Annotated in this window: 49 protein-coding genes; 15 read left to right on the forward strand and 34 right to left on the reverse strand. The window is 37.2% G+C overall.

Translation table 11 applies throughout. From position 1 onward, the window contains the following. Together sgrA and HMPREF2988_RS06205 are read right to left on the reverse strand one after the other, a co-directional pair. Window positions 1-762: LPXTG-anchored fibrinogen/nidogen-binding adhesin SgrA (sgrA, locus tag HMPREF2988_RS13875; RefSeq protein WP_070770196.1), on the reverse strand; the 762-nt coding region annotated here is incomplete at its 3' end. A gap of 195 nt (window positions 763-957) precedes the next feature. Continuing rightward, window positions 958-1,797 carry a CPBP family intramembrane glutamic endopeptidase gene (locus tag HMPREF2988_RS06205; protein WP_070770198.1) on the reverse strand — a complete coding sequence of 280 codons (840 nt, stop codon included), beginning with the start codon at window positions 1,795-1,797 and terminating at the stop codon, window positions 958-960. 184 nt (window positions 1,798-1,981) lie between these two features. Between HMPREF2988_RS06205 and HMPREF2988_RS06210 the strand changes: the two genes are divergently transcribed. Continuing rightward, window positions 1,982-2,869 carry a peptidylprolyl isomerase gene (locus HMPREF2988_RS06210; protein WP_070770199.1) on the forward strand — a complete coding sequence of 296 codons (888 nt, stop codon included), beginning with the start codon at window positions 1,982-1,984 and terminating at the stop codon, window positions 2,867-2,869. 165 nt (window positions 2,870-3,034) lie between these two features. On the opposite strand, the gene HMPREF2988_RS06215 is transcribed toward HMPREF2988_RS06210, so the two are convergent. From HMPREF2988_RS06215 to HMPREF2988_RS06230, 4 genes are all read right to left on the reverse strand, one after another. Further along, window positions 3,035-4,828: a glycoside hydrolase family 2 protein gene (locus tag HMPREF2988_RS06215; RefSeq protein ID WP_070770200.1), complete on the reverse strand. Its 1,794-nt coding sequence runs from the start codon at window positions 4,826-4,828 to the stop codon at window positions 3,035-3,037. A gap of 16 nt (window positions 4,829-4,844) precedes the next feature. Next, window positions 4,845-5,675, reverse strand: a complete 831-nt coding sequence (locus HMPREF2988_RS06220; RefSeq protein WP_070770202.1) for a carbohydrate ABC transporter permease — start codon at window positions 5,673-5,675, stop codon at window positions 4,845-4,847. Window positions 5,676-5,685: 10 nt separating this feature from the next. After that, window positions 5,686-6,513, reverse strand: a complete 828-nt coding sequence (locus tag HMPREF2988_RS06225) for a carbohydrate ABC transporter permease (RefSeq protein ID WP_373887765.1) — start codon at window positions 6,511-6,513, stop codon at window positions 5,686-5,688. Between the two features lie 99 nt (window positions 6,514-6,612). Then, the gene (locus HMPREF2988_RS06230) at window positions 6,613-7,857 is read right to left on the reverse strand and encodes an ABC transporter substrate-binding protein (RefSeq protein WP_070770204.1); all 1,245 of its coding nucleotides are present in this window, start codon (window positions 7,855-7,857) and stop codon (window positions 6,613-6,615) included. Between the two features lie 208 nt (window positions 7,858-8,065). On the opposite strand from HMPREF2988_RS06230, the gene HMPREF2988_RS06235 reads away from it, so the two are divergent. Beyond that, window positions 8,066-8,992 carry an ArsR/SmtB family transcription factor gene (locus HMPREF2988_RS06235; protein ID WP_002340691.1) on the forward strand — a complete coding sequence of 309 codons (927 nt, stop codon included), beginning with the start codon at window positions 8,066-8,068 and terminating at the stop codon, window positions 8,990-8,992. A 77-nt stretch (window positions 8,993-9,069) separates the two neighbouring features. On the opposite strand, the gene HMPREF2988_RS06240 is transcribed toward HMPREF2988_RS06235, so the two are convergent. Next, window positions 9,070-9,855 (reverse strand): glycerophosphodiester phosphodiesterase, encoded by a 786-nt coding sequence (locus HMPREF2988_RS06240; protein WP_083314608.1) that lies wholly within the window; start codon window positions 9,853-9,855, stop codon window positions 9,070-9,072. Between the two features lie 610 nt (window positions 9,856-10,465). Between HMPREF2988_RS06240 and HMPREF2988_RS06245 the strand changes: the two genes are divergently transcribed. Next, window positions 10,466-10,681: a DUF378 domain-containing protein gene (locus HMPREF2988_RS06245; protein WP_002293281.1), complete on the forward strand. Its 216-nt coding sequence runs from the start codon at window positions 10,466-10,468 to the stop codon at window positions 10,679-10,681. Between the two features lie 137 nt (window positions 10,682-10,818). Further along, window positions 10,819-11,304: a hypothetical protein gene (locus HMPREF2988_RS06250; RefSeq protein WP_070770208.1), complete on the forward strand. Its 486-nt coding sequence runs from the start codon at window positions 10,819-10,821 to the stop codon at window positions 11,302-11,304. An 81-nt stretch (window positions 11,305-11,385) separates the two neighbouring features. Here the strand turns inward: HMPREF2988_RS06250 and HMPREF2988_RS06255 are convergent, their stop codons facing one another. Then, complete coding sequence (locus tag HMPREF2988_RS06255; protein ID WP_070770210.1) at window positions 11,386-12,024, reverse strand: hypothetical protein; 639 nt, start codon at window positions 12,022-12,024, stop codon at window positions 11,386-11,388. A gap of 191 nt (window positions 12,025-12,215) precedes the next feature. On the opposite strand from HMPREF2988_RS06255, the gene HMPREF2988_RS06260 reads away from it, so the two are divergent. The 5 genes from HMPREF2988_RS06260 to HMPREF2988_RS06280 all read left to right on the forward strand — a co-directional run bounded on the left by HMPREF2988_RS06260 (window position 12,216) and on the right by HMPREF2988_RS06280 (window position 15,266). Beyond that, window positions 12,216-12,629 carry an Hsp20/alpha crystallin family protein gene (locus tag HMPREF2988_RS06260; protein ID WP_002340696.1) on the forward strand — a complete coding sequence of 138 codons (414 nt, stop codon included), beginning with the start codon at window positions 12,216-12,218 and terminating at the stop codon, window positions 12,627-12,629. A gap of 181 nt (window positions 12,630-12,810) precedes the next feature. Further along, entirely contained in the window at window positions 12,811-13,071 is a 261-nt protein-coding gene (locus HMPREF2988_RS13955; protein WP_033606565.1) for a hypothetical protein, read from the forward strand. Between the two features lie 118 nt (window positions 13,072-13,189). Continuing rightward, window positions 13,190-13,480, forward strand: a complete 291-nt coding sequence (locus HMPREF2988_RS06270) for a hypothetical protein (protein WP_002348415.1) — start codon at window positions 13,190-13,192, stop codon at window positions 13,478-13,480. 492 nt (window positions 13,481-13,972) lie between these two features. Next, on the forward strand, window positions 13,973-14,764 hold the full coding sequence (locus HMPREF2988_RS06275) for a TraX family protein (RefSeq protein ID WP_024635280.1): 792 nt from the start codon (window positions 13,973-13,975) through the stop codon (window positions 14,762-14,764). A 109-nt stretch (window positions 14,765-14,873) separates the two neighbouring features. Beyond that, window positions 14,874-15,266 carry a VOC family protein gene (locus HMPREF2988_RS06280; RefSeq protein WP_070770213.1) on the forward strand — a complete coding sequence of 131 codons (393 nt, stop codon included), beginning with the start codon at window positions 14,874-14,876 and terminating at the stop codon, window positions 15,264-15,266. An 80-nt stretch (window positions 15,267-15,346) separates the two neighbouring features. On the opposite strand, the gene HMPREF2988_RS06285 is transcribed toward HMPREF2988_RS06280, so the two are convergent. From HMPREF2988_RS06285 to HMPREF2988_RS06300, 4 genes are all read right to left on the reverse strand, one after another. Further along, window positions 15,347-16,270, reverse strand: coding sequence for an NAD-dependent epimerase/dehydratase family protein (locus HMPREF2988_RS06285; RefSeq protein ID WP_002291928.1), 924 nt, complete (start codon window positions 16,268-16,270; stop codon window positions 15,347-15,349). Then, window positions 16,271-16,948, reverse strand: a complete 678-nt coding sequence (locus HMPREF2988_RS06290) for a type 1 glutamine amidotransferase domain-containing protein (RefSeq protein WP_002340700.1) — start codon at window positions 16,946-16,948, stop codon at window positions 16,271-16,273. Beyond that, the gene (locus tag HMPREF2988_RS06295) at window positions 16,926-17,279 is read right to left on the reverse strand and encodes an ArsR/SmtB family transcription factor (RefSeq protein WP_070770214.1); all 354 of its coding nucleotides are present in this window, start codon (window positions 17,277-17,279) and stop codon (window positions 16,926-16,928) included. The genes HMPREF2988_RS06290 and HMPREF2988_RS06295 overlap by 23 nt, the downstream gene beginning before the upstream one ends. A gap of 287 nt (window positions 17,280-17,566) precedes the next feature. Then, a complete protein-coding gene (locus HMPREF2988_RS06300; RefSeq protein ID WP_002324896.1) occupies window positions 17,567-17,764 on the reverse strand; it encodes a cold-shock protein in 198 nt (65 codons plus the stop codon). A gap of 533 nt (window positions 17,765-18,297) precedes the next feature. On the opposite strand from HMPREF2988_RS06300, the gene HMPREF2988_RS13880 reads away from it, so the two are divergent. Both HMPREF2988_RS13880 and HMPREF2988_RS06315 read left to right on the forward strand, forming a co-directional pair. After that, a complete protein-coding gene (locus tag HMPREF2988_RS13880) occupies window positions 18,298-18,552 on the forward strand; it encodes a hypothetical protein (RefSeq protein WP_024635284.1) in 255 nt (84 codons plus the stop codon). A 546-nt stretch (window positions 18,553-19,098) separates the two neighbouring features. Beyond that, window positions 19,099-19,401: a hypothetical protein gene (locus tag HMPREF2988_RS06315; RefSeq protein WP_002340703.1), complete on the forward strand. Its 303-nt coding sequence runs from the start codon at window positions 19,099-19,101 to the stop codon at window positions 19,399-19,401. A gap of 223 nt (window positions 19,402-19,624) precedes the next feature. Here HMPREF2988_RS06315 and HMPREF2988_RS06320 read toward each other — a convergent pair whose 3' ends face one another. Next, window positions 19,625-19,852 carry a hypothetical protein gene (locus tag HMPREF2988_RS06320; RefSeq protein ID WP_070770217.1) on the reverse strand — a complete coding sequence of 76 codons (228 nt, stop codon included), beginning with the start codon at window positions 19,850-19,852 and terminating at the stop codon, window positions 19,625-19,627. 1,057 nt (window positions 19,853-20,909) lie between these two features. Continuing rightward, complete coding sequence (gene lepA / locus HMPREF2988_RS06325) at window positions 20,910-22,745, reverse strand: translation elongation factor 4 (protein ID WP_070770218.1); 1,836 nt, start codon at window positions 22,743-22,745, stop codon at window positions 20,910-20,912. A 146-nt stretch (window positions 22,746-22,891) separates the two neighbouring features. Here lepA and eis point away from each other — a divergent pair, with 146 nt between their 5' ends. From eis to HMPREF2988_RS06340, 3 genes are read left to right on the forward strand one after another with little or no spacing between them, the layout of a single operon-like run. Then, window positions 22,892-24,112 carry a GNAT family N-acetyltransferase gene (eis, locus tag HMPREF2988_RS06330; protein WP_002340728.1) on the forward strand — a complete coding sequence of 407 codons (1,221 nt, stop codon included), beginning with the start codon at window positions 22,892-22,894 and terminating at the stop codon, window positions 24,110-24,112. Between the two features lie 19 nt (window positions 24,113-24,131). Beyond that, a complete protein-coding gene (locus HMPREF2988_RS06335; RefSeq protein WP_002348405.1) occupies window positions 24,132-24,626 on the forward strand; it encodes a nucleoside 2-deoxyribosyltransferase in 495 nt (164 codons plus the stop codon). Further along, window positions 24,604-25,290 (forward strand): DUF2238 domain-containing protein, encoded by a 687-nt coding sequence (locus tag HMPREF2988_RS06340; protein ID WP_180363522.1) that lies wholly within the window; start codon window positions 24,604-24,606, stop codon window positions 25,288-25,290. Before HMPREF2988_RS06335 ends, HMPREF2988_RS06340 begins: the two co-directional genes overlap by 23 nt. Window positions 25,291-25,441: 151 nt before the next feature. Here HMPREF2988_RS06340 and clpB read toward each other — a convergent pair whose 3' ends face one another. The 4 genes from clpB to HMPREF2988_RS06360 all read right to left on the reverse strand — a co-directional run bounded on the left by clpB (window position 25,442) and on the right by HMPREF2988_RS06360 (window position 29,603). Next, entirely contained in the window at window positions 25,442-28,051 is a 2,610-nt protein-coding gene (clpB, locus tag HMPREF2988_RS06345) for an ATP-dependent chaperone ClpB (protein WP_002340730.1), read from the reverse strand. A 315-nt stretch (window positions 28,052-28,366) separates the two neighbouring features. After that, window positions 28,367-28,582, reverse strand: a complete 216-nt coding sequence (locus tag HMPREF2988_RS06350; RefSeq protein WP_070770219.1) for a hypothetical protein — start codon at window positions 28,580-28,582, stop codon at window positions 28,367-28,369. A gap of 15 nt (window positions 28,583-28,597) precedes the next feature. Further along, a complete protein-coding gene (locus HMPREF2988_RS06355) occupies window positions 28,598-29,170 on the reverse strand; it encodes a YcdB/YcdC domain-containing protein (RefSeq protein WP_070770220.1) in 573 nt (190 codons plus the stop codon). A 13-nt stretch (window positions 29,171-29,183) separates the two neighbouring features. Continuing rightward, window positions 29,184-29,603, reverse strand: a complete 420-nt coding sequence (locus HMPREF2988_RS06360) for a MarR family winged helix-turn-helix transcriptional regulator (RefSeq protein WP_070770222.1) — start codon at window positions 29,601-29,603, stop codon at window positions 29,184-29,186. Window positions 29,604-29,733: 130 nt separating this feature from the next. Here HMPREF2988_RS06360 and HMPREF2988_RS06365 point away from each other — a divergent pair, with 130 nt between their 5' ends. Further along, window positions 29,734-31,083, forward strand: a complete 1,350-nt coding sequence (locus HMPREF2988_RS06365; protein ID WP_070770224.1) for an MFS transporter — start codon at window positions 29,734-29,736, stop codon at window positions 31,081-31,083. Window positions 31,084-31,190: 107 nt separating this feature from the next. Here HMPREF2988_RS06365 and HMPREF2988_RS06370 read toward each other — a convergent pair whose 3' ends face one another. The 16 genes from HMPREF2988_RS06370 to HMPREF2988_RS06445 form a co-directional block, all read right to left on the reverse strand. Further along, window positions 31,191-32,237, reverse strand: a complete 1,047-nt coding sequence (locus HMPREF2988_RS06370; protein ID WP_070770226.1) for a lysylphosphatidylglycerol synthase transmembrane domain-containing protein — start codon at window positions 32,235-32,237, stop codon at window positions 31,191-31,193. A 10-nt stretch (window positions 32,238-32,247) separates the two neighbouring features. Beyond that, entirely contained in the window at window positions 32,248-32,520 is a 273-nt protein-coding gene (locus HMPREF2988_RS06375; RefSeq protein ID WP_002340736.1) for a DUF1294 domain-containing protein, read from the reverse strand. A 31-nt stretch (window positions 32,521-32,551) separates the two neighbouring features. Further along, window positions 32,552-33,460: a diacylglycerol/lipid kinase family protein gene (locus HMPREF2988_RS06380; protein WP_070770227.1), complete on the reverse strand. Its 909-nt coding sequence runs from the start codon at window positions 33,458-33,460 to the stop codon at window positions 32,552-32,554. A gap of 130 nt (window positions 33,461-33,590) precedes the next feature. Then, a complete protein-coding gene (gene pepT / locus HMPREF2988_RS06385) occupies window positions 33,591-34,823 on the reverse strand; it encodes a peptidase T (protein WP_070770228.1) in 1,233 nt (410 codons plus the stop codon). 13 nt (window positions 34,824-34,836) lie between these two features. Continuing rightward, window positions 34,837-35,958, reverse strand: coding sequence for a Nif3-like dinuclear metal center hexameric protein (locus HMPREF2988_RS06390; protein WP_070770230.1), 1,122 nt, complete (start codon window positions 35,956-35,958; stop codon window positions 34,837-34,839). Next, window positions 35,955-36,656 carry a tRNA (adenine(22)-N(1))-methyltransferase gene (locus HMPREF2988_RS06395; RefSeq protein ID WP_070770232.1) on the reverse strand — a complete coding sequence of 234 codons (702 nt, stop codon included), beginning with the start codon at window positions 36,654-36,656 and terminating at the stop codon, window positions 35,955-35,957. The genes HMPREF2988_RS06390 and HMPREF2988_RS06395 overlap by 4 nt, the downstream gene beginning before the upstream one ends. A 143-nt stretch (window positions 36,657-36,799) precedes the next feature. Continuing rightward, window positions 36,800-37,240, reverse strand: coding sequence for a hypothetical protein (locus tag HMPREF2988_RS06400; RefSeq protein WP_002340741.1), 441 nt, complete (start codon window positions 37,238-37,240; stop codon window positions 36,800-36,802). 128 nt (window positions 37,241-37,368) lie between these two features. Continuing rightward, complete coding sequence (gene dnaI / locus HMPREF2988_RS06405) at window positions 37,369-38,295, reverse strand: primosomal protein DnaI (protein WP_002306563.1); 927 nt, start codon at window positions 38,293-38,295, stop codon at window positions 37,369-37,371. Next, window positions 38,295-39,668, reverse strand: coding sequence for a replication initiation and membrane attachment family protein (locus HMPREF2988_RS06410; RefSeq protein WP_070770233.1), 1,374 nt, complete (start codon window positions 39,666-39,668; stop codon window positions 38,295-38,297). The genes dnaI and HMPREF2988_RS06410 overlap by 1 nt, the downstream gene beginning before the upstream one ends. A gap of 22 nt (window positions 39,669-39,690) precedes the next feature. Next, window positions 39,691-40,182 carry a transcriptional regulator NrdR gene (gene nrdR / locus HMPREF2988_RS06415; RefSeq protein WP_002288327.1) on the reverse strand — a complete coding sequence of 164 codons (492 nt, stop codon included), beginning with the start codon at window positions 40,180-40,182 and terminating at the stop codon, window positions 39,691-39,693. A 313-nt stretch (window positions 40,183-40,495) separates the two neighbouring features. Beyond that, window positions 40,496-40,828, reverse strand: coding sequence for a CsbD family protein (locus HMPREF2988_RS06420; RefSeq protein WP_070770235.1), 333 nt, complete (start codon window positions 40,826-40,828; stop codon window positions 40,496-40,498). 51 nt (window positions 40,829-40,879) lie between these two features. Beyond that, window positions 40,880-41,509, reverse strand: coding sequence for a dephospho-CoA kinase (gene coaE, locus HMPREF2988_RS06425; RefSeq protein WP_070770237.1), 630 nt, complete (start codon window positions 41,507-41,509; stop codon window positions 40,880-40,882). Next, window positions 41,473-42,309, reverse strand: a complete 837-nt coding sequence (gene mutM / locus HMPREF2988_RS06430) for a DNA-formamidopyrimidine glycosylase (protein WP_070770238.1) — start codon at window positions 42,307-42,309, stop codon at window positions 41,473-41,475. Before mutM ends, coaE begins: the two co-directional genes overlap by 37 nt. A 44-nt stretch (window positions 42,310-42,353) precedes the next feature. Further along, window positions 42,354-44,999, reverse strand: coding sequence for a DNA polymerase I (gene polA / locus HMPREF2988_RS06435; RefSeq protein WP_002329262.1), 2,646 nt, complete (start codon window positions 44,997-44,999; stop codon window positions 42,354-42,356). Window positions 45,000-45,124: 125 nt separating this feature from the next. Further along, the gene (locus HMPREF2988_RS06440; RefSeq protein ID WP_002306560.1) at window positions 45,125-45,808 is read right to left on the reverse strand and encodes a Bax inhibitor-1/YccA family protein; all 684 of its coding nucleotides are present in this window, start codon (window positions 45,806-45,808) and stop codon (window positions 45,125-45,127) included. Beyond that, window positions 45,801-46,286, reverse strand: coding sequence for a MaoC/PaaZ C-terminal domain-containing protein (locus HMPREF2988_RS06445; RefSeq protein ID WP_002291977.1), 486 nt, complete (start codon window positions 46,284-46,286; stop codon window positions 45,801-45,803). The genes HMPREF2988_RS06440 and HMPREF2988_RS06445 overlap by 8 nt, the downstream gene beginning before the upstream one ends. Window positions 46,287-46,424 lie beyond the last annotated feature (138 nt).

A 46,424-nucleotide genomic window follows, 5' to 3' on the forward strand; every position in this document is an offset into this window, starting at 1 on the left:
ACTTGTGCTCTCCGTACTGCTTTCACTACTCGTGCTATCCGTACTGCTTTCACTGCTTGTACTCTCCGTACTACTTTCACTGCTCGTGTTTTCTGTGCTATTTTCACTACTCGTACTTTCTGTGCTGCTTTCACTGCTCGTGTTTTCTGTGCTGCTTTCACTGCTCGTACTATCCGTGCTGCTTTCACTACTTGTGTTTTCTGTGCTACTTTCACTGCTCGTACTTTCCGTACTGCTTTCACTACTCGTGTTTTCTGTGCTACTTTCACTGCTCGTACTTTCTGTACTGCTTTCACTACTTGTGCTCTCCGTACTGCTCGGCGGTCCAACAACTGTCCAACTGCTTGGTTTCAAATTCTCCGTAATCGTCATCTGTCCATCATAAAAAACAATCAAATCAACTTTATCTTTACTCTTGATCTCATCAATCGATAGTTCTGCAGAAATCATTATTGTATACTCAATACCAGCGGTCCATTGTACGTCTTTTAAATAAACTTCCCCAATAACCTTTTCTGAACTTCCATTACCATCCCAACCATATGTTAGAACAGCATGTACATCACTAGCATTCACGCTTTTGTTTGGTTTGACCGGAATAGTAATGACTTGTTGTGTCATGTCATAAACGATCCGATCAGTTTTCACAGTAAATGAAAGATTCTCATTTGCCCGTTCATTTGCAGAAGTACTGATTCCAATCATTGTTGCAATTATACTTAGCCCAAGAATAACAAATAATACGGTCGCTGTTTTCTTCATTTCTATCACTCTCCATATAATTACCTTCTATTTGATAAAGGAATTATATAAAATGAAAATGATGAGAACACGACAGTCAGTTGTGAAAATCTAACAAAAGATGTCGTGTATTTGTTTGAATTTGTTTACTTTTTAATTTAATCAATGAAAGACTTAAAAAAGCAAGACCGATATCAGCCTTGCTTTCTTCATCTTTTATTGATAAACAGCAGTGTATTTCTTCATCCGCTTTGTTTTATATGCATAGAGTAACAAACCAACAATCAAGACTAACAAGAATAATGTAGTCGATATAGACGCTTCAGCCCCAAAGTTCCCCCCAGTAATTATTGTGTTTTGCGATTGGACCAGAGTGGAGAAAAAACCTTGTTCTTGCGTTCCGCTGACTGGTATACCCAAAATAGCTCCTTGAGTCCAATTCCAAGTAATGTGAGCACCGATGGCCGTAAATAAACTTTCTGTACTGTAGATAAGTGCACTGAAAAAGCAACCTGCTAAAAAGATATTGAAAACTGCCAGAAATGTCATGTTAGGATTCAATCCGTGCAAAAGAGCAAATAATGCAGCAGATCCAATCATTGCTATTAATGGACCAAATCTAAGCAGCTGATGCTGAAAAAAGCCACGGAATAAAAGCTCTTCGGATGCCCCCACTGCAATAAATAAAATAAAACTCGTGATCAGCGGCACAATGTTCGCGTTTCCTGAATCTAACCGATACGCCCCCATCAAATATAATGGACTAGTAATAAGCAGAAACACTCCAATTCCAACAACGAGACCTCCCACTAAATATCCCCAGTCTTTTCCACGTCCAGAAATACCATAATCTTCCACTTTTTTCCCTTCTACCTTACTAGCAAGAAATAAAGCTAGTAAAAAAACAACTAAATGTCCAACCGTACCAGCAATTGCTCCAATCCATTCACTGTCTCCAATAAACATATCCGCAAGTGCATTATTGACAAGAATACCTAAAACAAAACCAACTAAGACTATTAAAACAGATCCAATCAACCGAATAATCCTAATCATCTTTCATCCCTCCTTTATATTAAGTGTAACAACCCTTTTCTTTCTTGTCTCGTGAAAACTATCTAAATGTTTTCCATCATAGAGAGAATAGATTTTTACGAACTAAGAATATCTACAGCAACCTTACGAAAATGAAAGACTGTCTGCCTGGTTCTTCTGTTAGACTGTCTTTAATAAGGAAAGGATGGGAAATTTTTTGAAAAAACAACTACTGATTATGTGCCTTTCAGCATTTGCTATTTTGCTATTCTCAGGTTGTAGCAAGTCCAATGAAACAATTGCAACGTTTAAAGGTGGAACACTTACAGTTCAGGATTTTTATGATAACCCAAAAGTTAAATCAAACAATCAAACACTATTAAGAAAAATGATCGTCTTCAAAGCATTTGATGATGTATACGGAAAAGAGATTTCTTCAAAGGAAGTCACAAAAGAATATAATGAACAAATCAAAAAACTTGGTCCAAACTACAAGGAACAATTAAAAGCAGTTGGCCAAACGGAAGAGACATATAAGAAACTTTTGAAACAGATGCTGGCTTTCCAGTACGGTTTGAAAGCCAATGTAAAATTAACAGATAAAGATCTAGACACTGCTTGGAAAGAATTCCATCCAGAAGTTAGTACACAGATCATCCCACTTTCGACTAAAGAAGAAGCAGATAAAGCAAAAAAAGAAGCAAACGAAGGGGAAAATTTCTCCAAGCTTGTTCAAACTTATGGTAAAAATAAAACATTAAAGGAAACTGATGGAAAAATGAATTTTGATTCAACCAATCCAGGGATTCCTACTGAAGTAAAAAAAGCAGCATTTCAATTAAACAACGGGGAAGTTTCTGATATCATTCCTGTAACAGATCCAACGACTTATCAGCAAAGCTATTATCTAGTAAAAATGGTAAAAAAACAGGATAAAGGTTCTAATAAAGATAAATACAAATCAGAGCTAGAAAAAATCGCCACGGAAACAAAAACTCTTGATACGGAATTCATGGACAAAACAATCCATAAAGTGATGAAAAAAGACAATGTAACTATTAAAGATCCTTATGTAAAAAATATATTCAACTAAACAAGTTTGACCCAATTGGGGATGTGGCAAAAGTGATGGCACATCCCCTTATTTGAATAAATAGTATTCAAAAACAATAAAATTTAAGTAGCTATTTTTCTTTTTTGCTTCTCTAATATTCAGAACAGAACACTGTTTTCACTGCCTCTGTCGTCTGTTTTATTATTATTCTAGGTACGGCGTACGGAAAGAATTATTGATTTTTTTTATTTCCTTCAAGTCACATTTTGGTTGTCGATCATAGGTCAACAAGCCATTGATTTCTTGTTCTACATCTGTCAATTGCGTATAACAAAATCCCCAAAGCCCCTTTGATCTATATACAGCATTTATGATTCGCCGGTAGTTTTTGATGAAATCAATCTCATTTTTCACAGAGGTATATCCCCAACCTTTTTGCCCAGAAAAATCAAAACCAATGCCGCCGAATTCGGTCAACAAAATGGGCTGACCTTGATATATAAACCCGTTAGCAAATATTGACCACGGAGTAGACGGTCGATTAAGCAAATCTTCTCTTGTACTTAAGGTTGTGACGAAATCTTGATACTTATCTTCCTCTTTTTCCTCTCCATGTCCATAATGATGGATGGCACAAATATCTGTCTCCGTCATTGCCCAGCCATCATTTGAAATAACAAGACGAGTCGTATCCAGACTATGCAGATAATGGTACAGCGATTGGGAAAAATGTTGTTGCTGGCGGTCAAACGAAATTTTAGGTACTCCCCAGCTTTCATTGATCGGTACCCATGTAACAATACACGGATGATTATAATCGCGATCAACGATTTCTGTCCATTCCTGCATCAAACGTTTACTGGAATCATGTGTAAACACAGCAGGTGCCGCACATTCTCCCCAAACAAGGTAGCCAAGTTTATCCGCCCAATAGAGGAATCTGGGCTCTTCCGTCTTTTGGTGTTTGCGGCAGCCGTTAAACCCCATTTCTTTTGCGACTTGAATATCTTTTGCTAATGCATCATCAGTCGGGGCAGTCATTAAACCAGTTGGCCAATATCCTTGATCCAATATCAGCTTCTGATAGTACGGTTTATTGTTAAGATAAATCATTCCGTTTTCTTGATGTATCTTTCTCAGACCAAAATAACTGGAAACAACATCTTTTATATTTTCTTTTTGCTTCAATACAAATTCTACATCAAATAAATTGGGTGTCTCTGGTGTCCAGGACCAACCTTCATGATGGAAATTGGTTCGAAAAATATAGTTCTGCAACAGGTCAACAGTCAGTATGACTCTTTTTTCGACAAAAGAATGGGACAATTTTGCGACAATTCCCCCTTTAAAAGCAATACAGCAATCGACAGTTAATCCTTCTCTAAATTCATTTAGTTCCAACTCAGCTACAACTTTTCCTTCATCGAATAGTGGGGTGAATCTCAAGTAAGAAAAATAAACATCTTCCACCACTTCCAGCCAGACAGTTTGCCATATACCCGTTGAATTGGTGTACCAGATTCCCTCAGGTTTTTCTTGCCAAAATTGCTTTCCGCGCGGAATACTCTCATCTTTATGAGGATCTTCTGCTCTTACTGATAGTTGCTGATGCTTTTTATTTGTCAAATAATTGGTTATATCAAACGAAAAAGAGGTATGTCCACCGCTATGTCGTCCGACATGATGTCCGTTCACAAATATATCCGCATAATAATCTACAGCGCCAAAATGAAGGATTGCTCTCTGACCATCCTGTTTGTTTATGTCAAATTCACGGTAGTACCAAACAATATCATGAGGCGTTTGATCATTTATCCCACTTTCCAGGCATTGATATACAAAAGGAACAAGGATTTTCTGATCATAATATTTCGGATGGCTCCCCCATTTTTCTTTCATTCCAACACATTGATCATCAAACGCAAAAAGCCATTCTCCATTCAGATTCTGCCATTTTTTTCTAACGAATTGTGGTCTTGGATACTCGGTTTTATTCATCAAAACGTACCTTCCTTTACTTGATCCCGCTTTGTAGGGACATTGATTTCATAAAGCTTTTCTGTGCGACTAAATAAAGTGCGAATGTAGGAACAAGCGCCAACAACGCGCCTGCTGCACCTATCCCTGGGTAGGTCAGATATTGACCTTGCAGCAGCTGTAATCCTGGAGTAATTGGCAATTTATCTATATCATTGATAACGATAGAAGGCCAAAGAAAATCATTCCATGAACTGGTAAAACTGAATAAAGCAACGACTGTCAATACGGGTTTGATCAAAGGCAGGATGATATAATAAAAGATTTGAAATTCATTTGCTCCATCAACAACTGCCGATTCGTCTAGCTCTTTTGGGATTCCAAGAATAAATTGCCTCACTAAAAAAATATTGTAGACACCTGCTGCACCAGGAACGATGACAGCCATAAACGTATTCGTCCAACCAAGCATATCAATGATCTTAAAATTAGGGATAAGATTCATTACTGTTGGAAACATCATCGTGCCTAAAAGAAGAGAAAAGATCACCTCTCGACCTTTAAAAGTTAGACGAGTATAGCCGTATGCAGACATAGATACGATAAAAAGTACTAATAGCATATGCGAAAGTGAAATAATCAGCGAATTGACAAACCATCGAAAAACGGGAGACGATTCATTACCCATCAGCTGCAAATAGTTTGCTAAAGTCCATTGCTGTGGTAACAAACTGAAACCTGTTGCTTGGATCTCCATTTCTGGTTTGAAGGAAGTGAAGACAGCCCAGATCAAAGGGAACAACCAAATGATACAAACAGCTAGAAGCAAGAAAAAAGCGATTTTTTTACCTAGTTTATTATCTTTCATTTTATGTCCTCTACTTTTCTAGTTTTTTTATGCTTACAAATTGGAATATAGATACGATCATGATAGCTAACCCTAAAAGAACAGCCATCGCGGAGGACATTCCCGCTACTGATGTACTGCTTCCAAAAGCATTTTCCTGAATATACATCATCAAGACGCGCGTTGAATTATTTGGGCCACCCCCTGTCAGCATCAAAGGCTGCCCATAAATATTAAACTGAGCAATCGTTGTCATAACTGTCGTAAACAACAATTGATTTTTGATAGACGGGAGAGAAATCTTGAAAAATTTAGTGACGTTGTTTGCACCATCCAACTCCGCGGCTTCTAGCAATTCTCGGGAAACATTGCTAAGCGCTGCAGTATAGATGATGAGATTACCTCCTGCTGTCCACCAAATCGTTACAGCTACTATCGCTAACCAAGCCCATGGTTGCGTACCTGTTAAATGAACATCAAATCCAAAGAGCTCTTTGATAGGTCCAAAAGAAAGACTAAGTAAAAACCCCCAGATGATCATTACAGCTGAAATAGCGAATAATGTAGGCAAGTAAAGAATGGATTGAAAAAAACGGGCAAGTCTTGGTTTAGCTGATAACGCTGCAGCTAAACCTAATGGAATCACGATACATAACGGAACTGACAGTAAAGCAAAAAGCATCGTGTTTTTGAATCCATTGATGAATTGAGTATGATAAATAGAATCTGTATCCCATAGCAACGTCCGAAAGTTATCTAATCCAACAAATACAGGCTGACTGTATAGATCCCATTCTGTCATTGATACGTAAATACCAATCATTGCTGGAATAAGAAAAAATAGGACAAATAAAAGCATATGCGGACCAATAAATAAAGCAGGCCACAAACTTATTTTCCCTTTGTTCTTCAATATTTGTGCACTCCTCTCACTTCAGATTCGTTCGATTTCTTTCGGTTACTTCATTTTTTCATCCACTACTTTTTGGATTTCTTCAAAAGTTTCTTTAATATCCGCCTTTCCGGTAATCATATCCCAAGAACGATTATCATACTCAGCAAATACATAAGAAAGACCATCTTGATCGTTTACCGATAAAGCTTCCTGACCCTTTTCAGTCGCCAATAAAAATGATTGAGGCATATCCGTATACGATTCATTCTCTAACATAGCTAATGAAGTAGGGTTTGCTCCTGATTTGATCCATTCCAATTGATTGCTTTGCAACCAAGTCAAAAAATCGACCATACCAGCTTTTTTATCGTCCGAACGTTCCTCTCTCGTTTTGAACATTGCGAATTGATCAACACCTGTTCCTTGAACAAGATTTTCTGCATCCCATTGTGGCGTGAAGGTCGTTCCCCATTGAAAATCACTAATTTTTTCCATTTGTCCCAACATCCACGTTCCTTCTGGTAAGAAGAGGAGTCTTTGATTCAAAAATAATTTATTTGCATCCTCACCTTCTGGAACCATCAACTTATTATCATGAAGCTTTTTGAATTCTTCTACTGTTCGATACGAATGTTCATTGTTTATATCGATGTTATTCCCGCTATCTAGCCATTCTCCTCCCATCTGCTGATAAAGGTTCGAATAGTTCTGCATCCCCCAAGTATACCCATAACTATATATCCCATCTTCTTTTGCTTTTTGTCCGGCTTCTTCTATCTCTTGGTAGGTGATGATCTCATCATCTAACGCTTGAGGATGGTATTTTTCTACTAGATCCTTATTGTAATACATGATCCACGAGCCCATCGTTGCTGGGATACCATATTGATTCTCTTCTAATTTTCCTACTTCCCAAGCAATTTCTACATAATTCTCTTTTTTCAATTCTGTATCCGCTATCATTTCATTCCAAGTTTCAAGCATGTCCTGATTCTTATAAGTAGGAAGGGCTTCGGATGCAACAAGCGCAATATCTGGGACGCCTCTTCCTGATTTTCCAGCAGTAGTGAGCCGAGAAGTAAATGTATCAGCAGCCATTGAAACAAATTTTACAGGGAAATCAGGGTTTGTTTGATTATATTCGTCGATATTCTTTTTTATCTTCTCCCCATCTGGTCCCGTAGCAGAAGACCATAAAAGAATCTCATTTTTGTTTCCTGAAGAAGTATTCCCCTCACCGCAAGCAGCTAAACCGGTTATTGCAAGTGTTGCTACAGATAATGCCATCCATTGTTTTCTTAACTTCATTTTCCTCTCTCCTTTTTAGTCAACTCTTTCGTTTACTTTTTATCAAACGGCTTGTTTATTAAATCATAACACACGGAAGAAAACGCTGTCAAAAAGATATTAAAAGGATTATAAACAGTAAACCAAACGGTTTATATTTATGTTTAGTTTGTACAAAAGTTCTATATATAGTAAACTTGAAACGAAATAAAAAGAAAGGAGATCCGCTATGGAACTCTCCCTTGATCTAGATTCACTTCTTGTTTACAAGGCACTATCAGCAGAAACTCGATTAATCATATTGGACAAACTAGCACAAAAACCACAGACTTCTAGTGAACTAGCCCAACAAATGAATTTAAGCAAAGCCATCATCTCTCGGCACTTAAAAGTTCTTGAAGAAGCTTCACTTATTTCTCTTTTGGAACTTAGCGAAGTGGAGGAAGACAATCGAAAGAAGATTTATTCTTTATCCGTGGACAAAATAGAAATCCACTTCCCTCAACAAATCTATCTTCCTTATAAAAAAAAGAGCCACGAGATTGCTTTGGGTTATTTTTCGGATTTTTCTGTGCAGCCTTCTTGCGGATTAGCTAGTCCTGAAAAAGTGATTGGAAAAATGGATGACTTGCGTTCATTCGTATCAAACGAACGAGTTGACGCTTCCCTTTTGTGGTTTTCAGATGGGTATGTAGAATATATTTTCCCTAATCCTTTAGAAGCTTCCGATCAACCGGAACTATTGGATATTTCTCTAGAGCTTTCTTCTGAATTCCCAGTTTCCAACAACAACTGGCCAAGCGATATTTCCTTTTATATCAATGATGTAAAAGTTGGCACTTGGACCGCCAAAGGCAATTACTCCGACGTCCGCGGAAGATTGACGCCTGACTGGTGGGACAGTCGCTTCAGCCAATACGGTATGTTAAAGCACTTGCGCATCAATACAAAAGACACCGGGATAGATGGAGAGCAGCTATCAATAATCAATCTCTCTGATTTAAAATTGCAGCACTCCCCTTTTATCAAATTCAGAATCGGTGTCGACAAAGAGGCTAAGAACAAAGGCGGATTGACGATTTTTGGGCGCCATTTCGGTAACCACCCTCAAAATATTGTAGTTGATCTTTATTATTCACAAAAAGAAAAACATTGATTTCTCGATAAATAGTATTTATTCCATTAAAATATCCGCTTCTTTAAAAGAAACGGATATAATTAATTATTCTATTTTTATAAATCACTAGGATTGATTTCATCCGTTTCTACGATTGGAACGGATGATTTTTTTAACACTTCAAATCGTTTAACGTCATTCACCCCATACACTTGATACTCGATTCCAGATTTATTTAGTTTATTGATTGTTTCTTCTGTAGCAGCATCATTAGATACTGAGAGCAACGCTTTTTTATAACTTTTTACTTGTTCAATCTCATCTTCAAGTTTATTTTTTTGGTCATATAACCAAGATACTGTGCAGTCAGGATGATTCTTTACGACTTCGTCTCGGATCTTTTTATCCGTCAGTACAAAAAATGAACGTTCATACACACTATTTTGTTTTAGCGTGTTTACGATCTCATTAACAAAATGTTCATCCTGCCAGTTTCCTTTTGAACCATCCACGTTGACAATCAAGTTATTTTTTTTGATTTCCTTTACGGCTTCTTCAAAAGTAGGTATCTTAACTTTTTTATTTACGTATTCTGGATAGTTTTTCGTATCTAAATTAAACTTCTTTAGTTGTTTGATCGTGTATGTCTCTGGTTTCCCCGTTCCATCTGTTGTTCGATCCAATGTGTCATCATGCATCAAAAAATTCACGCCGTCTCTACTTGTCCGAACATCAATCTCGACTGCTTGGTAGCCTAATATTTTTGCTTGATGGATACTCTCCACCGTATTCTCAGGCGCAATAATGTGTGCGCCACGATGAGCCACTAAGTAAGTACCTTCATGTTCCAACCAATTATTCGCTAATGAAACACATCCTGTTAATAAAGCAGTGAATAGCATTACTATTCCAATCTTTTTTTTCACTTGCCAAATCACCTCAAAAACAAGTATAGCAAACTTAACCCTGATTAAAAAGTTATTTTAAAATGAGCTAAAAACATCCCTTCTGGACTTTTTCTTCTTATTCTGTTATACTAGAGAAACACGAAAGATATTTTTATGCGACACTTTTCATTTGTTTTTATGAAATTTATTCAAAACTGGCGTAACTTCAGAGTTACAAGGATGTATTAGAGGTTAGGGAATACATCGTTTAAATGAGAAATAAGTAATAGTTAGTAATAGTCACTGAAACTTTAAATTAATGAATATTGAATCGTCAGATAGCCTTCTCGAGTTTTCGAGAAGGCTATCGTTTATTTTATGGATAAGTGAGTCCGCAAGTCATTCCTCATCCCTCATCGGAGCTCATCAAGTATTTCTGACTGTCAATGTTGAAAATCAGACGTTTTGTAAGTCTATTTCTTTTTTTGATTGAAGGCATTATCTGCGATACCTTTACTTGTTTTTCCTTTTTTTGCATCATTTGCTAAAATCTATGAGCGTTATATAAGCAATGTTTCTCTTTTTGATATATAATTATTTTATCATTTAAGAAAGGAGAATTCTAATGAAAACTTTAGATGCTATTGCATTAACTTTATTGATTGTGGGAGGGCTGAACTGGCTGTTGGTAGGCTTGTTCGAATTTGATTTAGTAGCTATGATTGCTGGTGGTTCAACAACTATTTTTGCGAAAATCATTTATATCATCGTAGGTATTTGTGCGATCTACTGCTTGAAATTTTTCCCTATGATTACTAGAAAAGTTGATGAAAGATATTAGAAAGCTATAATTATTAAAAAAGCTATTATCTTCATGAACCTTCCCATTAGTGGGAAGGTTTTTTCATTTGAAGTCATCTGATTCCACATGGGAAGTGGTATACTGAATTAAGATAATCTATTTTAGGAGGTACCATCATGAATAAAGGGATTTACATAGGATTGTTGGGGGTTGCACTACTTTTTTCAGCCTGTGGAAATGCTACAAAGAATTCTCTCAATGAATCTTCACTAACCAATTCAACAACTGAAGTCGGTTCGACTAAAAGTACTTCTACTGCTTCCATTACTAATACTTCTACTAGTAATATAGATTCGCAATATAGCCAATCAAGCATTCAGTCGTCTCCCATTTCTTCAACATCTGAAATGCAGGAAAGAACTGAACCTTCTCTTCCATTGGAAAACTCTGATGAAGCACTTCTATTTCTTATTGCTCATCGTTCCGAATTACAAAGTGAAGATATCGTTACTAGCTTTTATCAAAAAATCGATCAAGATTATTTGTTCACGACTTCTAGCAAGCAGACTCGTGCCCAAGGAGGATCAGGAAGTGTCGGTTTCTATCGAGTGTCCCCAGATGGAGTGATCTCGATTACTGATGCGTACGGCACACCGTTTTGATGATATAGAAAGTTTCACATTTCTGTCTGTTCATTGTGTGTTTTAACGCTATTTTATTTTGAAAAAACGCGAACGAGTATCTCAATCGTTCGCGTTTTCTATTTCAAAATTCTCTGGTACGTCCCATTTATTCGCCACCATTTTTTTGTCAGATGCAGTCATACGATATAAGTGACCATTTGCGTCAACTACATAGTTTGCTACAGCTACTTCTTCCATAAAAATATCTACTTCTACTTCTCTAACTTGATTGATACGAACGTCAAACCAATAATGGTTAGCGCTTACAATAGTTGGATCTTCTAACTTCAAATGATAGTATGCCCACTTCTCTACTTGCTCTCTTGTTAAATTTGTGGTATCCACTTCGCTTTTTGTCAGTTGTGTAATAAAATTAGTCGCCGGATGGTTTTCTAAATCCAATTTTTCTACATTTGGGTAAAAGAATTTGCTTATTATAAAAAATGACACGATGATGATTCCTGTTATACAACATGTGTAATAGACGATTTTTCTTCTACGGGTTTTACGTATCGTTTTTATTTGGTAATTTCGCGCTTCTCGATCTCGCCATTTTCGTTGCTGCAAAGCTGTTTTTTCTTTTTCTAAAAGATAGCCGAGTTCACGTTTCTTTTGTGGATTGTTTGTCCTAGCGATTTCTAATTCTAAATGATAGATTCTGCTTTCTTCTCGCCAATAGGGATTTGTGGTTTTTGCCATATTTTCTCCTCTCCAAATTATTTTCTTACTATTATTCTAGCAAACCCTTTCTCAAATTAGAAAGATAACCTTTGTAATTCACTAGATGAAACATTCACAAAGACAACCGTTATACTTGAATTTTTTTCAAAATAGAGTTATTACATAAATAGGGATAAATAAAAAATACTCTATTGAAAGGATGATCAACAATGGCAAATGTACCTAGCATTCGCGACATGTTCCCTGATTTCAATGATGTGTTTAGTCCAGCGTTCAATGATTTTTTAGGTGTTTCAAGTTATCCAAAAGTAGATTTAGTTGAAAACGAAAAAGAATACAAACTAACAGCTGATATGCCTGGCTGTGACAAAGAAGACACGACAGTTGAATATTCAAACAACACTTTGACGATCTCCGCCAACCATGAGTCCCATACGGAAGATAAAGAAAATGGCAACTATGTACGGAAAGAAAGACATTCGGTCTCTTACAAACGTTCATTCTATCTTCCTGATGTTGATGAAGAAAAAATCACCGGATCCTTTAAAAATGGTGTACTGAAATTAGCATTACCTAAAACGGCGCACCATCCAAAAGAAACGAAAAAAATCGAGTTAAACTAGGAACTTTCGCCTCTCCATGAATGAGAGGCGATTTTTATATTTTTGATAAGAACAAGGTGATTTCTAATTGAATTTTATAGTATTCAGAACTAATTCAATAATCCTAATTAAAATTTCAAACGGTACAAAAAAATATTTTGTTTTGGCGATAAAGATGGTATGATCTCTCTTGGTAAAAAATATGGGAGTTGATCATTTGATTGTCTTAAGTAAACTTTTATTTTGGATACCATTCATCATAATGACCAGTATTTTCTTTTACTTATTCAAAAAACCGAACAAATACTTACTTTTATCTGCTTGTCCAATGATTTATTTTATCCATAAAATCAGAGGATTTTATTATTATGACTCTGGTATTTCATTGTTTTACTACGAAATCGGTTTATTAGCTTCGGCCATCTTTTTCATTTGTGTGTTAGGATATTTCAGAAAAAAATAAGCTTCCAGCCAATTTTGGCTGGAAGTTTTTTATTTTGGTATAGATCTTTTCATTTGATATTCATACAAGTTAATCCATTTTTCTATTATTAAGTACATACCATTGTTACTCTTTGAATGTGGGGGAGAAAAAAATAAAAGGAGCTGGTATTTTGTTAGTTATGAGTAAAGCTTTGTTTTTACTTCCCTGCACATTCATGTTTATTGTTTTATGTTATTTCAAAAGGAGAAAAAAATGGTGTTGGATCGATGTTTTGCTATTTCTTCCCTTTTTTCCGCTTATTTATTTTCTGGAAGAAATTTGGGATGACATGGCATGTGATTCTGCTTTTCTTTTTAGTCATTCCTTGGGGCTTATGCTCTCGCTTATGATCTTTGCCATTGTGCTATTTTTTTTGAATAAAAAATAATGTATAAACACGTTTTTCCCAACTACCGAAATATGATTTTGGTAGTTGGGGGCTATCTTTTTTGAAGTATAAAAAGATCTCAAATCAATCCACTTTTCTATCCTATTATGTTATTCATAGTAACAAAATCCCACCTAATTTATCTTGTAACTTGATTTTTTGCATTAAAACTAAATAAAAAGATAAAAAAGTGCGGTATTTCGCACATTTTTATTATAGATAAACGTTTAGACAAATTGGATTACTTTTAGGTTCATGATACATTGGCATAGAAATTATTTGCAGATTATAAGTTTACATCATTTAATTATAGTTACATACTATTTCCCCCCTCATTCTCTGATATTCCAAAGATAATTTCTACTTTGTTTTGATTTTTGCAGTGATTCACATGACAAAAATGTTCGACTTTTCGATTGTATTTCTTACTTCAATTCATTAATAATGTGATTGTCACTTGTTTCATTTATTTAATCATTAGGAGGGAAAAATTTGAATACTGTTCGTTCGAAAAGAGGACTTTCTACCTTTGACTTGAAAATTTTAGGGATTACATTGATGTTTGTCGATCACATTCATCAAATGTTTTATCCGTTTGGTGCCCCCGACTGGCTGGATTGGTTTGGTAGACCAGTTGCTACTTTGTTCTTTTTTATAAGCGTTGTAGGCTTCTCACATACACATGATAAAAAGAAATATATGCAGCGGCTTTATCTCTCAATGGTACTTATGGCCTTCTTTACTTATTTTTTAGGTAATATCGTTCATTATGATGAAGTGGTATTGATGAATAACATTTTCAGAGATCTGTTTATTGGTACGGTCATGATGTATGCAATCGATCTTTTCACTGAGGGAAAAAATACAGGAAGTTGGAAAAAGATTGTTACAAGTATTTTCTTATTCATTTTACCAATCTTGCTCTCATTATTTATCCCGTTGTTATTTTCTAGTCCTGTTATCCTTCAAAACAAAGTTGTTTTTATGCTGATTACATCATTTTTACCTGCACTGCTTTTAGCAGAAAATAATTTTATGGTTCTTTTGATTCCTTTGCTTTATTTAGCAAGAAATCACCGTAACATTCAATGTGTCATCATTTCGATTGTTGCTGGAATATTCTTCTTTCTAGGTACGACCCAGTGGATAATGATCTTTTCAATCATCCCAATCTTGCTATATAACGGACAAAAAGGAAAAGGAATGAAATATTTCTTTTATATCTTTTATCCGGCACATATTGCCCTATTATATTTGCTGTCTGCCTTTTTATATAAATACTAGACTGATGAATGACCATTTCGATTTAGTTCCTATCTTTAGTCTTTTTTACCCATTCCATGTTACAATCGCTTTGCAATCGATCTCAAAAAAGGAATCAGGAGGGAAAAAGATGAAGCAACTATTACCGTTTTTGACATATAATGGTCAAGCAGAAGAAGCAATCAATTGGTATCACAAAGCTTTTCCTAACTCCCAAATCACCAAGTTGAATCGGTATGGAGATGCCAATAAAGAGGAATCGAATCTTATCCTTGAAGGCGAACTTAAATTAGGCAATCAAGTAATTGGATTTTTGGATATGTCAAAAGATTTCCCTGCACCTGTCTCCACCTGGGCATCTACCATTTTGATTGAAGTAGATAATCAGGAAGAATTTGATCAGGCATTTCATACATTAAAAGATAGCGGAACCGTAATGATGCATGAAAAAAATTACGAGAAGTATACGGAAGTTTGCTGGGTGACTGACAAGTTTGGCTTTACTTGGCAACTGTTATTCTAGTAATGAGATAAAACGAAAAAGCGATAGTTGACTTTCCATATTTAGTGGATGGCAACTATCGCTTTTTCTCTCGAGTAGCATTACTTTTCTAATTTGAATAATTCGTCTAATGCATTGGAGAATGTTGTTATTTCAAAATCTGGAAATTTCTTTTTAAATTTATCAGAATTAAACTTGTTATCATAATGATATCTAGGTAGTAACTCTTTTAGCTCTTGCATATTTTTATTGAATATAGAACCAAGATCAAACATCCATTGTTTGATCACTTTATATTTTACCGGTTTGCACAACTTTTCTTCCATCAACTTTATCATCTCTTCATATGTTCGACTTACATCACAAGGTAGATGCCAAGTTTGGTTATAAGTGTCAGGATGATTTGCTAAAAGTGCCATGGCTTTACTAGCATCAGGTGTCCAAATCAAGGTCCTTAAAGTTTGATCAGAAATTGGTACCAAAGCAGTCTTATCGTCTTTCACTCGGTTAAACAATAAACTGTTTGTAATACTTTGCGTCTTATTAGGTCCATAAAATTCAGGAGCGCGACAAATCATCACATCGATGTCAGGATTCTCCATTTCAGTCACTAGCCGATCTGCCATTTTAGCTCGAACAGTGGATTTGATACCATCATAAATAAATTTGCTATCCTCAAATTGTTCCGTGTCATTTTTTTCGTACATATAAGTGTTATCGAAAAAAACTAATTTCGCCTTTGTTTCTTTGCAAGCCTGTATGACATTTTCTAACATGATTTCAAATTTTGTTTTCCACTGTTCGGAGTCCATCGGTAATCCTGCAGCAAAATAAACAATCTCACTTCCTGCTACAGCACGAATAGTTGCCTCACGATCTAAAATATCCGCTGAGATTAGTTCGTCTGTATCGTTGATTGATTTCGGATTTCGACTAACTAAGCGCAGCTGTTTCCCGTACGTTTGATTGAGTTCTTTTGCTAATTCGTATCCAATTTGGCCATTACTGCCAATAACTGTTTGCATTTAGATAACCTCCTTGATGAATGTTCGTGCTAGTTCTCTTGTTGAATACGGGTTTTGTCCAGTAATCAGATGTCCATCCTTTACCACATGACTCTTAAAGAAACGCTTTTTGATAAAATGTCCTTTTCTCCTTACAGTCATCTCTTCATTATCAAAAGGAACTACTTTACTTTTCATCGCTAATCGTTCCTCCGTTTTAGTAAAACCAGTCAATTTTTTATTTGCTATTAAATAGTCATTATTAGCAAGTCTGATATTCAATAAACCTGCTATACCGTGGCACACAGATAATACATAGCCATTTGATTCATAAATATCACTCGCTATTTTTTGTAATGCGTTATTTTCTGGAAAATCCCACATCACACCATGTCCTCCGGTAAAGTAAATAGCAATATAATCTTCACTCTTTACGTTTGCAGGAGACAACGTATTCCTCAAACCTTTTTCAATAAATATTTCATTAGAATAAATGTCCATAACATCAGGATCTAGATTTTTCATACTTCTAGGATCAATCGGCACATAGCCACCTAACGGACTAACAAAATCAGCTTCAAACTGATATTTATAGATTTCTGCTAAAAATTCTACTGTTTCTCCTAGCCAAAGCCCAGTAGCTTTATTTGTTCCTTTATATTGATTGACGTTTGTTTCAACGATCAGAATTTTCTTCACTGTCTTTTAGCTCCTCTATTTCAGTTATTACGTCATTCAAAAAATCTCTTAATTTGTATATATTTTTATTTTCGTATTTTAGATAGTAAAAATTTTTAGTTCCTTCTTCTCTGACCTCTAATAAATCGGCGTCTTTTAAAATTTTCAAGTGGTGCGATACTGCTGGTCTTGATAAACCTGTATCGTCAGTTAGTTCTCCTACTTGCAAACCATGACAGCTTTTTTCATTTAATAGTCTAATCAAGATCAATTGTCTTTTTGTGTCACCTAACGCTGCTAAAAAACCACTCAATGATTCTAGTTCTGCTTTTAAACGGTCATGTCTAATCATTGTAGCTCACCTCTTTGGTTTATATGTTTAAACCATTAAACCATATTTGGTAAAATATGTAAATTCCTTTGCTCAGAAAAGTATCTTCTTTATGATTTGACGGTTTCAGAAAAAACTATCAAAGCAAGTAAAAACTGAGTAACAGAAAATAAACAAACTAAAGCAAACAATAGTGTTAAACTTAATCAATGAACGAAAAAAATCCCTCACCTAATACTACAGTGAAGGATTTTTTCTACCAACATAAACAAAAAAACCACCTCATATGAGGCGGTTAACGTTCAACATTATTTTACGATATTTACTGCTTGAAGACCACGTTGACCTTCTTCAATATCATAAGTAACTGCTTGGCCTTCATCTAAAGACTTAAAGCCTTCTCCTTGGATCGCTGAAAAATGAGCGAATACGTCATTTCCATCTTCACCAGTGATGAAACCAAAACCTTTATCTGAGTTAAACCATTTTACTGTACCGTTATTCATATATATTTCCTCCTGATACGTATATAATACGTGTTTTGTTGCAATTAATATTACTTTGTAAAAGGAGTTTTTATAGTGTGAATATATCGCTCAGATTACGTTTCAAATTAGATTACTTATTTACTGTAACACGGATATAATACTAACACAAGGATAATCACTCGATATAAGGTTTAAAGATGTAAAATTTCAGGAAAATCACAACAATTGGTTAATGAACGAGCGAGAACTCTGATTAATAATCTCATATCTATCTACTTTCTGTTGGTTCTTCGTTAACTACTTGAGTTTTCAACCCGAATGATGGCAAAAGAATTATAGCGGCAATACAATTGCTCGCAACTTTATACGCTACTTCTGTAGGAACACCGTATTTTTTAAACTTTGCTTTTATTGCAGTTAGTTCTGGTTTTCTGACTTTTTCATTCTGGGATGTTTGTCGTCCATTCGGAACCATTATCCTTAATATTTGGTTATTAGTTGATAAAGTGCTATTATCCTAATTGACATAAGACGATATGGGAGATGATACGGTGGTCACATTTAGCATGCTTTTATTTTGGATTCCAGTCTGTATTGGTATCAGCTCTTTCTTTTACTTCACTAAACGTTCTAGAAAAACAGTTATATTAATGCTTTCTTTTCTTCCTACAGCAATTTTTATCATAAAAATAGTGAAATATACATTTTATCAATCGCTTTCAGCATTATTTTTTTACGTAGTTGGGTTGTTTTTATCACTTATTCTTTTCATCGTTGTTTTACGTTATCTTTATAAGAATGATTAATTGTTATACTTTTATAACTACAAATTTTTTCACTTGTTGTTTTTGTCTTTATACTAGTACTATTAATAGACATCTATCTGTTTCATCTTGATTCTTCTTATTTCTGCCAACATTTTTATTAAGGTATTGACTACAAAATGAATAAGAGATACTCTTTTCTAAAAGTGATTGGAGGTAGAAACATGACACCTATCAACAAACTTAACACTAATATATTTTTATACATCGGAATGATACTTGTTATTCTTAATGCTATTTTTTTAGATTTCCATTTTTTTGTAAATATTTTAGGTCTTGCTCTTATCTTATTTTCTAGCAATATTATAAAATGAATTGGTAACCTTCTAAAAGACGATCACTAGTTGATTGTCTTTTTTTCTGAATGTCTATGTAACTAAAAAATAAAAAAGAAGCTGTTTATCTTTTCGCCTAGCGATAGTCGCTAAACTTTCCTTGCCCTATTTTCTCTTCAGCAAAAAAATGGATAGAAACAAAAGCATCATGTATAATTAAATTAAAATTAAAATAATTAGAGAAGGTGAAATTATGGATGAATTTCAAATGATAAAAAGTACTCTTATGTCTATAAAAGAATATGTATCGATGATAAGTAGCTTTCCTAATGAAAGTGATAGAAACAGTGTAATAAGACAGTTTAATATTCAGTTCATAGGAAAAGAACGTAAAAAAATTATTTCTATAGAGATTGCTAATTATTTAAAATTAGAAAATAGTATATTTAACAAATATATTCAAGAAGTTGCCAAAGAACTCCACATCAAATTAGAAGGACTCCATAAGGTAAATTCTGCTACTTCGGAAGCTGATGCGTATTATATCTATCTTTGACAATAAGTAATTGATGTACTTCAAATAAACGTAACTTCGATGTTTATAAATTAATAGACAGCAACGGTTGAAAAATAGTAAGAATAATTAGGAAGAGTTGAAATTCACACCCTTGTTCTTACTATTTCCGTTGCTGTCTATCTCATTTCATCATTCTTTCAATGCGAATTAATTAGGGTACTTTATCGGAATATCTAGTATTAAACCGTCTATACCATGGTTACTAACGTAACATCCGTCTTTTATTTTCATTCCGTTCCCTCCCATTGACGAGCATCATCTTATACAGAAATCCAAGCTTACGAATAGCTTCACTTGCAATAGCAACACCCTGACTTGCCGCTTTATATACTTCTTCTGTAGAAACTCCGTATTCTTTTTCAAATGTTGCCTTCAGTACGTTCGATTCTTGTTTACTCGATTTATTCATTGCTGTTTTTCCAATTCTCATCAATCAATAACATTTTAAGTCGATTTTCTGAACTTATGTATCAATGATCATATAGCTTGAAATCGTTCTTATTATACTGTAGTAATCTACGTATCTAAGCAACCCTTCATTTTTGTATAAGTCTTTTATTACCGACTTCCCCCTTCAATCTCATTTATTTCTCATGATCAATAAATAATGATAAGATAAATATATTGCGAAAGAGAAAAAATAAAGGGGATATAACTTTGTTATTTATTAGTAAAATTTTATTCTGGGTTACTTGTGCATATAAAATTATTGTTCTACACTGTTTAAAAATATGGCGTAAAAAGATTGTTTACTGATCGTCTCATCCCTCCCATTTATCTATTTCATGATTCAGATTTGGGATGATTCAGATGCTGATCCCCTTTTTTTATCCAATTATTTAGTTGGGTTAGTAGTTTCGATAGTATTTTTTATTTGCATACTAATTTATCTGAATACAAAAAATTAGGTTTTCCAGCTCTTACGGCTGGCTTTTTTTGTTTCTAGTCTATTTTTTTTAAAAGTTGCTTGAATAAATACACTTTTTGAGAGATTATAGCCAGACTATTTTTTAAAACAGCTAGGAATTTTGCGCTAACTTAAACGACATCACTCAGTTTATACATGGATTCTTTTGACTAATCCAAAGTTGTTTCCGACTAATCCACTGATTCCAGGGCATCCAAGACATGATTAGATGGACACCTATTCTCATATTACAAATAAGGTGAGAATTGAAACGGTAGATATCATGGAGAATTTAAGAAAAAATTCTTGAATTTTACCAACAAAAAAACCACCGGTGACAATACGGTGGCAAACCCAAAAGAAATCCAGGCTCGACTTGGTCATTCTAGATTAGTTGCTACTATGGATACTTACACACATGTAACCAAAAAATGAAGCTGTTGATATTTTCGCCCAACGTTTGAAAAGATCTTTGATTTAAAATGCAAAAAATTCGCCCAAGTAAAAACTTGGGCGAACATAGGGCAAATATTTTTGAATTTCACAGATTTTAAAAGCTAAGAAACTCCAAAAATCCTTGCTACTTCTTACTTTCTTCCTCATCCATTTTCAGAACGGCCATGAAGGCTTCTTGCGGAACTTCGACGGAGCCGATTTGTTTCATCCGCTTCTTCCCTTCTTTTTGTTTCTCTAAGAGTTTACGTTTACGAGAAACATCTCCACCATAACATTTAGCCAAGACGTTTTTACGCAAGGCCTTGATGTCTGAACGGGCAACGATTTTTTGTCCAATAGCTGCTTGGATTGGCACCTCAAATTGTTGGCGTGGGATTAGTTTTTTCAGTTTTTCAACGATTGCTTTTCCACGTTCATAGGCAAAGTCTCGGTGAACGATAAAGCTTAATGCATCGACTTTTTCTCCATTCAGCAAGATGTCCATCTTCACTAACTTGCTTTTTTGATAACCAGACATTTCATAATCCAATGAGGCATAGCCTTTTGTGCTTGATTTCAATTTGTCGAAAAAGTCAAAGACGATTTCAGAAAGCGGAATATTATAGACGACATTTACTCGGTAATCGTCTAAATAATCCATCGTAATGAATTCTCCACGTTTTCGTTGAGAAAGTTCCATGACTGCACCGACAAAATCATTGGGCACCATAATCTGTGCTTTGACAAATGGTTCTTCTACATCTTGGATCGTTACAGGTTCAGGAAAATCTGCCGGGTTATCAACTGTAGCAGTCGTACCATCTGTTTTATTAACATGGTAAATAACGGATGGTGCAGTCGTGATCAATTCTAGATTGAATTCCCGTTCCAAACGTTCTTGGACGACATCCATATGAAGAAGTCCTAAGAATCCGCAGCGGAACCCAAATCCTAATGCTTGAGAGGTTTCTGGTTCGAATTGCAAAGCAGCATCATTCAATTGCAGTTTTTCTAAAGCTTCCCGCAAATCGTTGTAACGAGAAGTATCAATTGGATAAAGACCACAATAAACCATCGGATTCATTTTTCGGTAACCTGGTAAAGCTTCAGCGGCAGGATTGTTTGCTAACGTTACTGTATCCCCTACTCGAGTATCTTGGACAGTTTTGATACTTGCTGTGATATAACCGACATCACCGACCATCAAAAAGTCTCTAGCAACTGCTTTTGGCGAGAAGACCCCAACCTCTGTAACATCAAATGTTTTGCCATTACTCATCAGTTTGATTTTATCTCCTGGTTTGACCATACCGTCCGTGATCCGGACATTTAGAACAACACCGCGGTAACTATCATAAATAGAATCAAAGATCAAAGCTTTTAGCGGTGCGTCTAAGTCTCCACTTGGTGCTGGAACATATTCCACGATCTGCTCGAGAATATCTTCGATCCCAATCCCTGATTTGGCACTGGCTAATACAGCTTCACTAGCATCGATTCCGATTACGTCTTCGATTTCTTGACGGACACGTTCGGGATCTGCTGCAGGCAGGTCGATTTTATTGATGACTGGCAGGATCTCCAAATCATTGTCTAACGCTAAATAAACATTGGCCAATGTTTGGGCTTCGATTCCTTGGGCTGCATCGACCACTAAAACGGCGCCTTCACAGGCAGCAAGGCTTCGAGAGACTTCATAGGTGAAGTCGACGTGCCCTGGAGTGTCAATCAAGTGAAAGATATATGTTTCTCCGTTTTTCGCTGTGTAATTGAGTTCTACAGCATTTAATTTAATCGTGATTCCACGTTCACGTTCCAAATCCATCGAGTCTAACAGCTGATCTTGCATTTCGCGAGACGTCACAGTGTGCGTCATTTCTAAAATACGATCGGCCAATGTAGATTTTCCATGGTCGATATGAGCAATGATCGAAAAATTACGAATCTGCTCTTGGCGTTCTTTCATTTTCTTTATATCCATAGCGTCTCCTCTTTTCATATAATCAGCACTTTCCATTATACCAACGAAAAGCAGTAATTTAAAGACTTTTTAATTAGTCAGCTTTAGAAGTTTTTTTGGTAGAATTTTGCTATACTGTTATCAAGCTAATAAATGGAGATGAAAAAATGGATCAAAAAGATTTTAGAGAAAATCTTGAATTAAAACCAGTCACTCAAGAACATATCGATCAGTTCAACGAATTACTTTCCTATGTGTTCCAAGTGACTGAAGCAGATATCGAGGAAAGCGGGTTTGAAAACAAACGAGCTTTTATCCGTTCCAAAAGACCGATTTTAGAAGTATCGAAAGTGTTCGGGTGGTTCCATGAAAACAAACTGATCTCTCAAATCGCTATCTATCCTTGTGAAGTCAATATTCACGGTGCACGTTATAAAATGGGGGGCGTGACTGGAGTTGGAACTTATCCAGAATATGCGAACCATGGATTGATGCAAGATCTAATCATCGTTGCATTGGATAATATGCGCAAGAACAAGCAATGGATCTCTTATTTGTATCCTTACAGTATCCCCTATTATCGGCGCAAAGGATGGGAGATCATGTCTGATAAACTTTCCTTTAAAATCAGAGATACACAGCTACCTAAACAAGTCCCAGTAAGTGGTATGGTTGAGCGATTATCAGTTGATCATCCAGACGTATTTGCCGTTTATGACAAATTTGCCCAACGAAACCATGGTGCTTTATTCCGCAGTGATTTTCATTGGGAAGAATATTGGCGTTTCGAAAATGAAGATGAGCGCACAGCCGCTGTCTACTACGATAGCAATCATGAACCAAGAGGTGTTCTATTCTACTGGGTAGCTGAAGAAATATTTCACGTAAAAGAAATGTTCTATCTTGATCAAGAAGCTCGAAATGGCTTATGGAACTTTATTTCCGCTCATTTTTCCATGATTTACTGGGTACATGGAGATATTTACAAAAATGAGCCCTTAGCTTTTTTGATTGAAGACAGTCAGATCAAAGAGCAGATCGAACCATATTTTATGGCTCGGATCGTTGATGTAAAAGAATTCCTTCAACGGTTTCCGTTTGTTGGAACAGCTGATGCTTTTCATTTCATCATTGAAGATCCTGTCGCTCCTTGGAATAATGGCGTCTTTGCTTTAACATGGGATGAACAAGGAAAAGTCCGTGTCTTGAATGAACCTATAGGAAACCCTGTTCGATTGAATATCCAAACATTGACTTGCTTGATGATGAATTATCGACGTGCTTCTTATTTGGCAAGAATCGAACGGTTAGAAACAGATGAAGAAACACTGAAGTCACTAGAGCGTATCATTCCAAACATGGAAGCTTACTTTAGCGATTATTTTTAATAAAAAGGATGATGTTTAGATGAAAATTTATTTTGCCGCACCAATGTTTGCTAAAAGTGATTTGTTATATAACGAGCAGATAGTTAAAGAAGTCAGAGCGCTCTCTCCTGAACTTTCAATTTATCTTCCTCAAGAAAATGAAGCAATCAATGACAAAACTGCTTATGCAGACAGTCGGATGATTGCTCTTGCCGATACAGAAAAAGTGTTGGAAAGCGATTTGATGATTGCTTTATTAGATGGATTGACGATTGATGCTGGCGTAGCATCGGAAATCGGTGTGGCTTATGCAAAAGGTATCCCAGTGATTGGCTTGTATACTGATACTCGACAGCAAGGCGGAACCCACCCGAAAAAAATCGCTGCGCTACAAGAAACAGCTGAGAATCAATTTCACTATCTGAACTTATATACAGTAGGACTGATCAAATTGAACGGAAAAGTGGTTTCTTCAGAGACTGAGTTGCTTTCAGAAGTAAAAAGATTTTTAGATGGAGGGACTTTTAGTGATTAAAGAAATCAAAAAGGTTCAAATAGCTTTACTTGCTTTTGGTGTATTCGTTGTCTGCTATAATTTTTATGAATTTATCACCCAAAAGTATTCGACTTCTCAAGGAATCACATTTATCGTGGAATCTTTATTAGGGATTGCATTGATTTTCATGCCACAAGTCATTTTGACAGTTTTCAAACTTAAAATTCCAGCAGCAATCGTTTTGTTTTACTGGTTTTTCTTATTCATCTCTGTCTTTTTAGGTACAGGAATGCATTTGATCAGTATCATCTCTTTTTGGGACAAAATCTTACATGCGGTGAGTCCGATGGTCCTGACAGCTCTTGGCTATGGATTGATTGGTTACTTGATGAAAGATGCGGAGATATCAAAAACCAGTCCTTGGTTGTTCCTCTTATTCGGCTTTGCGTTTGCTGGACTTTGCGGCGTGTTTTGGGAGTTCTGGGAATTCTTATGCGACCAATTCTTAGGTATGAATCTTCAACGTTTTGCTGCTTCTGATGGCACACTGTTTGTCGGACGAGCAGCATTGATGGATACGATGGGCGACTTGCTGACAAATACGATAGGTGCTGCCTTGATGGGATTGTTTGCATGGTCTCAAAGTAAAAAAGATGAGCGTTACTTTGAAAGTTATAAATTAGAAAAAGTGAAAAATACCTAATAAAAGAGATTGTGACAGAAGCGGGCAGCTTCAAGAAATTTCGGCTTATTTTTCGAAGAAGCTACTTCTGGAACACTGTTTATTTGAAAAAAAGGAGGTCTGACACTAGTTGTGTCAGACCCCTTTTTTCTTTTATAGTCTCAATGGAAGATTAGACGATTTCTTCTAGCTCTTCTGTTTTGAAATGAAGTTGTCCATCAAGTAAAGTAATCGTTACTTTTGATTTAGGCATAACATGTCCTGCAACGATTTCTTTAGCTAGTGGTGTTTCTACTTCCTTAGTGATAAATCGTTTCAATGGTCTTGCACCATATGCTGGTTCATAAGCATTTTCAGCAATCCACGTTTTGGCTTCATCACTGATCGTCAACAGGATTTCTTGATGTTCCAGACGTTGTGCCAATTGCGCCACCATTTTGTCAACGATTCCTTTCACGTTGTCTAGGCTCAATGGTGTAAATAAAATCGTGTCGTCGATTCGGTTCAAGAATTCTGGTTTGAAGTTTCCGCGTAATAGCGTGTTGACTTGTTCAGCCACTGCTTCTGGAATCGTTCCATCAGCAGTCACACCTTCCAACAGTAACTGTGAACCGATATTGCTAGTCATGATCAGAACCGTATTTTTGAAATCAACGACTCGCCCTTTTGAATCAGTTAGGCGTCCGTCATCTAGGACTTGTAACAAGATATTGAAGACATCGGGATGCGCTTTTTCGATTTCATCCAACAAGACGATTGTATAAGGATTTCGTCTGACAGCTTCCGTTAATTGACCGCCTTCTTCGTAACCTACATAGCCTGGAGGAGCTCCGACTAGACGAGACACAGCATGTTTTTCCATATATTCACTCATATCGATCCGTACCATATGATCTTCTGAGTCAAACAAGTTCTCAGCTAAAGCTTTCGCTAATTCGGTTTTTCCGACACCAGTTGGTCCTAGGAAAAGGAAAGAACCTAGAGGACGATTTGGGTCTTGCAATCCAGCACGTGAACGAATCACCGCGTCACTGACCGCATCAACTGCTTCATCTTGACCAATCACTCGTTTATGAAGTGTTTCATTCAATTTAATCAGTTTTTCTCGTTCGCCTTCTACAAGTTTCGTTACGGGGATACCCGTTAATCTGCCAACGACTTGAGCAATCTCATTTTCGGTAACGGACTCTTGAACCATCTTAATCTCGCTGTCTTTTGCTTTGGCTTCTAATTCCTTCAATTCTTTTTCTAATTGAGGTATCGTACCATGACGCAATACAGCAGCGCGTTCCAAATCATAGTTATTTTCTGCATCTTCTAATTCGTGTTTTGCTTTATCGATTTCAGCACGTTTTGCTGAAACAGAATTGACCTCTTCTTTTTCTGTTTCCCACTGCATCTTCATTGCATTTGCTTCTTCACGAAGTTCAGCTAATTCTTCTTGCAAATTTTTCAGTCGTTTTTTACTTGCATCATCTGATTCTTTTTTCAGTGCAGCTTCTTCGATTTCCAACTGCATCAAACGTCTGGTCACTTGATCTAATTCCGTTGGCATAGAGTTCATTTCTACCCGAATCGTTGCACTGGCTTCATCGATCAAATCGATTGCTTTGTCCGGTAAGAACCGATCAGTAATATAACGGTCAGATAAAGTAGCTGCTGCTACTAATGCGTTGTCATGGATGTTAACACCATGGTGGATCTCAAAACGTTCTTTTAATCCACGCAGAATACTGATCGTATCTTCCACCGTTGGCTCTTTGACTAATACCTTTTGAAAGCGACGTTCCAACGCTTTGTCTTTTTCCATATATTGACGGTACTCATCTAAAGTTGTGGCACCGATCAAATGTAATTCACCGCGAGCAAGCATTGGTTTCAACAGATTTCCGGCATCCATGCTTCCTTCTGTTTTTCCTGCCCCTACGATATTGTGGATTTCATCGATGAACAAGATGATACGTCCATCACTTTTTTTGACTTCTTTCAAGACTGCTTTTAGTCTTTCTTCAAATTCACCGCGGAATTTTGCTCCAGCGATCAATGCTCCCATATCTAATGAAAAAATCGTTTTATCTTTTAAATTTTCAGGAACATCTTTGCGTACGATACGTTGAGCAAGTCCTTCAACGATCGCCGTTTTCCCTACACCGGGTTCTCCTATCAGAACAGGATTATTTTTTGTTTTTCGTGAAAGAATACGGATGACATCACGGATTTCTTCATCACGACCGATGATTGGATCCATTTTTCCACTTTTGACTTGCTGTACTAAATCAACGCCGTATTTTTCTAATGCTTTGTATTGTTCTTCTTGGTTTTGCGAGGTCACCCTTTCTCCTCCTCTCATCTCTTCGATGTTTTTACGCAATTCTTTTTCAGATAATCCGTTTTTATTCAAATAAACAGTTAACGGATAATTTTTTAATTTCATCAACGCTAAAATAACGACTTCCGTTGAAAGAAACTCGTCGCCGAAGCTTTCGCGTATTTGGTCTGCTTCATTCAATAATCGAAAGAAGTTCTGGCTGAGGTTTTGTCCATATTGGACGTTTCCACCAGAAACAACTGGATACTCATCCAGTAGACGATCGATTTCATGTTCAAAAGATTCGACATCCAATCCGGCATCCGTATAGAAATTTCGGCCAAAATGATTAGGTTGTAAAAAGATTTTCCATACATGCGCAATGTCGATATCTTGGTGTTTTCGAGTGACCGCAATCTGTTGAGCTTCAGCAATTGCTTCTTGAAGCGTCGTAGTCATTTTCTCAATATTCATACAGGTATACCTCCTAATTAAAGGTAAGATCAATTATTTCTTTGATCTTTACAAAAACTATTATATCGCTTTGGTCAATTTTGGTCAAAATATACACATAGTTTTTTGACTTTTTTTCTCGTCTTATATAAATCTTAAAAAAACAAATTTGATTGTATGTATACAAAAAAAGAGCCAAGCAAACGTAAAATCATCTTACCCATTATGGTTATTTGGCAAGCATTCTTTTTTCAATAGAAGAATAATATTTTGGCTGCTTGGCTCTTTTTTCATTGATTATTTACGTTAAATACTTGCTTTTAATAACTATATTTTTCACCACTGCGTTTCTTCCATACGATCTTCTAATTCTCGAATCATGTAAGACAGTTCTTCTATTTCTTCTTTTATTTCGTCCAGTGTCATGCCACTAGCACTGTATCCTTTATAGTAGGCAGTCATATAGTCTGTATCTTCTAGTCTCTGGAGCCGATTTCTGAGATTTCCTAAAAGCTCTAGATCAAATTCATCGTATAGTCCATTCGTGTTCATTTCTGTCCCTCCTTGTTAGGCTAATGCATTCGGACTTGGAAGCTGAGGCCCTTTTCCTTCACGAGCTAATACCCAATCGTCGTTGTCCCACATTTCCGTTTGTCGGCGTCCGTGAAAATAATCCCATCTTGAGTCGATTTCCATCTCAACGAGTTTGCCGTTGGCTCCTAATGTAACCCAGTTGTAGCTTCCATTTCGATGAGCAAATTTGATCCATTGAACAGGAAATGTTTGTTCCACGCTGTTTTCATCTATAAAGCTACGCTTTTGTTGCTCTATGCGCATAAATGTCAACCCTTTCGCATAGGTTGGATTGAACTTATGAAATATCTTTTCAGCTAAAGCTTTGGCACGTTCGGTTGATAACAATTTTCCTTCAGGTATTTCGGTCAGATTCTTAAAACTGACTAAATGCTTTCCTTCTATGACTTCAATGATTCTTGGTCCATTATGAAGATAGATTCCTTGACTTTGATAACGGATGATGTTGACTTTCTTTTTGTTTCTTTGTTCTATTAATTCATTGACTAATTCGTAATGATTGGGAATTTCTACTAGTCCCTTTAGTACATTGGATGTATTTTCCATGAGGATCACCCTTCTATTCTTCTTGTGCCAACTTTCCTAACAGATACTCAAATGTTCCTTGCTCATCAGCTGTCAATTTTGACAGAAAATTCTTCTGAGCATTTTCTACAGATTCTACTACTTGAGCGTGAAGTTCTTGTCCTTTTTCTGTTAATTCTAAAAGAAAACTTCTTCGATCTTGTGTATTTTTTTCTTTTGTCACTAACCCCATCTTCGTTAACTTCTGTATTGTTCTGGTGACATTGCTTCCATCCAATCCGGTCAATTTGATTAATTCTTCTTGTTTCAAATGGTGATAATCATGGATTTTCACAAGAAAGTAATAATTCGTTGAATTTAATTTGAGCGGAGCTAGTGCTTGGTCTAATTCTTTTTGATAAGTTCGGGTCAATTTGGCTAACCACTTCAAATTGCTTTCGCCTTTATTTTCCATTCTTCTCCTCCTTTTAGTTGACAAACTATTCTCGCAAGGCATATAATTGCGTGCGCAAGCATATTCTAAAACAAATCATTGAACTTGTCAATTTGTAGGATGCTTAAAAAGATTTTTAGGAGGAAAAAAGATGAGTCAAACGAAAAAAGGATGGATTTTACTAGCAATCTATCTTGCTACATTTATGACTGCAGTCGAATCCACGATCGTCATCACCGCTGCTAATGCTATTGCTAATAGTTTTGGTCGTGAAATCCCGATTGCCTTACTGTTTTCTAGTTACTTATTCTCCAGTGCATTGTCAACACCTGTATTCAGCCGTCTGGCGGATCAGTATGGAAAGAAACCGATTTTTATCATTGGATTGCTCTTGTTTATGACAGGTACTTTTCTTTGCGGTATTTCCCAATCATTTTTTATTCTTGTATTTTTTAGGATGGTTCAAGGAATAGGTGCGGGAGGAATCATGCCCATTACTTTCTCTCTGATTGGTGATTTATTTGATTATGAATCTCGCGGAAGAATAATGGGATTGAATAATTCAGCATGGGGGATTGCTTCGTTAGCTGCTCCTCTTTTAGGAGGGCTATTGGTCGAAAACTTTAGTTGGCACTGGGTGTTTTTTATAAACATTCCTGTTGGCTTAATAACGATTCTGATCTTACTTTTATTCTATGATGAAGAAAAACGTCCGTCTGTCTCTTTTTCTTATCAAGAACTGGGACAATATCTCTTTCTGGTTACAAGTTTATTTCTTTTACTAGTTGGCATCCAGATATTACCAGATCATTTTATACTTGGTGGCGGCGTGTTCCTTTTTGGCATCCTTGTTTCTTTCATTTTGCTTTCCTATGAAAATAAAGTAAAGGAACCAGTCTTACCTGTCGAAACATTGAGATCATCTGACTTTCTTTTGTTCAACCTCGTTACTTTTCTCATAAATGGAGCAATGATGGGGTTTCAAGTATATCTTCCGTTATGGATTCAGACGCAACTTTCTTTATCCCCTAGTCTTGGTGGTTTAGCGCTTTTACCTTCCTCTGTCTTTTTTATTACTGGATCGATGATTGCTGTGCCATTAGGAAAACATTTTGGAACGAAACGTTTATTAACCTTCTGTATGGGGGTGAATGGTTTAGTTTTTCTTATTTTAGGATTTCTACCGCAAATGACACCTTATTTCGTTCTTCTTATCTTAGCCTCTTTTTCAGGATTTGGTACTGGCACAACGGTTACTACAAGTGTCTTGTCTGCACAAGTTTTAGCTACAGATAAAAATATCAGTACGGTATCTGGTTTCATCACCCTTTGCAGAAATCTAGGTCAAAGCTTTATGATCACTTTTTTTGGTATCGTATTCCAATTGTTTAGTAAAGGTACTTTTTCTATTGATGGTTATCAGGGAGTATTTTTTTCTGCTTTGTTTGTTGTTCTATTAAGTATCTTAATGGTTCTTTTAAAAAGAGACAGTCTAGAATAAATGCATTGGTAGAGTTGCCTCAAGAAAAAATGTGTTTTACATGTTCAAGTGACGCAGCTTCCTAATGTTTTTCTTTTATTAAAAAAAGGGTAGATCTTATAAAAGACCTACCCTTGATTTTCTTTATTCTCTTTTTTTACTTCTATTATTTCTTCTTTGATCACTCTTCGCCGTTCAGTAATCACATACACAAATCCATAGAGAAATGGCAAGATAAAGGAACTGAAACGATACAACAAAAGCGAAGAAACTGCGTCAACTGTTCCAACAACTGGTCTAAACAATAACAAGTAGACAAATTCAAAGGATCCAATACCAGCTGGCGTAGGAATAACTCCTGAAAGCACTACTGCAAAGCTGATAAACGAAATGGTCAGTAGGAAATCTATGTTAGGATGGTTTTCAATCAGAATCAAATAGGGAAGTACATACCAAAATACAAGTTTCAACATATTCCATAGATAGATCCGCAATAGCGCAGTCCTGTCTTGGATAATGGTTTGGACCGTTTCCCTTAAAGAGTAGATCTGCTGATTACATGTATCCACCCATTTTCGCAAACGCTCACTCTTAAATAACTTATTCGATAAGCTGACAAAAAATATTTGGACATTCAGACTGATGGACATTACCAATAAAAAGGCAACAATCACGATCGTCAAAAGAATTCCAGCAATAATAAACCAGATCATTGACGGACCATTAGAATAAAAAAGAGAGAATTGGATGAGCAAGCCAGCTAACGCATAGGTAATCACTGCAAGTTTGTACATGATCATATGGAGTGCTGTCACCCCTGCTCCCTGAGACAGTTTCATTCCTTTTTTATTATAAAAATAGATCTCCGAGATCAATGTTCCTGTACCAAATGAAACGATTCGATAAAATGCAATATAGCTAGAGGTCAGGAACCCGTCTTTCGTTGTAAAATTCGGCGCGAAAGGTTCAGCAATCTCTTTGATCGAGCGCCCTTCAGCGATTTGGTAAACTGTCCCTAATATAACAATGGCTGCTAAAACGACAACACTGGTAGACAGTAATTCGGCAAAGATATCTGCAAATGATTGATTGATTAAATAATAAATAATAGCAAAAATCGCAATCAGCAAAAGCAGATTCAGAATGATTTTAATTTTCGTTCCTTTAGATGACATCTCCCGCTCCTTAATGGAAAAAATAAATGAGAATCAAATCAACAAGCACACCCGCAGTGAATCCTACGGTAAACTTCTTTTTCCTTGTTTTATGATGAAAAACTTTCCGAGAAATCAATCCTCCCAAACCACCGCCTAACAGACTGACAAATATCAAATTATTTTCAGGTACACGCCAGCCGCCAGTTCGAGCCTGATGTTTATCATATCCCATCAGACAAAATAAATAAAAATTTACAATGAATAGATAAAACCACAAAGGATTGTGCAACAATACATCCATTATTCTTCCAACTTTCTATTAACTACTATTTCTAATCTTTTTCTTCTTTTTTTGGTGAATAAACTGCTAATCCTTTTGATACAACAGATAATTCAACTGGAAGATCATCTGTCGTGTCTCCATCTGTCCGAGTGCCAACAGACCTTTCCTGTGCTTTGATTTTCATGCGTTTGGCTGTGAAATAAGTGATGCCAGGTATCGTATAGAATTTTCCTCTCATGATTCTAGGCAAATAAAAAATAAATCGAAAAATATCTAATGAAGGTACGATCGTTACATGGAATTTTCCATCATCTGGGGTCGCTGAGTCGTCGAAATTTGTAAAGCCGCCCACGGAGTTAGACATCGTGACTGTCAATAACTGGGATTTTCCTTTCCAATGCTCCTCATCTGTTTCTAAATCCAAATGATATTTTTTCTTCTTCAGCAATAACTTAAAGAATTTCTTGATAAAAATCCACGAGCCATAACGCTGTTTTTCTTCTTGACTGATCCAAACTGCTGTATCCGCTAAGATACCGATTGTCAGTGTAGAGATAATGACTGCATCATTGACTTGACCATAGTCTATTTTTCGGACATTTCCTTCTAGAATCACATCAGCAGCCTCTTCTTTCTTCAAGGGAATTTCAAGAACACGTGCGAGATTATTGACTGTTCCACCTGGAAGTAATCCGATATGATACTGAGATAATGTTTGCTGGAACGCTTGAACGATATGATGGATCGTGCCGTCCCCTCCTATGATCACTAGCGTATCGGCTCCTATAGCTTCTGCTTTCTTGACTAAATCCGCATGGTCAATCGACGGGCCAGTTTCAGCTAAATCTACAAATAATTCTGGTTGCTTTTCTTTTACATAATCTTGAAACCAGCGTGCTAATTTCTCACCCTCATCTTTCCCTGAACTTTTGTTATAAAAAACTAGCAGCTTTTCCATTCTTTACCTCCTATTTACTCTTCAAAAAAGAGGGCGGGACAATCCATTCCATTGTCCTGCCCTTTAGCCTTAGACAGATGACATTCCATCATCGGACGAACGCCTTGTCATAAGCTGTTCTTTTTCGATTTTAACTCTTTGTGTTCAATTCTGCAATTTTAACAATCACATCTGTTGCTTTTTCCATTACTTGTAAAGAAACAAATTCGAATCGACCGTGCATATTTTCTCCTCCGGCAAATAGATTTGGCGTCGGAATCCCCATGTAAGAGATTTTTGAACCATCTGTTCCTCCGCGAACTGGTTCGATCACTGGAGAGATCCCAAGCTCGATCATTGCTTGTTTCGCTAATTCCACGATGCTCATATCTTTTTCGATGATTTCTTTCATGTTGTAATATTGATCATACATATCTACTTTGATTCGTTCTTGATCAAATCGTTGATTCATTTCTTCTTGGATATGTGTGATTTGTGCTTTGCGTGCTTCGAATTTTTCGCGATCATGATCGCGAATGATATAACTCATAGAAGCTTCTTCAGGATTCCCATTCAATGCCATCAAATGGAAGAAACCTTCGTATCCTTCTGTTTTTTCTGGAACTTCATCGGCTGGAAGCTGATTATGAAAATCAATGGCCAGCTGTAAAGCATTGATCATCGTATCTTTTGCCGTCCCTGGATGTACATTTTTCCCTTGGATCGTGATATTTGCTTGAGCAGCGCTGAATGTTTCATACTGCAATTCACCTAAAGGACCGCCGTCGACTGTATAAGCAAAATCCACATTGAATTGCTCAACATCGAATTTATCCGCTCCGACACCGATTTCTTCATCAGGGCCAAAAGCTACTTTGATGGTACCATGAGGGATAGAAGGATTATTGATCAAGATCTCCATTGCAGTCATGATTTCCGCAATCCCTGATTTGTCATCCGCTCCCAGTAAAGTACTGCCATCTGTAGTGATCAATGTGTGGCCTTCATAATTTTTCAAATTTGGAAAATCTTTTGTATTCAACGTGTAACGTTCTTCCCCATCTAGTACGATCGTAGACTCTCCATCATAGTTTTCAATGATTTGTGGATTGACTCCTACTGCATTAAAGTCTGCTGTATCCATGTGGGAAATAAATCCAATAGAACGCACTTCATGATCGACATTGCTTGGTAATGTTCCCATAACGAATCCATTGTCTTCATTATAGAAAACATCTGATAAACCTAACTCTTCCAATTCTTTTTTCAATTCTTGTGCAAAAGCAACTTGTGTCTGAGTCGAGGGGGTCGTTTTGCTTGTTGCATCGGAGCGTGTTTCTGTTTTGACATACCGTAAAAAACGTGGCAAAAGATTTTCGTACATAGTATTCTCTCCTTTAATTAAATTGAAATGGGTTTGTATTCGTTTCAGAAACGAAAAAGTCAATATCCCAATTTTCTTCTTGTTTCCAAGTCTCAAATTTCTCGATGAACCGTTCCTTGCATAACGATTCAATATAATGTCCGGGATCAATTGCGATCAATCCGGCGCTTTGCATATCATGAGCCGTATGATAATAAATGTCTCCGGTGATATAGACGTCTGCTCTTTGGGCGATTGCTTGCGGATAAAATTTTTCGCCGCTTCCGCCGCAAATCGCAATACGCTTGATGGATGATTTTGTTTTTTGAGGCTGAACGATTCTCAGTCCCTCTAATTGGAAAACTTTTTTTACTTGTTCCACAAATATTTCTAAGGGGATTTCTTGCGGTAATTCACCTATTCGGCCTAGCCCAAATTTTTCGACTGGTGCATCAATTGCGAAAAGATCATAAGCAGGTTCTTCATAAGGATGAACTGATTGCATGGCATCAATCACTTGTTTTTCGATTGTTTCGGGCAAAATAACCTCGACTTTTGCTTCTTGGACTTGTTCTGTCTTCCCTACTTTCCCAATCGCTGGTTGTGCACCAATATTCGGAGTAAATCGGCCGTGTCCAATCGAGGTAAAACTTGTACCGGTATAATCGCCTTGCGTACCAGCACCAGCTGCAGCTAATGCTTCACGCATTTTCTGTGCATGATCCACAGGTACATAAACCGCCAGTTTTTTATAATGGATTTCATGAGTCTTCACTAAATAACTCTCCACTTCAATACCAAGCAGTTCGCAAAACCAGTCATTCAGTCCGTCCCAAATAATATCCATATTCGTGTGTGCCGCATAAACGGCAATATCATGTTTCAACAGATCTGCATACATTTTTTCTTGCGGCTGATCAGTAGTCAGCCGTTTGACAGGGCGAAAGATCGGGGGATGTTTCGCAATCAGCAGATCGATTTTTTTCTCGATTGCTTCTTCGACCACTTCTGGGCGAACATCTAATGTCATCATTACCCGTTGAATCGGTTTATCTAATGTTCCAATATGCAGTCCGACTGGGTCTCCTTCTTCAGCTAGCCATTGAGGACAATAGCTCTCAAACTTTTGGATGAAGGTATGTCCGCTGATCGTCATATCTCTAAAACCTCCTCAATCATTTGGATTTCCTGTTCGATTTGTTTTTGACGTGCCTCTTGATTAGCTGCTTGTTTGAGCTGTTCACGGATAGCTTTTCTTTGTTGAAGCTCTCTTGTCCATTTTGATTTGAAGATCTCACTTTTCTCTTCAAGCAGAAATGGTCCGAACATCAGATCCATTTCATTGTAAGTAACTGGTTTTTGTTCTTTTTCGGCTACAATGATTTCATATATTTTTTTGTTTTCTTCAAGTATTTTTTCTGATTGGATTTTGTATTGGTTTTCTTGCAGCCAAGATCGTAACGTACGCTCTCCGATATTTGGCTGAAGGATCAAACGTTCTTGTCCACTTAGGCGTTGATGCAACTTGCCAGCTTCTAGGATATCTCGGATCAGCGAACCTCCCATACCCGCGATTGTGACAGCCGTTATAGCATCTTGCGGTTGGATCGCATCTAGACCATTTGCAAGACGTACAGTGATACGGTCTTCCAATCCATCTTTTTGGACTTGCTTACGTGCTGATTCATAAGGACCTTGAACAACTTCACCTGCAACTGCATATTCGATTTTTCCTTTTAGCATCAATGCAACAGGTAAGTATGCGTGATCTGATCCAATGTCTGCTAAACGAGCAGATTCAGGGACAAATTCACCAACTGCCGCTAAGCGCTGAGATAAATCTAAATGGTTCATAGCTTCACTCCTTCTAGGTAATTATAGCATTTTCCATATAAAATAAGGAGACTTGGAATTAAAAAATTCCCAGATCTCCTTAAAAAATATACCTTTTTGTTCTATAAAACAACATTTTCTTATTTTTGAAAAAATGTTGTTGATTATTTGTTCAACGAAACGTCAATGATCGAATCTCCAGGCACTTGTGGTGGGATAGACATCGTCATGATCGGCATCTCAACTAATGTAAATTGGACTTTGTCACCGATTTTCAGTTCATCTATGTCCACGCTTATTTTTTCAGCAGTAGCATTCAAAATCACTCCGTCATTGCTGAATGATGTCCCCATATTCGCTGGATCTTCTTTTGCCATGACATCGACGAGTTTCAGCTGAATCGTTTCTTCTTCCGCTTCTACTTGAGTGATGCTTTCAATCGTTCCTACAAATATGCTTTGTCCCTCCGTTTTCGTACTGCTTGTTTTTATTGTTTGACCCGCATCAATCGAATCAAGAGAACCTGTGTTGCTGTCTGCACTACCGCATCCTGCTAAAATAAAAAATAGACCAACTACAGATATACTAGAAAAAATAGCCCTCATAAAAAATCCTCCGTTTAAGTTTTTGCATTACTTGTTGCGGTGATTGTCTCCGGTCATTTCTGTCCATGTAAAGATTCGCTGACCTGTTTTTACTCCTTGGTCAAATATCAGTTGGACTTATCAACTGTTCAACCATTGCGGCGGTTGCGACCAGTCATTTCGATTTCTTTTGTCAAATAACGTATGCGTTCCATTATGCGTTTCGCTTTCAGCGGCTCTTCATCTCCACGTTGAGTGACGGACAAATGCTGTTCCAATTCATCCATTGTGAAATTTGATGAGAAGAATGTCGGTAGCTGTTCCTGCATCCGATATTGAAGGATGACGCCAAATACTTCATCCCGTATCCAACTGCTCATCGCGTCTGCACCGATATCATCAATCATTAAAATGGGGGAACGCTTCACTGCATCTAGCTTTTCTGCCACTTGATCTTTTCCGATTGCCTGTTTCATCTCAACGGCAAACGTTGGAAAGTGGACTAATGTCGTGGTGAATCCAGCAATCGCTAATTCTCTCGCTGTTGCTCCTAATAAGTATGTTTTTCCAATACCAAAACTCCCCACCAAATAAAGACCTTTATGATACCCTTTTGGATCTGCAGTATATTTCTCTACGAAATCTAGGGCTTCCAAGCTTGCATATCCTCGTCCATCTGTACGCTCAAAGTTTTCAAAAGATGCTGATTGAATATCTTTTGGCATATCCATTGCTTTTACTCGGCTTCTAATTTCTTCTTGTCTTTGCCGAGCTAACAATGCTTCTGTTGGTACATAAGTGACATCCACATAATGAAAATTCAACGTCAACTTCGGCTCGTATCCTGGAGCGATCATCGTTGGATCGTTTTTTTGATATTTACGCTTTTCTTGCACGAACTCATACAATTTGGCGTAGCTTTTTTCAATATCCGCTTGTGTCAGTTCTTCTTGGTGTGCACTTAGAAAAGCTTGAACATCCGTATCATTTAGGACGTCAGCAATCATTTCAGCATATTTTTCTTGATAATTACGTTTGCTGATGATCCTCTTCAATTCTTTGCCTACGTCTTCCATTAGATGTCACCCTCCTTTTTCGCCAGGTATTCTTTAAAACGGCGGTCAATCTCTGCTTTTTTCTCACTACTGATCTGTTTTTCATCTTTTGGCTGGTTGACCCAATCAGGAAGCTTTTCCCGCCGAACATTTCGCTTGCTATTTGGATAATTTGTTTGCTTTTTTTGTTTTGCTTGTTTTGCTTGATTGCTTATTTGCCGAATATGCTGAATCGCTTCTTCTGCTGTGGCGATTTTCTTTTGTGCCCATTCATTTGCCACTGTATTCATATAACTAGCATTTAAGCTAGCATTATTTTTGATCACCAATACATAATTCAGCAAAACATTGATCACACTGCTGGAAAGACCTGATTGAGAAACAAGGTCTTGCAGTAACCAAGTTTCTTGTTTAGAAACATATCCGCCTTTTTCTGACTTGATTGCTTTCAGATATTTCATCGGCGGAATGCTCTGTGCTTCTTTTATCAACTGAAGCGCTGCATTTGTCAAATGTTCGTTCGTCGGAGATTCATTGCTGTTTTCAGCAACAGCGACTGTTTCCTTTATTTGCTTCACTGGTCGTCTCTGCATTGCCAAAACAGCTTTTTGCAGCTCCTTCATGGATACTTTTTGTTCGCTAAAATCATAAGATTGACTGATGAGTTCACCAAGAGTTAGTTCATCGAATCCATAAAGCTGATGATACATGTCGACTTGTTTGAGGATTGAATCATCAAGAACAGTCACATGTTTTTTTGCCAGCCAATCATTCAAAAATTGCCAATCGAATGTCGAATCTGTTTCAAGTAATGCTACTGGTTCAGATTCTTCAAAAGATTTATTCAGTGATTCGATGTTTTCTTGATTAGCAGCGTATACTGCTTCATTGAAGCGATAAACATCTAAAAATTTTTTTGTGATTTTTTGATATCCCTCTGTTGTATGCCTTTTAGGTTCAAACAACTGGGTAAGCTTCTGGAATCGTCGTTCACCAACTTTTTCCAAAAGAAGAAATGCCAGAACAGAATCTTTGAAAAATGCTTTAGGAACGAGTGGCTCTAACAACTCATAAATAAAACGCGGCCCCAGATCGCTATCTTCTTTAAAATAAACATCCAGTAAGCCGATTCCTTCCAGCTTTTTTCTTGCATCATAAAATTGAGGGATCCCGCAGCCTAGACTACTAAGTAAATCTGCATGCATCCCTTCAGGACCTTCGCCAGATTCTTGCGAGATCTCTGATAACAGAGTGAAATAGATACTCAAGGCTTCTCCGCCGATCAGTGGCTGATAAAGATACAGCAACGCGTTCTTGCTGTCTTCTCTCAGCGGAGCTGCTTTTCTTCCTTGGTAAATATTTTTTGGTTGAAGCTCTTTCCAAGCATTTTCCAAGGAAATGCCTCCTTTTTGTTTCTTAATTGTTTTCTTTATTATTCTCTTTATTATTTTCTTTTGCTTTATCCACGATATCTTGCAGCTCTTTTAAGAAAACAGACATATCTTTGAACTGGCGATAAACACTGGCAAAACGGATATACGCGATTTCATCTAAATCGACTAAATCCTCCATCACATATTCACCAATCAGATTCGTTGATACTTCGTTTTCCCCAAGACTGCGTACGCGGTTTTCGACATGGTTGACGATTTGTTCCATTTGCTCCATAGCTACAGGTCTTTTTTCTGCTGAGCGGATGAGTCCTCTTAAAATTTTATCGCGATTGAATTCTTCGCGTTCCCCGTTTTTCTTGATGACTAATAACGGAGCAGCTTCAATTCGTTCAAAAGTAGTGAAGCGGAACGAACAATTCTCACATTCGCGACGGCGACGGATCGCACGTCCATCATCTGCTTGACGGCTGTCGATTACTCGTGAATTATTATGTTGACATCTGGGACATCTCATTTTGTCTCACCTCTTGCATCGCATTTTTATATAAAGGATGTGTCTTTCTTTACAACTAGTTGTATTATAACACGAAACAAATCACAAACGCGACTGTCCTACCCAAAAAAACACGGATATAAGAACAATTTTTTCTATTTTCATGCGTAATTATGTCCCCTGTCCTAATCCAATTTCAATTTTCCAGTACTGATGTCCTTGATTGCTGAGAAATGACTCGCCCAAAAGCTGATTTAGTCGACTAGCACAAAAAACTTGAAGCAGATGAACATCTTATCATCTGCTTCAAGCCACATCTCTATTTCTTATTGTTTTATAACTTCTCTTCGATTCCTGTATAGTGTTTCATTCGTTGTTCCTCGATCTTTTGTTCATCAGGAATGTGTTCACTTTCTGGGAGCGGTGTCTTACTACGATCAGGGGCCGGAGTTTTTCGTTCTTGAGTCAAATCTTGCTGTTTCGCTTCTTTTTCTGCCTGCTGGTCTTCTATTTCATCGATTCTTGCTTGGTACTGCTTTTCTTTCTCTTCTGCTGTTTCTGATTGCGTACGACCTTCATCGATTAGATTTTCTTTATTGAGTATTTCGCCGATTTTTTCTTTTGCGTTACCTACGACTTTATCCTTTTGGTTTTTAAATGATCCCATCGCTATCCCTCGCTTTCTATATACTCAGGATAGCAAACTTGACACAGATACTCAAAGAAAGCGATTAGCTGAAAGCCAATTTTCGATTTGTTCCACAAGTTCCTCTTTCGTTCCGTTGTTGTCAAACAAAATATCCGCACGCTGCTTTTTTTCTTCGATTGGAAGTTGACTGCTAATTCTCTGCTGCGCTTGTTCTAGTGTTAGCTGATTACGTTTCATCAAGCGTCTGAGTTGAATATCTGGCGTGGTATAAACGACAGCTACTGCATCCATATAGTGGTCATAATGACCTTCGTAGAGCAATGGGATATCTACAATTACTAAAGGATGCTTGGAACTTAGAGAGGCGATTTGATCTTTTATCGCTTTTCGGATAAACGGATCTAATAGCTGATCAAGTTTTTGCCGTTTCTCCTTTGATGGAAAAACAATCATCCCAAGTTTCCCTCGATCTAGCTGACCATCAGACTGCAATATCTCTTGGCCAAACACAGACACAACCTTCCTCAGAGCAAGCGTTCCAGGCTCAACAGTTTCTCTGGCAATCACGTCGCCATCGATCAAAGGAAATCCATGAGACTGAAAGACTTTGGCTGCCGTACTTTTGCCAGTAGCTATTCCGCCCGTCAAACCTAAAACAAAGCCTACTTTTCGATTTTCAGCCTTTGACAATTCGGACAATAGTGAGTCCCCCTTTGTGCCACTTTTGTTTTCACGATCGGTGTCCCACAACGTATACATGGTTTGCCAGTTTGCTGATAGACATGCAGTGCGACTTGGAATCCGCCTGATTCTCCTAATGCATTCAAATAGCTGCGAATCGTGGTACCTCCGGCTTCTATTGCACGATTCAAAACATCAATGATCGATAGACGTAATTGTTCCATCTCTTTTGGATGTAATGTATTCGCCGGTTGTTCTGGATGAATCTTCGCTTCCCATAATGCTTCGTCTACATAAATATTACCTAGTCCCGTTACTAGACGCTGATCTAGCAGTAAAGGCTTGATTGCTTTGTGCGATTTTTTCAATCCAGCTGCAAAATCTGCTAATAAAAAGCTGTCAGGCAATGGCTCAGGTCCTAATTTCATGATTCCTCGGTAAGTTGCACTTGCTCCTTTTTCGACGATTGTCATACGACCAAATTTTCGTACATCGTTGTAGCGAAGTTGGCTCCCGTCCTCAAAAAAGAAAAGTACATGCGTATGTTTATCGATTGGTGTATTTTCTTTCGTGAATTGATATTTTCCTTCCATTCGCAAGTGTGAGATCAGTTCATAATGATCGAGATGAAAAATCAAAAACTTCCCTCTACGTCCAATGGATTGGATGGTTTCGCCAACAAGAGAAGCCTCAAAGATGGGTGTCTCTGGTTGCTCGATGATCTTGGGCCACAAGACTTGCACTTTCTGAATCGTTTTTCCTACTACTAACCGTTCCAATCCTTTACGAACGGTTTCTACTTCTGGTAATTCTGGCATTTTTTCTTTTCACCTTCATTATATTGCTCTGTTTTAAACAATGTTTATTTTGCTTCGTACCACGTTTTTCCCCAACTGCTGTCAGTGATCAGTGGTACATGGAGAGAAACAGCTTGTTCCATAACTTCCTTCACCAATTTATCTAATGATTCAAGTTCTTTTTCAGGTACCTCGAAGACAAGTTCATCATGAACTTGTAACAGCATCGTAGCTTGAAGACCTGTTTCTTTCAATCGTTTATCCAATTCGATCATCGCGATTTTCAAAATATCAGCAGCACTTCCTTGGATTGGTGTATTGATAGCTGTTCGTTCCGCAAAAGAACGGATATTGTAATTTCTTGAATTGATGTCTGGCAAATATCGACGGCGGTGATACAGCGTTTCGACGTAGCCTTGGTCTTTTGCTTCGCGTACGATTCTTTCCATATATTCTTTGACACCTGGGTATTTTTCAAAGTACGTATCGATGTATTGCTGTGCTGCTTTTCGGCTGATGCCTAAATTTTGTGAAAGTCCGTAATCAGAGATGCCATACACGATACCAAAATTCACTGCTTTTGCCTGCCGACGCATATTTGGTGTGACATCCTCTGCTTTTTCGATTCCAAATACGCGCATCGCTGTGCTGGCATGGATATCTTGACCTTCTAGGAAGGCAGCTTTCAAATGTTCATCATTTGAGATATGCGCAAGTACGCGTAACTCGATTTGTGAATAGTCAGAAGAATAAATCAACCAGTCTTTTTCTCTAGGAACAAATGCCTGACGTATCTTCCTCCCTTCATCTAATCGAATCGGGATGTTCTGCAAATTAGGATCAACAGAGCTTAATCGTCCTGTTTGGGTCAATGTCTGGACATAACGGGTATGCACTTTTCCATCTGATTGGATCACTTTCAGCAGTCCCTCGACATAGGTAGATTGAATTTTTGCGATTTGACGATAGGTTAGGATATCCTCTACGATTGGTGCTTGTTCACGAAGCTGTTCCAGTACATCTACGGCTGTGGAGTACCCAGTTTTTGTTTTTTTGATAACGGGTAATCCCATTTTTTCAAATAAGATCACTCCTAATTGCTTTGGTGAATTCAAATTGAATTCTTCGCCGGCTTCTTCGTAGATTTTTTGTTCGATCTCTCTTAAGCGAGCAGAAAACTCGCCCTTCATTTCTTGTAAGCGAGTCGCATCTACTTTGATCCCGCTTATTTCCATCTCTGCCAAAATGATAGACAATGGCAGTTCCATTTTCCGGAAAAGATCTTCTTGGTTTTTATCTGCCAGTTCTTGGCTCAATTTTGGTGTCAACGCATTGATTGCAGCTACTTTTCGCGCTAAATGAGCAAAAAAGAGTTCTTCTTCTTCTGGTAAACCTTTTTTCGCCCCTTTGCCGTATACAGTTTCATCTGACTGGATATCGTTGTATCCGTAATGTGCAGCTATTCCTTCGATATCTGTGCTTTTTTCATTCGTATCGAGAAGGTATGCACCTAGCAAGACATCAAAATCGATTCCTTTTGTTTTTCCAGTATAGCGATTTAAAGCAACATAAGTTCGTTTCGCATCATATACTTTTTTCAATCGGGTCGGATCAGTGATCCAAGAATGGAACGCTTGGTTTTCGAATACAGACAGATCATTCGTGACATAGATTTTCTTTTCTGTCCCCCACGCTACTCCGACGATTTCCTCTGTATGGTAATTGTCGCCCATCATTTCCACGTACAGTGCCATATCCGTAGTAAACATTTCCTCTTTAAATTCATGCACGACTTCAAATAAAATATCATCCATTTTTACTTCTTCTTCAACGATATTCAGTTTAGAAAGGAACTGATTGAAATCCATTTCTTTATAAAATGGAACGAGTTTATCGAGATTTTTCCCTTCATACTTCAATGAGTCGATAGAGACCTCCACAGGGGCTGAAGTATTGATGGTCGCCAATTTCTTCGATAAGAAAGCTTGCTCTTTGTCATTTATCAGATTTTCTTTCATTTTGCTTTGCTTCATTTCATCAATATGCTCATAGATTCCTTCGACTGAGCCATATTGTTTCAATAGCTTGATAGCTGTTTTTTCACCGATTTTAGTCACACCTGGGATATTGTCAGAGGCATCTCCGGCTAGTCCCTTCATGTCAATAATCTGTTTTGGTGTCAATCCATCATATTTTTCCGCCACATGTTCTGGTGTATAACTTTCGATATCGCTGACACCTTTTACAGTGATATCCACTTTTACTTCTTTACTAGCTAATTGAGTCAAATCCCGATCACCGGAAAGTACGACGACATCAAATTGATCTTTGTCTACTTTTTCTGCCAAAGTACCGATAATATCATCCGCTTCATAATTGGGCAATTCGTAATACTGTACACCTAATCCCGTCAACAAATCACGGATATAGGGCATTTGTTCTTTGAATTCGCCTGGTGTTTTAGATCTTCCGCCTTTGTACTCCGCATACATTTCTGTCCGAAAGGTCGTTTTTCCTGCATCGAACGCAACCAGAACATGCGTCGGTTGCTCTTTTTGCATAACATTTTCAAACATCGTATTGAATGCATAGATTGCATTTGTATGAAGACCGTTTCTGTTTTTGAAACGTTCAAGGGAATTGTGCAGCGCAAAGAATGCGCGAAAAGCCACACTGTTCCCATCAACGAGTAATAATTTATTTTTTGTCATCTTCTTAACTCCTTACTGTAAAGTTCTTATTCATTCTAACAAAGAATCATGCGGAATGCGAAAAGAAAAAGCGGGACCATACCAAATATTTTGGTATAGCCCCAACTGATCAATTTTTTCCTTTTTTAGTTGTTCCGTCCAAAGATTCTTAAAAACGCCAAGAACAAGTTGATAAAGTCCAAATACAGCTTCAATGCCATAAATACAGCAATGCCACTATGTGCTGTTCCATTTGTCTGGACATAGATATTACGAATGCTTTGGTTATCATAAGCTGTGATCCCTGCAAAGATGACGACTAAAAGCAGTGAGATAAACAGCTCAACTGCGCTACTTCTCAAAATGAAGATGTTCAAGACTAGTGCAATGATCACTCCGATCAAAGCAGCCTGTCCTGCTCTTCCAACCCCGCTAAGATCTCGTTTTGTTGTCACTCCGACGACAGACATCCCCATGAACATCAAGGTAGCTGTCAAGAAAGCTTGCGTTACTGTTCCAATATCGTAGAATGCAAGAGTAACTGCTAATGTTACGCCATTCAAAAGAGAGTAGGCAATAAATCCACCGATTGCTAAGCTCGGATTCTTTTGTGCTTTTACGCCTAGAACCATTACTAAAATCAGTTCAACGATCCACAGACCCATAAAGCCTAATGGAAAGTTATTGATAAAAGTTGCTAGTTGCAAAGGAAATACCCAAAGAGCCAAGTAAGAAGTGACTGCGCTAAGGGCAAGTCCCATACCTAAAAAGCCATAAACTTTTGCATAAAAACGATTGATACCTGACATTGATGTACTTGGATTATTCATTTAATTCACCTTCACTTTCGATTGCTATTTCCAATTCAGGAACTTGTGGCGGTTGGACCATAACAACAGCATCCAACACACGATCTTCGTTCGTGTTTTCCGCTTCTACAGAAATCGTCACCACATCCTTCATCTTATCTACTTTTATGACCTCAAACTGAAAAGTCAGTGTTTCATAATGGAAAACCGGTTCAATAAAATTGACAGAAAAATTGACAACATGTGATCCTGGTCCAGGAAGATGCTTTGAAATTGCACTTGTGATGATCCCCATCAGCATCACTGATGGAACGATTGGCTGATGATATTCTGTTTTTTGTGCAAAGTCATGTTGGATATACAAAGGATTTGCATCATTCGTCAATCCCAAATACAGCAAAAGCTGGTTATCTTCAATAGATTCTGTTAAGGATAACGAGTCGCCTTCCTCGATTTCATTTATTGTTTTTCCTAGTTTTCTCGGCTTACCTATGTTCAAGATAGAAACCCTCCAGTTTATTTTTAATCATACATTATTGTACCAAAAGCAGCGCAAAAGGCAAGTTCTGCTCCTTTGATTTAACAGATTCCTATAGTTTAAAAGGTCGTGAAAAAGCTGTCCTGCATCAAGTAATAA

Source organism: Enterococcus sp. HMSC061C05, assembly GCF_001814765.1.
GTDB lineage: Bacteria > Bacillota > Bacilli > Lactobacillales > Enterococcaceae > Enterococcus_B > Enterococcus_B lactis.

What these genes read in the sequence shown, in the direction of transcription:
- HMPREF2988_RS06205 (WP_070770198.1), bottom strand. Translation starts at nt 1,797, where the DNA reads ATGATTAGGATTATTCGGTTGATTGGATCTGTTTTAATAGTCTTAGTT.
- HMPREF2988_RS06210 (WP_070770199.1), top strand. Translation starts at nt 1,982, where the DNA reads ATGGGAAATTTTTTGAAAAAACAACTACTGATTATGTGCCTTTCAGCA.
- HMPREF2988_RS06215 (WP_070770200.1), bottom strand. Translation starts at nt 4,828, where the DNA reads ATGAATAAAACCGAGTATCCAAGACCACAATTCGTTAGAAAAAAATGG.
- HMPREF2988_RS06220 (WP_070770202.1), bottom strand. Translation starts at nt 5,675, where the DNA reads ATGAAAGATAATAAACTAGGTAAAAAAATCGCTTTTTTCTTGCTTCTA.
- HMPREF2988_RS06225 (WP_373887765.1), bottom strand. Translation starts at nt 6,513, where the DNA reads ATGCTTTTATTTGTCCTATTTTTTCTTATTCCAGCAATGATTGGTATT.
- HMPREF2988_RS06230 (WP_070770204.1), bottom strand. Translation starts at nt 7,857, where the DNA reads ATGAAGTTAAGAAAACAATGGATGGCATTATCTGTAGCAACACTTGCA.
- HMPREF2988_RS06235 (WP_002340691.1), top strand. Translation starts at nt 8,066, where the DNA reads ATGGAACTCTCCCTTGATCTAGATTCACTTCTTGTTTACAAGGCACTA.
- HMPREF2988_RS06240 (WP_083314608.1), bottom strand. Translation starts at nt 9,855, where the DNA reads ATGCTATTCACTGCTTTATTAACAGGATGTGTTTCATTAGCGAATAAT.
- HMPREF2988_RS06245 (WP_002293281.1), top strand. Translation starts at nt 10,466, where the DNA reads ATGAAAACTTTAGATGCTATTGCATTAACTTTATTGATTGTGGGAGGG.
- HMPREF2988_RS06250 (WP_070770208.1), top strand. Translation starts at nt 10,819, where the DNA reads ATGAATAAAGGGATTTACATAGGATTGTTGGGGGTTGCACTACTTTTT.
- HMPREF2988_RS06255 (WP_070770210.1), bottom strand. Translation starts at nt 12,024, where the DNA reads ATGGCAAAAACCACAAATCCCTATTGGCGAGAAGAAAGCAGAATCTAT.
- HMPREF2988_RS06260 (WP_002340696.1), top strand. Translation starts at nt 12,216, where the DNA reads ATGGCAAATGTACCTAGCATTCGCGACATGTTCCCTGATTTCAATGAT.
- HMPREF2988_RS13955 (WP_033606565.1), top strand. Translation starts at nt 12,811, where the DNA reads ATGGGAGTTGATCATTTGATTGTCTTAAGTAAACTTTTATTTTGGATA.
- HMPREF2988_RS06280 (WP_070770213.1), top strand. Translation starts at nt 14,874, where the DNA reads ATGAAGCAACTATTACCGTTTTTGACATATAATGGTCAAGCAGAAGAA.
- HMPREF2988_RS06285 (WP_002291928.1), bottom strand. Translation starts at nt 16,270, where the DNA reads ATGCAAACAGTTATTGGCAGTAATGGCCAAATTGGATACGAATTAGCA.
- HMPREF2988_RS06295 (WP_070770214.1), bottom strand. Translation starts at nt 17,279, where the DNA reads ATGATTAGACATGACCGTTTAAAAGCAGAACTAGAATCATTGAGTGGT.
- HMPREF2988_RS06300 (WP_002324896.1), bottom strand. Translation starts at nt 17,764, where the DNA reads ATGAATAACGGTACAGTAAAATGGTTTAACTCAGATAAAGGTTTTGGT.
- HMPREF2988_RS06315 (WP_002340703.1), top strand. Translation starts at nt 19,099, where the DNA reads ATGGATGAATTTCAAATGATAAAAAGTACTCTTATGTCTATAAAAGAA.
- HMPREF2988_RS06320 (WP_070770217.1), bottom strand. Translation starts at nt 19,852, where the DNA reads ATGAGAATTGGAAAAACAGCAATGAATAAATCGAGTAAACAAGAATCG.
- lepA (WP_070770218.1), bottom strand. Translation starts at nt 22,745, where the DNA reads ATGGATATAAAGAAAATGAAAGAACGCCAAGAGCAGATTCGTAATTTT.
- eis (WP_002340728.1), top strand. Translation starts at nt 22,892, where the DNA reads ATGGATCAAAAAGATTTTAGAGAAAATCTTGAATTAAAACCAGTCACT.
- HMPREF2988_RS06335 (WP_002348405.1), top strand. Translation starts at nt 24,132, where the DNA reads ATGAAAATTTATTTTGCCGCACCAATGTTTGCTAAAAGTGATTTGTTA.
- HMPREF2988_RS06340 (WP_180363522.1), top strand. Translation starts at nt 24,604, where the DNA reads ATGGAGGGACTTTTAGTGATTAAAGAAATCAAAAAGGTTCAAATAGCT.
- clpB (WP_002340730.1), bottom strand. Translation starts at nt 28,051, where the DNA reads ATGAATATTGAGAAAATGACTACGACGCTTCAAGAAGCAATTGCTGAA.
- HMPREF2988_RS06350 (WP_070770219.1), bottom strand. Translation starts at nt 28,582, where the DNA reads ATGAACACGAATGGACTATACGATGAATTTGATCTAGAGCTTTTAGGA.
- HMPREF2988_RS06355 (WP_070770220.1), bottom strand. Translation starts at nt 29,170, where the DNA reads ATGGAAAATACATCCAATGTACTAAAGGGACTAGTAGAAATTCCCAAT.
- HMPREF2988_RS06360 (WP_070770222.1), bottom strand. Translation starts at nt 29,603, where the DNA reads ATGGAAAATAAAGGCGAAAGCAATTTGAAGTGGTTAGCCAAATTGACC.
- HMPREF2988_RS06365 (WP_070770224.1), top strand. Translation starts at nt 29,734, where the DNA reads ATGAGTCAAACGAAAAAAGGATGGATTTTACTAGCAATCTATCTTGCT.
- HMPREF2988_RS06370 (WP_070770226.1), bottom strand. Translation starts at nt 32,237, where the DNA reads ATGTCATCTAAAGGAACGAAAATTAAAATCATTCTGAATCTGCTTTTG.
- HMPREF2988_RS06375 (WP_002340736.1), bottom strand. Translation starts at nt 32,520, where the DNA reads ATGGATGTATTGTTGCACAATCCTTTGTGGTTTTATCTATTCATTGTA.
- HMPREF2988_RS06380 (WP_070770227.1), bottom strand. Translation starts at nt 33,460, where the DNA reads ATGGAAAAGCTGCTAGTTTTTTATAACAAAAGTTCAGGGAAAGATGAG.
- pepT (WP_070770228.1), bottom strand. Translation starts at nt 34,823, where the DNA reads ATGTACGAAAATCTTTTGCCACGTTTTTTACGGTATGTCAAAACAGAA.
- HMPREF2988_RS06390 (WP_070770230.1), bottom strand. Translation starts at nt 35,958, where the DNA reads ATGACGATCAGCGGACATACCTTCATCCAAAAGTTTGAGAGCTATTGT.
- HMPREF2988_RS06395 (WP_070770232.1), bottom strand. Translation starts at nt 36,656, where the DNA reads ATGAACCATTTAGATTTATCTCAGCGCTTAGCGGCAGTTGGTGAATTT.
- HMPREF2988_RS06400 (WP_002340741.1), bottom strand. Translation starts at nt 37,240, where the DNA reads ATGAGGGCTATTTTTTCTAGTATATCTGTAGTTGGTCTATTTTTTATT.
- dnaI (WP_002306563.1), bottom strand. Translation starts at nt 38,295, where the DNA reads ATGGAAGACGTAGGCAAAGAATTGAAGAGGATCATCAGCAAACGTAAT.
- nrdR (WP_002288327.1), bottom strand. Translation starts at nt 40,182, where the DNA reads ATGAGATGTCCCAGATGTCAACATAATAATTCACGAGTAATCGACAGC.
- HMPREF2988_RS06420 (WP_070770235.1), bottom strand. Translation starts at nt 40,828, where the DNA reads ATGGGATCATTTAAAAACCAAAAGGATAAAGTCGTAGGTAACGCAAAA.
- mutM (WP_070770238.1), bottom strand. Translation starts at nt 42,309, where the DNA reads ATGCCAGAATTACCAGAAGTAGAAACCGTTCGTAAAGGATTGGAACGG.
- polA (WP_002329262.1), bottom strand. Translation starts at nt 44,999, where the DNA reads ATGACAAAAAATAAATTATTACTCGTTGATGGGAACAGTGTGGCTTTT.
- HMPREF2988_RS06440 (WP_002306560.1), bottom strand. Translation starts at nt 45,808, where the DNA reads ATGAATAATCCAAGTACATCAATGTCAGGTATCAATCGTTTTTATGCA.